Source organism: Microbulbifer sp. SE14 (assembly GCF_059834885.1).
This window is the reverse complement of the sequence record NZ_JCBAJA010000008.1, coordinates 57,672-115,342: the sequence shown is the minus strand read 5'-3', so window position 1 is coordinate 115,342 and position 57,671 is coordinate 57,672. Positions and strand designations below refer to the sequence as shown.

The 57,671-nt window shown below is 61.1% G+C and carries 48 protein-coding genes (2 of these 48 cut by a window edge); 23 read left to right on the top strand and 25 right to left on the bottom strand.

The features are described from left to right. Positions 1-150, bottom strand: the 5' end (the start) of a protein-coding gene (locus tag AC6R19_RS08090; RefSeq protein WP_500579288.1) for an isocitrate lyase. 1,449 nt of this gene lie to the left of the window's left edge; only the first 150 of its 1,599 coding nucleotides appear in the window; its start codon is at positions 148-150; its stop codon lies off the left edge, out of view. A gap of 113 nt (positions 151-263) precedes the next feature. Here AC6R19_RS08090 and AC6R19_RS08085 point away from each other — a divergent pair, with 113 nt between their 5' ends. The 4 genes from AC6R19_RS08085 (at position 264) to AC6R19_RS08070 (ending at position 5,263) form a co-directional block, all read left to right on the top strand. Continuing rightward, positions 264-1,199 carry a LysR family transcriptional regulator gene (locus AC6R19_RS08085; protein WP_500579287.1) on the top strand — a complete coding sequence of 312 codons (936 nt, stop codon included), beginning with the start codon at positions 264-266 and terminating at the stop codon, positions 1,197-1,199. Between the two features lie 254 nt (positions 1,200-1,453). Continuing rightward, a complete protein-coding gene (locus AC6R19_RS08080) occupies positions 1,454-3,640 on the top strand; it encodes a malate synthase G (RefSeq protein WP_500579286.1) in 2,187 nt (728 codons plus the stop codon). A gap of 217 nt (positions 3,641-3,857) precedes the next feature. Then, entirely contained in the window at positions 3,858-4,694 is an 837-nt protein-coding gene (locus AC6R19_RS08075) for an arylamine N-acetyltransferase family protein (RefSeq protein ID WP_500579285.1), read from the top strand. Beyond that, positions 4,691-5,263 (top strand): flavodoxin family protein, encoded by a 573-nt coding sequence (locus tag AC6R19_RS08070; RefSeq protein WP_500579284.1) that lies wholly within the window; start codon positions 4,691-4,693, stop codon positions 5,261-5,263. Before AC6R19_RS08075 ends, AC6R19_RS08070 begins: the two co-directional genes overlap by 4 nt. Positions 5,264-5,350: 87 nt before the next feature. Here AC6R19_RS08070 and AC6R19_RS08065 read toward each other — a convergent pair whose 3' ends face one another. The 10 genes from AC6R19_RS08065 to AC6R19_RS08020 form a co-directional block, all read right to left on the bottom strand. Continuing rightward, a complete protein-coding gene (locus AC6R19_RS08065; RefSeq protein WP_500579283.1) occupies positions 5,351-6,784 on the bottom strand; it encodes a lytic polysaccharide monooxygenase auxiliary activity family 9 protein in 1,434 nt (477 codons plus the stop codon). 213 nt (positions 6,785-6,997) lie between these two features. Further along, positions 6,998-7,834 (bottom strand): CheR family methyltransferase, encoded by an 837-nt coding sequence (locus tag AC6R19_RS08060; RefSeq protein ID WP_500579282.1) that lies wholly within the window; start codon positions 7,832-7,834, stop codon positions 6,998-7,000. After that, a complete protein-coding gene (locus tag AC6R19_RS08055; RefSeq protein WP_500579281.1) occupies positions 7,835-8,116 on the bottom strand; it encodes a transcriptional regulator in 282 nt (93 codons plus the stop codon). A gap of 71 nt (positions 8,117-8,187) precedes the next feature. Continuing rightward, positions 8,188-8,670 (bottom strand): DUF7931 domain-containing protein, encoded by a 483-nt coding sequence (locus tag AC6R19_RS08050; RefSeq protein ID WP_500579280.1) that lies wholly within the window; start codon positions 8,668-8,670, stop codon positions 8,188-8,190. Further along, positions 8,663-9,085: a GNAT family N-acetyltransferase gene (locus AC6R19_RS08045; RefSeq protein WP_500579279.1), complete on the bottom strand. Its 423-nt coding sequence runs from the start codon at positions 9,083-9,085 to the stop codon at positions 8,663-8,665. Before AC6R19_RS08045 ends, AC6R19_RS08050 begins: the two co-directional genes overlap by 8 nt. 2 nt (positions 9,086-9,087) lie before the next feature. Further along, a complete protein-coding gene (locus AC6R19_RS08040; RefSeq protein ID WP_500579278.1) occupies positions 9,088-10,242 on the bottom strand; it encodes a JmjC domain-containing protein in 1,155 nt (384 codons plus the stop codon). Between the two features lie 245 nt (positions 10,243-10,487). Next, complete coding sequence (purB, locus tag AC6R19_RS08035) at positions 10,488-11,861, bottom strand: adenylosuccinate lyase (RefSeq protein WP_500579277.1); 1,374 nt, start codon at positions 11,859-11,861, stop codon at positions 10,488-10,490. 15 nt (positions 11,862-11,876) lie between these two features. Beyond that, positions 11,877-12,512 carry a high frequency lysogenization protein HflD gene (gene hflD, locus AC6R19_RS08030; RefSeq protein WP_500579276.1) on the bottom strand — a complete coding sequence of 212 codons (636 nt, stop codon included), beginning with the start codon at positions 12,510-12,512 and terminating at the stop codon, positions 11,877-11,879. Between the two features lie 9 nt (positions 12,513-12,521). Next, positions 12,522-13,688: a tRNA 2-thiouridine(34) synthase MnmA gene (mnmA, locus tag AC6R19_RS08025; protein ID WP_500579275.1), complete on the bottom strand. Its 1,167-nt coding sequence runs from the start codon at positions 13,686-13,688 to the stop codon at positions 12,522-12,524. A gap of 138 nt (positions 13,689-13,826) precedes the next feature. Then, positions 13,827-14,423, bottom strand: coding sequence for a pseudouridine synthase (locus AC6R19_RS08020; RefSeq protein ID WP_500579274.1), 597 nt, complete (start codon positions 14,421-14,423; stop codon positions 13,827-13,829). Positions 14,424-14,571: 148 nt separating this feature from the next. On the opposite strand from AC6R19_RS08020, the gene icd reads away from it, so the two are divergent. Next, positions 14,572-15,819: an NADP-dependent isocitrate dehydrogenase gene (icd, locus tag AC6R19_RS08015; protein WP_500579273.1), complete on the top strand. Its 1,248-nt coding sequence runs from the start codon at positions 14,572-14,574 to the stop codon at positions 15,817-15,819. 110 nt (positions 15,820-15,929) lie between these two features. Here the strand turns inward: icd and cspD are convergent, their stop codons facing one another. Then, positions 15,930-16,235 (bottom strand): cold shock domain-containing protein CspD, encoded by a 306-nt coding sequence (gene cspD / locus AC6R19_RS08010; RefSeq protein ID WP_500579272.1) that lies wholly within the window; start codon positions 16,233-16,235, stop codon positions 15,930-15,932. A 278-nt stretch (positions 16,236-16,513) separates the two neighbouring features. On the opposite strand from cspD, the gene clpS reads away from it, so the two are divergent. Next, complete coding sequence (clpS, locus tag AC6R19_RS08005) at positions 16,514-16,894, top strand: ATP-dependent Clp protease adapter ClpS (RefSeq protein WP_500579271.1); 381 nt, start codon at positions 16,514-16,516, stop codon at positions 16,892-16,894. Between the two features lie 123 nt (positions 16,895-17,017). Further along, on the top strand, positions 17,018-19,303 hold the full coding sequence (clpA, locus tag AC6R19_RS08000; RefSeq protein ID WP_500579270.1) for an ATP-dependent Clp protease ATP-binding subunit ClpA: 2,286 nt from the start codon (positions 17,018-17,020) through the stop codon (positions 19,301-19,303). A 131-nt stretch (positions 19,304-19,434) separates the two neighbouring features. On the opposite strand, the gene infA is transcribed toward clpA, so the two are convergent. The 4 genes from infA to trxB all read right to left on the bottom strand — a co-directional run bounded on the left by infA (position 19,435) and on the right by trxB (position 22,418). Further along, a complete protein-coding gene (gene infA / locus AC6R19_RS07995; protein WP_067081888.1) occupies positions 19,435-19,653 on the bottom strand; it encodes a translation initiation factor IF-1 in 219 nt (72 codons plus the stop codon). A 155-nt stretch (positions 19,654-19,808) separates the two neighbouring features. Continuing rightward, a complete protein-coding gene (locus AC6R19_RS07990; RefSeq protein ID WP_500579269.1) occupies positions 19,809-20,528 on the bottom strand; it encodes an arginyltransferase in 720 nt (239 codons plus the stop codon). Further along, entirely contained in the window at positions 20,525-21,259 is a 735-nt protein-coding gene (gene aat, locus AC6R19_RS07985; RefSeq protein ID WP_500579268.1) for a leucyl/phenylalanyl-tRNA--protein transferase, read from the bottom strand. Before aat ends, AC6R19_RS07990 begins: the two co-directional genes overlap by 4 nt. A 214-nt stretch (positions 21,260-21,473) precedes the next feature. After that, on the bottom strand, positions 21,474-22,418 hold the full coding sequence (gene trxB / locus AC6R19_RS07980) for a thioredoxin-disulfide reductase (protein WP_500579267.1): 945 nt from the start codon (positions 22,416-22,418) through the stop codon (positions 21,474-21,476). A gap of 407 nt (positions 22,419-22,825) precedes the next feature. Here trxB and AC6R19_RS07975 point away from each other — a divergent pair, with 407 nt between their 5' ends. The 7 genes from AC6R19_RS07975 to AC6R19_RS07945 all read left to right on the top strand — a co-directional run bounded on the left by AC6R19_RS07975 (position 22,826) and on the right by AC6R19_RS07945 (position 31,064). After that, positions 22,826-25,168 carry a DNA translocase FtsK gene (locus AC6R19_RS07975; RefSeq protein ID WP_500579266.1) on the top strand — a complete coding sequence of 781 codons (2,343 nt, stop codon included), beginning with the start codon at positions 22,826-22,828 and terminating at the stop codon, positions 25,166-25,168. 179 nt (positions 25,169-25,347) lie between these two features. Next, positions 25,348-25,959 (top strand): outer membrane lipoprotein periplasmic chaperone LolA, encoded by a 612-nt coding sequence (gene lolA / locus AC6R19_RS07970; protein WP_500579265.1) that lies wholly within the window; start codon positions 25,348-25,350, stop codon positions 25,957-25,959. Positions 25,960-25,965: 6 nt separating this feature from the next. Continuing rightward, positions 25,966-27,330, top strand: a complete 1,365-nt coding sequence (locus AC6R19_RS07965; RefSeq protein WP_500579264.1) for a replication-associated recombination protein A — start codon at positions 25,966-25,968, stop codon at positions 27,328-27,330. Between the two features lie 18 nt (positions 27,331-27,348). After that, positions 27,349-27,723 (top strand): fluoride efflux transporter CrcB, encoded by a 375-nt coding sequence (gene crcB, locus AC6R19_RS07960; protein WP_500579263.1) that lies wholly within the window; start codon positions 27,349-27,351, stop codon positions 27,721-27,723. Positions 27,724-27,833: 110 nt separating this feature from the next. Continuing rightward, positions 27,834-29,123, top strand: coding sequence for a serine--tRNA ligase (serS, locus tag AC6R19_RS07955; protein ID WP_500579262.1), 1,290 nt, complete (start codon positions 27,834-27,836; stop codon positions 29,121-29,123). A gap of 203 nt (positions 29,124-29,326) precedes the next feature. After that, on the top strand, positions 29,327-30,712 hold the full coding sequence (gene cysG, locus AC6R19_RS07950) for a siroheme synthase CysG (protein ID WP_500579261.1): 1,386 nt from the start codon (positions 29,327-29,329) through the stop codon (positions 30,710-30,712). A gap of 88 nt (positions 30,713-30,800) precedes the next feature. Further along, complete coding sequence (locus AC6R19_RS07945) at positions 30,801-31,064, top strand: hypothetical protein (RefSeq protein ID WP_500579260.1); 264 nt, start codon at positions 30,801-30,803, stop codon at positions 31,062-31,064. Between the two features lie 47 nt (positions 31,065-31,111). On the opposite strand, the gene AC6R19_RS07940 is transcribed toward AC6R19_RS07945, so the two are convergent. After that, complete coding sequence (locus AC6R19_RS07940; RefSeq protein WP_500579259.1) at positions 31,112-33,472, bottom strand: penicillin acylase family protein; 2,361 nt, start codon at positions 33,470-33,472, stop codon at positions 31,112-31,114. 296 nt (positions 33,473-33,768) lie between these two features. Here AC6R19_RS07940 and AC6R19_RS07935 point away from each other — a divergent pair, with 296 nt between their 5' ends. From AC6R19_RS07935 to AC6R19_RS07900, 8 genes are all read left to right on the top strand, one after another. Next, a complete protein-coding gene (locus tag AC6R19_RS07935) occupies positions 33,769-36,372 on the top strand; it encodes a TonB-dependent receptor (protein WP_500579258.1) in 2,604 nt (867 codons plus the stop codon). Between the two features lie 186 nt (positions 36,373-36,558). Next, complete coding sequence (egtB, locus tag AC6R19_RS07930) at positions 36,559-37,842, top strand: ergothioneine biosynthesis protein EgtB (RefSeq protein WP_500579257.1); 1,284 nt, start codon at positions 36,559-36,561, stop codon at positions 37,840-37,842. Positions 37,843-37,851: 9 nt separating this feature from the next. Beyond that, the gene (egtD, locus tag AC6R19_RS07925) at positions 37,852-38,814 is read left to right on the top strand and encodes an L-histidine N(alpha)-methyltransferase (RefSeq protein WP_500579338.1); all 963 of its coding nucleotides are present in this window, start codon (positions 37,852-37,854) and stop codon (positions 38,812-38,814) included. Further along, positions 38,798-39,292 carry a DUF411 domain-containing protein gene (locus AC6R19_RS07920; protein WP_500579256.1) on the top strand — a complete coding sequence of 165 codons (495 nt, stop codon included), beginning with the start codon at positions 38,798-38,800 and terminating at the stop codon, positions 39,290-39,292. The genes egtD and AC6R19_RS07920 overlap by 17 nt, the downstream gene beginning before the upstream one ends. A 209-nt stretch (positions 39,293-39,501) precedes the next feature. Further along, complete coding sequence (locus AC6R19_RS07915; RefSeq protein ID WP_500579255.1) at positions 39,502-40,905, top strand: hypothetical protein; 1,404 nt, start codon at positions 39,502-39,504, stop codon at positions 40,903-40,905. An 86-nt stretch (positions 40,906-40,991) separates the two neighbouring features. Beyond that, positions 40,992-41,972 (top strand): hydrolase, encoded by a 981-nt coding sequence (locus AC6R19_RS07910; RefSeq protein WP_500579254.1) that lies wholly within the window; start codon positions 40,992-40,994, stop codon positions 41,970-41,972. A 316-nt stretch (positions 41,973-42,288) separates the two neighbouring features. After that, complete coding sequence (locus AC6R19_RS07905) at positions 42,289-42,915, top strand: RNA polymerase factor sigma-70 (RefSeq protein WP_500579253.1); 627 nt, start codon at positions 42,289-42,291, stop codon at positions 42,913-42,915. Between the two features lie 6 nt (positions 42,916-42,921). Further along, positions 42,922-43,134: a zf-HC2 domain-containing protein gene (locus AC6R19_RS07900; protein WP_500579337.1), complete on the top strand. Its 213-nt coding sequence runs from the start codon at positions 42,922-42,924 to the stop codon at positions 43,132-43,134. A gap of 66 nt (positions 43,135-43,200) precedes the next feature. Here the strand turns inward: AC6R19_RS07900 and AC6R19_RS07895 are convergent, their stop codons facing one another. The 4 genes from AC6R19_RS07895 to AC6R19_RS07880 form a co-directional block, all read right to left on the bottom strand. Then, positions 43,201-45,432: a thioredoxin domain-containing protein gene (locus AC6R19_RS07895; protein ID WP_500579252.1), complete on the bottom strand. Its 2,232-nt coding sequence runs from the start codon at positions 45,430-45,432 to the stop codon at positions 43,201-43,203. A gap of 50 nt (positions 45,433-45,482) precedes the next feature. Further along, positions 45,483-47,906: a phosphoenolpyruvate synthase gene (ppsA, locus tag AC6R19_RS07890; protein ID WP_500579251.1), complete on the bottom strand. Its 2,424-nt coding sequence runs from the start codon at positions 47,904-47,906 to the stop codon at positions 45,483-45,485. Positions 47,907-48,044: 138 nt separating this feature from the next. Next, a complete protein-coding gene (locus AC6R19_RS07885) occupies positions 48,045-48,365 on the bottom strand; it encodes a hypothetical protein (RefSeq protein ID WP_500579250.1) in 321 nt (106 codons plus the stop codon). 163 nt (positions 48,366-48,528) lie between these two features. Continuing rightward, the gene (locus AC6R19_RS07880) at positions 48,529-49,071 is read right to left on the bottom strand and encodes a hypothetical protein (protein ID WP_500579249.1); all 543 of its coding nucleotides are present in this window, start codon (positions 49,069-49,071) and stop codon (positions 48,529-48,531) included. Between the two features lie 513 nt (positions 49,072-49,584). Here AC6R19_RS07880 and AC6R19_RS07875 point away from each other — a divergent pair. Then, entirely contained in the window at positions 49,585-50,097 is a 513-nt protein-coding gene (locus AC6R19_RS07875) for a hypothetical protein (protein WP_500579248.1), read from the top strand. A 239-nt stretch (positions 50,098-50,336) separates the two neighbouring features. Here the strand turns inward: AC6R19_RS07875 and AC6R19_RS07870 are convergent, their stop codons facing one another. From AC6R19_RS07870 to AC6R19_RS07855, 4 genes are all read right to left on the bottom strand, one after another. Next, the gene (locus AC6R19_RS07870) at positions 50,337-51,149 is read right to left on the bottom strand and encodes a tyrosine-type recombinase/integrase (RefSeq protein ID WP_500579247.1); all 813 of its coding nucleotides are present in this window, start codon (positions 51,147-51,149) and stop codon (positions 50,337-50,339) included. Positions 51,150-51,242: 93 nt separating this feature from the next. Next, complete coding sequence (locus AC6R19_RS07865; RefSeq protein ID WP_500579246.1) at positions 51,243-51,875, bottom strand: hypothetical protein; 633 nt, start codon at positions 51,873-51,875, stop codon at positions 51,243-51,245. 108 nt (positions 51,876-51,983) lie between these two features. Then, positions 51,984-52,445 carry a hypothetical protein gene (locus AC6R19_RS07860; protein WP_500579245.1) on the bottom strand — a complete coding sequence of 154 codons (462 nt, stop codon included), beginning with the start codon at positions 52,443-52,445 and terminating at the stop codon, positions 51,984-51,986. A gap of 42 nt (positions 52,446-52,487) precedes the next feature. Next, a protein-coding gene (locus tag AC6R19_RS07855) for a tandem-95 repeat protein (protein WP_500579244.1) crosses the window boundary here: on the bottom strand, positions 52,488-57,671 show its 3' portion. It continues 3,582 nt past the right edge of the window; the window shows 5,184 of its 8,766 coding nt (coding positions 3,583-8,766); its start codon lies off the right edge, out of view — the gene reads right to left on this strand; it ends in the stop codon at positions 52,488-52,490.

Genomic DNA, 57,671 nt, shown 5'->3' with positions numbered 1-57,671 from the left:
GGCGGTGTACCTGGCGATATCCAGGCCGGTCTTGAACTTGTTCTGCAGGCGCATACGGGCCACAGACTCCGGGTTGATGGCGTTCCAGGAGCTCCCGTTGGCATCACAGAGCTTGGCTGCCGCTTCGATTTCTTGAGAATAGGTGGGCATGGCTGTCTTTCCTCGAATGATGGCTGCGATTTGTTGTTGCATAGGCTAGAGGGTTTGGCATAATTTGCCTAATTTATTGATCTTATTTTCGCTATCAGTCAGACGAATATGCCATGAATCTCGAGAGAGCCGACCTGAACCTGCTGGTCTACCTGGATGTGCTGTTGCGGGAGCGCAACGTGACCCGTGCCGCCAACTACCTGGGCCTGTCCCAGCCGGCGATGAGTAACGGCCTCAAGCGGCTGCGGGAGCTGTTCGACGACCCCCTGCTGGTGCGCACCCGCGAGGGCATGATGCCCACAGAGCGGGCCCTGGAGCTGCAGCCGATGGTGCGCGAGGCGCTGGCCTCCATCGACCGGGTGATACAGCCGAACCGGGACTTCGAGCCGGCCGAGGCGCGGCGCACCTTCCGCATCATGGCCAGCGACTACGCCGAATCCACACTGATTCCACCGCTGCTGACCCAGTTGCGGGAGCAGGCGCCAGGTATCAGCCTGGACATCATGACCCCCAGCGACGTGAGCTTCGTGGACGTGGAGCAGGGCAAGGTGGACATGGTCATCAACCGTTTCGACAGCATGCCCCAGAGTTTCCACCAGGCGACGGTGTGGCGGGATTCCTTCTCCTGTGTGATGCGCACCGATAACCCCATCCTCGGGGACTACAATCTGCACAGCTACCTGCAGGCCCAGCATATCTGGGTCAGCAAGACCGGCATGGGGGTCGGCGTCGGGGTCAACCCGGAGGATGTGCAGCGGCTCGGCTGGGTGGACGAGGCCATAGGCCGCCAGGGGGAAAAGCGCGAGATTGCCGTCTTCACCCGCCACTACCAGGTGGCCATGCTGCTGGCGGAGCAGAGCGACCTGATCGTCACCGTGCCGACACGGCTGGCGCAGCTGGCCAGGGACAACCCCCGCGTGGTGCGCCGCGACCCGCCGCTGGAGATACCGCCGCTGGAGCTGAAGATGGCCTGGAGCCCGCTGCTGCAGCAGAGCGCGCCGCACCGCTGGTTGCGGCGTTTGATTCTTGATATCGGCCGGGCGCTTTAATCGGGACCAGGAATTGGGAATTTGTGGCTCGAAAAGAATGAATAAGTCGATGCGAAGGCCTGCAGCTAACTCAGAGCCCTGTGCCACCGGACACAAGGGCGAACACAAGGCTCACTCCTACAGTTCGCACAGCGCAAAAATCCATAATGTGAATAGCGGAAATTCTGCCTATAAATTAGCGATATGGTCAGCCGGCTGTATAGAATGCCGCAACTCTAACCATTGAGTTCCCACAACCAGCGAGAGGCCCGGATATGACGGAACGAGTCCAAATCGGCGAACTGCAAATCGCATCAGCGCTGCACAAACTGGTCAACGAGGAAGTGATTCCCGGCACCGGGGTCAGCGCCGATGCCTTCTGGGCCGAGTTCGAAAAAATCGTCCGCGACCTGGCGCCGGTGAACCGCTCGCTGCTGGAAAAGCGCGACCAGATCCAGGAAAAAATCGACCGCTGGTACAGCGACAATCCCGGCGCCTACCGCGATCTGGAGAAATACAAGGTTTTCCTGCGCGAGATCGGCTACCTGGTGGAGGAGCCCGCGGACTTCACCGCGACCACGGAAAATGTCGATGCGGAAATCGCCACCATGGCCGGCCCGCAACTGGTGGTTCCGGTGATGAACGCCCGCTACGCGCTGAACGCCGCCAATGCGCGCTGGGGCAGCCTCTATGACGCCCTCTACGGCACCGACGTGATCAGCGAAGAGGGTGGCGCCGAGAAAGGCGACCAGTACAACCCGGCGCGCGGCGCCAAGGTGATCCAGTACGCGCGGGATTTCCTCGACCAGTCGGCACCGCTGACCTGCGGCAGTCACAAGGACGCGGTCGAGTACCGCATCAACGGCTCGCTATTGGAGGTTGAGCTGGGCAACGGCGATATCGCCACCCTGAAAAAATCCAAGCAGTTTGCCGGCTACCGCGGCGATATCGAAAAGCCCAGCGCAATTCTGCTGCGGCAACACGGCCTGCGTTTCGAGATCCAGATAGACCGCGAGAGCCCGATCGGCAAGACGGACACTGCCGGTATCAAGGACATCCTGCTGGAATCCGCGCTGACCACCATCATGGACTGTGAGGATTCCGTCGCCGCGGTGGACGCCGAGGACAAGGTGATCGTCTACCGCAACTGGCTGGGCCTGATGAAAGGCGACCTGAAGGAATCCATCAGCAAGGGCGACAAGACCTTCGAGCGCAGGTTGAACGCCGACCGCCAATACACAACCCCGAACGGCAACCCGCTGACGCTGCCCGGCCGCAGCCTGCTGTTTGTCCGCAACGTCGGCCACCTGATGACCAACGATGCGGTGCTGGACAAGGACGGCAACGAGGTGCCCGAGGGCATCCTTGACGGCATGATCACCAGCCTGATCGCGCTGCACGATATCCGCGGCAATGGAACCATTAAAAATTCCCGCAGCGGCAGCATCTATATCGTCAAGCCGAAGATGCACGGCCCCGAGGAAGTGGCCTTCGCCAACACGCTGTTCGACCGCATCGAGGACGCCCTGGGCCTCGAGCGCAACACCCTGAAGATGGGCATCATGGACGAGGAGCGGCGCACCACGGTCAACCTGAAGGCCTGTATCGCCGCGGCCAAAGAGCGCGTCGTCTTTATCAATACCGGCTTCCTCGATCGCACCGGCGACGAGATCCACACCTCGATGCTCGCCGGCCCGATGATCCGCAAGGGCGATATGAAACAGTCCAAGTGGATCTCCGCCTACGAGGACTGGAACGTGGATGTGGGCCTGGCCACGGGACTGAAGGGCAGGGCACAGATCGGCAAGGGCATGTGGCCGATTCCGGACCAGATGGCGGCGATGATGCACGCCAAGCTGGCCCACCCGATGGCCGGCGCCAACACCGCCTGGGTGCCGTCGCCGACGGCGGCGACCCTGCATGCGCTGCACTACCACAAGGTGGACGTGGCCAAGCGCCAGCAGGAACTGGCCGGCCGCCCGCACGCCAAGCTGGACGATATCCTTACGGTGCCGGTGGCGGAGGACCCCAACTGGAGCGCCGAGGAAATCCAGCGCGAGCTGGACAACAATGCCCAGGGCATTCTCGGTTACGTGGTGCGCTGGGTGGAGCAGGGCATCGGCTGCTCCAAGGTGCCGGATATCAACGACGTCGGCCTGATGGAAGACAGGGCCACCCTGCGCATCTCCTCCCAGCATATCGCCAACTGGCTGAAGCAGGGTGTGGTCACCAGGCAGCAGGTGCTGGAAACCATGCAGCGTATGGCCGCGGTGGTGGACCGCCAGAATGCCGGCGATCCCGATTACCGCGACATGTCGCCAAACTATGACGACAGCATCGCCTTCCAGGCCGCCTGCGAGCTTGTATTCGAGGGCTGTGCCCAGCCGAACGGCTATACCGAGCCGGTGCTTCACCGCCGGCGCAGGCAGTTCAAGGAAAAAAGCAAGGCGAAAAACGCCTAAGCAAAGAAGGCCCCGCGGGGCCTTTTTTGTAGGAGCGCGGCCGTTGGCCGCGATCTGACTCCCCACGTACCTCTGACATCGATCGCGGCCATGGGCCGCTCCTGCCGCTCCAGGTATTCACGGCGCCTTCGGCCCTACAAAAAATTTTCTTGACCTTAACCATGCTTGAGGTCCTAAGCTGCGCGCATCATTCATCGGCATAGAGGAACAGGCCCGTATGAACGCAGCAACAACAGACCTGGACGCCTACTTCGAGCGCATCGGCTACACCGGCAGACCTTCGCCGGACCTGGACACGGTGAGAGAACTCATCACCCTTCACACCCAATCCATTCCGTTTGAAAACCTGAATCTCTTTCTCGGCCGGCCGGTGGATATCGAGCTGGCATCGGTGGAGCGCAAACTGGTGCGCGAGGGACGGGGCGGCTACTGCTACGAGCAGAACAACCTGTTCCGCGCGGTACTGGAAGGCATCGGCATAGCGGTTAGCGGGCTGGCGGCGCGGGTGCTGTGGCAGGTGCCGGAGAACCATCAGCCGGCCCAGTCCCATATGATGCTGCGGGCGGAAATAGCGGGAGTTCCCTACCTGGTGGACGTCGGCTTCGGTGCGCAGACGCCCACGGCGCCGCTGCGGCTGGATATCGAAACCGGACAGACCACCCGCCACGGAACTTATCGTCTGCGCAAAGTCGACGGGGAATACCTGCTGCAAACCGGCATCGATGGAGAGTGGCTGCCGATGTACAGCTTCGACCTGCAGAAGCAGACAGCCGGTGACTACAAGGTCTTCAACTGGTACTGCTCCACGCATCCGGAGTCGCGTTTTGTGCGGGAACTGGTAGCGGCTCGCGCCTTTGCCGGCGGCCGCCACACGCTGCGCGGTCGCGAGCTGAGCTACTACCCGCTCAAGGGACCCAAGATGGTTTTCAGGCTGGCGAATCTGCAGGAGCTGCGCGACACCCTCGCCGATATTTTCAGGATAGAGGTCCCCGGGGAACCCGAAGTGGACAGCGCGCTCGCCGCACTATTCGCCCCGCGGGAGGAGCGGGCATGAGCAAATTTGCTGTCGTCTACCACTCCGCCACCGGCACCACCGAAACCCTGGCAAATGCGGTAGCGGCCGGCATTCACTCGGTTGACGGCGCCGAGGCCGCAGTAGTGAAAATAGAAGGAGAGGACATAAATCGCGGCCGTTACACAAACAGGGAAATGATGCGGCAACTGGATGCCTGCGATGGCATCATCTTCGGCTCGCCGACGTTTATGGGCTCGGTTTCCGCGCAGTTCAAGGCTTTTATGGACGCTACCAGCGAGCGTTACAGTGAGCGTACCTGGGCCGATAAGCTGGCCGCCGGCTTTACCATCGGCTCCAGCTCCAGTGGCGACCAACTGAATACGATGCAGACGCTGCAGGTATTCGCCAGCCAGCACGGCATGCTTTGGCTCAGTATCGATTTGCCGGCGGGTTTCCGCCCGGGGCTGAATGACCAGGGCGCGCAGTCGGGGCTGATTGCGCAAGCCGAAAATGGCGCGGTGCGAAAGCCGGACCTGCGGACCGCCGAGTATCTCGGCGCGCGGTTGGCACGGCTGGCACTGCGTTTTTCCTGCACACTGCCAATGTAGGAGCGGCCGGTGGCCGCGATCTGGCTTCCAGCATACCTCTGGCATCGATTGCGGCCACCGGCCGCTCCTACAAGTAGGGTTGCCTACCTAGAGTCGAATCCAGGCGTCCTCCCAGTTGGCGCCGGTGCCGGGCGCGTAGTGGTAGGGGCTGTCGACGTTGCACCAGTCCCCGTTGGGCCAGGGGCGGCACTGGTAGCGGTTGCCGTCGCTGCCGAGCACCAGGGTTTCCCCTGGCACATAACTGCCGATGCCGTCCGGGTAGACGTAGTCGTAGTCGCCGCCCCCTCTCGGGTTGTGGGCGATATCCACCGCGGCGCTGTCGGACAGCTCGCCATCGCTGACGGTCAGCTGCACCGTCACCGTCTGGCTCTGCGCTGGCTCACTAAGGTTGAGCGTTACCGAAATCCCGCTGCTGGCACCCAGGCTGGCGCCGCTGCCTGCGGTGATTGACCAGCTGTAACTGAGCGGATCGCCATCGGCATCACTGGAGCCGGCGGCGGACAGGCTGACGCTGCCGGCGCCGGTCACGGAAACCGGGTCGGCGCTGATGGCCGCCACGGGCGCGGTATTGCCGCCGGGTATCTGGATATCTATCTCGTGACTGAGGTTCAGGTCAGCCTGGGTGTAGACCCGGTTGCCGCTGGCGGACTGCAACGGATCAATTTCCCCGCTGTCCGGGTCCAGCAGGCCGACACGTGCATACTGGGACAGCCCGTTGACCGCCTGCGCGAAGGCGTAGGCCCAGTCCGCCGCGGAAGTCGCCCCCGCAGTGACGGTGTACGGCACAATCTCCACGTCGTTGCCGCTGCTGTTGAACAGGCGCAGGGCCACGGTGCTGCCCTCGGCGAGATCGCCCTGGGCAGTGAAGGGGCCCTCGTCGGCCCAGGGGCTGCTGCTGCCATCGCCCAGTACCACATCGGTACAGGTGTAAAAGGCTTCGCCGCTGTCGGAGCGCTGCCAGGTGGTGTAGATCACGTGCTTGCCGGTCACCGGCGGCAGTGGGCAGTTGAGGATATAGCGGTTGTTGGCGCTGAGGGGCACATTGCCGAGGCGGCAGAACTCGAACAGGTCGCTCCAGTTGAGGGGCGCGTCCGGCGTGTAGCCCTGCCGGGTGACGTAGAAGACCCAATCCTGGGTGGCGTGGGGCGCCGTGGCCCAGAACTCGAAATCGAAAGTGCCGTCGCCCTTGGGAGCTATGGGTGTGGCCTGCCAGTCAGGGCGGGCCAGGTCCAGGCCGGCAAATTTGGCGTTGCCGCCGGCGCACAGCTGGCCGTCCGGCACCACGGCGCGGTGATCGCCGTGGGCGGCGGCCTGGTTGATGCCGTTCCAGTCGTAGAAAGCCTGGGGGCCGGCGACCTCCTTGGCCGCGGCACAGGCCGGGTCGGTCGGGTTCTCCGGGTTGTTGAGGAAGCAGTTGTAGACGCGGCTCTCCGGCACCACCATGGTGCCGTGGGCATTGACCTGGTTTGCGGAGGCGAGGGTCGCCAGAGCCAGGGCGAGTGAAAGTCTGCTGCGCAACATGGGTTTCTCCATTTTTTATCATTGATTTATGCGAGTAGGACGGCGTTATCAGAGTTGGATGCAAGCCAAATGACAACGCTGTCGTCATGGATGCTAAAGGCTGGAGTGCAAATGCAAAGGAAATTCGCCGCCAATTGCGGATGAAGCTGGGGGGACTTACAGAATCTGCGCCGCGGCACGCAAAACTGGCGGGCATTGCGTCAGAACCCTGGCTCAGGGCGATTTGATCCCCGGGTTGATAAGGCGGTAGATCCGTAGCTTTTCAGACCAGGCACGAAAGTCCCTGGTCCCTTCTGGCAGGCGCTCGTGGATGCCAAGTACCAGCGCAGCTCCCGGATGCATTGTGGCCTGTATGCGTTCGAGGGTGCTGTGCTGCGATCCCTCATCAAAATAAGTAAATGCCAGGTTGCGGCAAAGCACCAGGTCGAATGGCCCGACGGGAGCGCTTTCGCGCAGATCCTCCGCCCTGAACGCCACAGGGTGCCGAAATTCCGGCTTCAGCCAGTAGTGCCCGGCGCAGGAGGTGAAGGCTGCATCCAGCCACTCCGGGGGCAGGTCCTTGAGGCTACTGTGGGGGTAGCAGGCCTCCCGGCCGCGGCGGCACTGGTTGGCGTCGGCTTCGGTGGCGACGATGTTCAGGTGCAGATCGGGAAAAGATGCCTGCAGTCGCAACTGCCAGAGGATGGCCAGAGTGTAGGGCTCCTCCCCGGCGCCGGCCCCCGCGCTCCAGATCCGGAAGCGGTCGGCTCCCCGCGTGCGGGCCAGTTGTGCCAGCGCCGGCAACACCTCCTCGGCCAGGTGCTCGAACACCCCTTTGTCGCGGTAAAAGCGGGAGATGGTTATCCGGGCCATGGCGTCCAGGACCTGCCACTCCGACCGGTGCCGTGACAGGTAGCGGCGATAGGCCGCGACATCTTCGAGCCCGAGTTGTCTGATGCGCCTTTGCAGGCGCTTGCAGACCTGGCCGCGCACCTTGCGGAAACCCGGCCAGCGCAGACGCAGTTGGGGCAGGGCCCATTGCAGAAATGCTACGCACGGCTCGTCGCGCATCTAGTGCTTTTCCGTGATCCCGATCAGCGGCGGCTCGATCCAGGTTGCCCGACACTTGGGACATTTGCCCGGCTTGGTCATGTGGCCGTGACTGAAGCTGAAGCCGCACTGTTTGCACTTGGCCGGAGTGATCTCAAGCTCATAGGGGCTGTGGCGCAGGGATTTTTGCAAGTGCTGAAGGTCATTCACCATGTCTTTGATGGGCTCTTCCATCAAGGCCGACAATTCGTGCACCGACTGGGGATGGTCTAGCAGAATGTCGATGAGGTCTTTCCTGTACATAGGGCCGCTCCCAGCCTGTTTGCACAAGCGGTGGAAATAAGCCTAGCAGAAGGCGGAAGCTGGCCGGGGCGTCAGAGCGATAGGCGCCTCAGGTTGGCATCGGTGGCGGCCAGCGGCCAACCGCGTTCGAAGGCATCCAGCAGCTTGCGCGCGCGCACCGGGTTTTCTGGTTGGTAGCTGCCCTGCCACTGATCCCGGTCGTCGCACTGCAGCACCCGGCGGCCATCGGCAACCGCAAACTCCCAGTCCGGGGTATCCACAATGACCTCGATTTTACGGATCTCTATCCGTGAGCTCAGCCTCTGGGCCAGGGCGTGGGTGTGGTGGAAGCGGCGCACTATCGGGTCGCCATCGCGAATCAGGATGCGCACCCGGGCGAAGCGGCTGCTGCGGGCGAATTCCGACAGGGCCTCCGCCACTTCGCAGTCGTGATAGAGGGGGCGGGCCAGCTCTTCGGAGAAAATGCACAGCTCCCGCCGCGCATTGGCCAGCAGGTCGATCAATGCAGTGCGAAAGCCGGTAATATCGTCGAGCGACTGCCGCTGATCAACCAAAGCGACGCACCATTCTGATATGGGGAATATCCGCTTCGACAAACTCCTCCCCCTCGGGAGCAAAACCTGCCTTGCGGTAGAAACCCTCGGCGTGGGTCTGGGCATGCAGGTAGACGCTGTCGAAGCCGCGCTCGCGCGCGTAGTCGCAGATAAATTCCAGCAGGCGGAACCCCAGGCCGCCGCCGCGGGCGGATTTCGCGATCGCCATGCGGCCTATCTTGCCGCCGCTGGTAATGCGGCCGGTACCCAGCGGCTCGTCGCTGTTCATTACCAGGAAATGCTGGGCCGTTTCCTCCTGGTCGTCCCATTCGATGGCAGGATCCACCTTCTGCTCGCGGACAAACACCGCCTCGCGCACCCGGCGAATCAACTCGCGATCGCGGTTCCAATCCGCCGCGCGAATGAGCGTTTCCATTCTCAGAAATCCTCCGGAGGGTAGATAAGGCTACCCTGGGCCACCAGCTGCTCTACCAGGCCGCCGGGCTGCACCAGTTCGGGGAAATCCTCGATATCCGCCTGGGAGATCGAATGGCTCTCGCAGAAACGCTCGGCGAAGGGCAGGGGAGCGGGAAAGGACTCCCCGTCCACGAACAGTGTCTGCGGATCGCGGCAGAAGGCGCAGCGAGAGGCCGGGTTGAGCACCAGCTCGGCGCCCTCCGCCAGCTGCTCGCGCCAGTCATCCGCCTCGCCCGCGTCCAGGGCCACCGTATCCGGGTACTTGGCCTCGGTCATCACCGCGCCGAACCACTGGGCGATATTCTGCGGCTGCTGCAGCCAACCGCTCAACTGCTCCCACAGCCGGGCCACCGAAGCCGGATCGACTTCGGCGGGACTGGTGGGCGGCGCAATGCCCGGATCCGAATAGCGCAGGTGTTGCGGCAGCCCCTGGGCTAGCTCCGCGGCCAGATCCTCGAGAATCGTCGCCGCAGAGGGGGCGCGGAAGCCGATGGAAATGGTGGTGCAGGCGCCCTCGGCGATACCCCAGTGGCTGTACTGCGGAGGCAGGTAGAGCATATCGCCGGGTTCCAGCAGCCAGCTGTTCTCCGCCTCGAAATCCCGCAGGATATTCAGCGGCGTGCCCTCGATCCGCGGGCTATTCTCGTCGACCTTCGGCCCCTGGTGCCACAGTCGCTTGCCCTCAGCCTGCAACAGAAATACATCGTAGTAATCGAAGTGGGGGCCGACGCTGCCCTTGTCCGCCGCATAGCTGATCATCACGTCGTCCAGGCGCCAGTCCGGGATAAAACGGAAGTACTTTTTCAGCGCCGCCACTTCCGACAGCCACTGGTCCACCGCCTGCACCAACAGGGTCCAATGGCTGCTGGGGAGGGACAGGAAATCCTCCTCGGTAAAGGGGCCATTGCGCAGCTGCCAGGGACCCTCGTCGCCGTGTTCCAGCACCAGGCGCGATTCCACCGCCTCTTCCAGCGCCATGCCGGCCAGCTCCTCGCCGGAAATCGGCGAGACGAAGCCGGGGAAGGCGTTGCGGATCAGCAGGGGTTTTTGTTGCCAGCAGTCGCGGAGGAAGTCGGCTACCGGCATGTCGCCCAGATGAGTAAGTGGATTTGTCATAGGGATTATCTATGTGGCCGGCTGTATCCGAGCCTGCACAATAAGAACGATAGAGTCGACGCGAAGGTCCTGGTGCCGGTGGCCATTTTCAAGGCTGTTGGCGAGAGGGGCCGAAGGCGCCGTGAATACCTGGAGCGGCCGGGCCACCTCGCCGACAAGGCCTACAGGGATGTATTCACGGCGTGTCTTGAAAATGGCCACCGGTAGCAGGGCCGCCTGCCGGATCATAAATAGTGCGAGAAAGCCTAAATTTTCTTGGCCTGCTCCACGGCGTTGCCGATATAGGAAGCCGGCGTCAGTTCGTGCAGGGATTTCTTCGCCTCCGCCGGAATCTCCAGATTCTCGATAAAGGTGTTCAGGGTTTCCCGGGTAATGCCCTGGCCGCGGGTCAGCGCCTTCAGCTTCTCGTAGGGCTCTTCGATGTTGTAGCGGCGCATCACTGTCTGGATCGGCTCCGCCAGTACCTCCCAGGCGTTGTCCAGGTCTTCAGCCAGGCGCGCCTCGTTGATTTCCAGCTTGCCCAGGCCCTTCAGGGTCGCCGCATAGGCGATGGTCGAATAGCCGGCGCCGACGCCCATGTTGCGCAGCACCGTGGAGTCGGTCAGGTCGCGCTGCCAGCGGGAAACCGGCAGCTTCGCCGCCAGGTGCTGGAAGACCGCGTTGGCCAGGCCCAGGTTGCCTTCCGAATTCTCGAAGTCGATCGGGTTCACCTTGTGCGGCATGGTGGAAGAGCCCACCTCGCCGGCAACCACCTTCTGCTTGAAGTAGCCGAGGGAAATATAGCCCCAGATATCGCGATCGAAATCGATCAGGATGGTATTGAAGCGCGCGACGGCGTCGAACAGCTCGGCGATATAGTCGTGGGGCTCGATCTGGGTGGTGTAGGGGTTCCAGGTCAGGCCCAGGGAAGTGACGAACTCCTCAGCGTTCTTCTCCCAATCCACGTCCGGATAAGCGGAGAGGTGCGCGTTGTAGTTGCCGACGGCGCCGTTGATCTTGCCCAGCAGCTCCACCTCGTGAATCTGCTTGATCTGCCGGCGCAGGCGCGCCACCACGTTGGCCAGCTCCTTGCCCACGGTGGTGGGGCTGGCGGTCTGGCCGTGGGTGCGCGACAGCATCGGTACCTCGGCAAACTTCTTCGCCAGCCCGGCGATTTCACTGATGATCTGGTTCATCGCCGGCAGCAGCACCTGGTCGCGCCCGGCGCGCAGCATCAGTGCGTGGGACAGGTTGTTGATGTCCTCGGAAGTACAGGCGAAGTGCACGAACTCGCTGACCTTGGCCAGTTCCTCGTTGCCGTCGATCTTCTCCTTCAGGAAATACTCCACCGCCTTGACATCGTGATTGGTGGTGCGCTCGATTTCCTTGATGCGCTCGGCATCCTGCAGGGAAAACTCCGCGACGATGCTGTCGAGCAGTTGAGTGGCGGCGTCGCCGAACAGCTGCACTTCCCCGATCTGCGGATGGCGGGAGAGCTGTTGCAGCCAGCGCACTTCCACTTCCACCCGCGCGCGGATCAGGCCGTACTCGCTGAAGATATCCCGCAGCGGTGCGGTTTTGCTCTCGTAGCGTCCATCGATGGGGGAGACCGCGGTAAGGGCGGATAGCTCGACTGTCATGATTTCTCTCCGGATTTAAGGATACGTAGATTCGATTTGCCCGATCAGTTCGTCGGTCGCGGCCAAAAGTTTCTTGCGCTGGAACAGCAGGTGCAGCCGGCGGCCGCCCAACTGGCGCCATAGGGTGGCCGCGCGCACGCCGGCAAACAGCATGGTGCGGATCTGGTTGGCGATGCGCTGCTGCTGCAGGTAATTGAAATCCCCCAGCACCTGGATGCGGAAGCGGAAGGTACTCAGGGTGTCGCTGTAGATACTGGCCAGATTGGAAAACACATTCTCGTGGGTCAGGCTGAAGTGCTCCGCCTGGGTTTTGGCCTTTTCTAGGCGACTGCCGATGATCGCCAGCAGGTCGTTCTTCTTGCTCAGCTGCCGCTGCAGGTACAGGATCGACAGGGCGTAGCGCAGGCAATCGGTGTACTCCGGATGCTGGCGCGACTGCAGCAACTGGCGGGCGACTTTCAGGCCGGGCAGCAACTTGTCCGCACCGTCGAATACCGCCTCGGCATTGTCCGGGTTCAACTGGAACAGGCTGTAGACGCCCGTCTCCAGTTGTTCCTGGGGCGCATTGCCGGTCTTCGCCAGGCGCTCCACCAGGGTCGCGGACTGGAATATGGCCGCCAGCGCCAGTGCCTGATCCCGCCAGTTGCTCAAGTTAGCTCCTTAGCCGTTCGCATTTTTTTGGAATTGGTCAGGCAGGGCGGTGCCCACACCGGTGGCCCTTTCGATCACGGCACCGCCGAGACAGATCTCGCCATCGTAGAGCACCAGCGACTGGCCGGGGGTGATCGCGCGCTGCGGCTCGTCGAAGGCCACCACCAGGTCGCCGTTTTCCCGAACCGTTACGATGCAGTCCTGGTCCGGTTGGCGGTAGCGGGTCTTGGCGCGGCAACGGAACTCTTTCCCTGGTGCCGCTCCGTTGATCCAGTGAGTCTGGGTCGCCTCCAGGCCGGTGGCGTAGAGCAGCGGGTGGTGGGCGCCCTGGGCCACGATCAGCACATTGCGCTCCAGGTCCTTGCCCACTACATACCAGGGCTCATCGCCGGCGCCCTTGATGCCGCCGATGCCCAGGCCCTGGCGCTGACCGATGGTGTGGTACATCAGGCCCGCGTGGCGACCCATGACTTCGCCCTCCGGTGTCTCCATATCCCCCGGCTGCGCCGGCAGGTACTGCTCCAGGAAATCCTTGAAGCGGCGCTCACCGATAAAGCAGATGCCGGTGCTGTCCTTCTTGTCGTGGGTAATGAAGCCGTTCTCCCCGGCGATGCGGCGCACCTCCGGCTTCTCCAGCTCGCCCAGCGGAAACAGGGACTTGGCGAAGGCCGCCTCGTCCACGGCGTGTAGGAAGTAGCTCTGGTCCTTGTTGGCGTCCAGGCCCTTCAGCAGGTAGGTGTGGCCGTCGATGTCCCGGCGTCGGGCGTAGTGGCCGGTGGCGATGGCGTCCGCACCCAGTACCGCGGCGTACTCGAGGAACACCTTGAACTTGATTTCGCGGTTGCAGAGGATATCCGGGTTCGGCGTGCGCCCGGCCTTGTATTCGGCGAGGAAATACTCAAATACGTGATCCCAGTACTCGGCGGCGAAATTGGCGGTGTGCAGCTTGATGCCCAGCCGCTGGCACACTGCCCGGGCGTCCGCCAGGTCCGCCTTGGCGGTGCAGTACTCGGTGCCGTCGTCCTCGTCCCAGTTCTTCATGAACAGGCCCTCCACCCGATAGCCCTGCTGCATCAGCAGCAGGGCGGCCACGGAGGAGTCCACGCCGCCGGACATTCCGACAATGACGCGCTGGGGCGGGGCGCTCTGGTACAGCTTGGTGGTGGATTCAGGCATAGACAGGGGGAATCAGCTACTACATGGGTATAAAGGGGGGCGAATTTTACCCGCGATTGGGGCCTGTGACCAAGACCGCTTTGCTCTCCCATAGCGTAGTGCTGATACAGAGAACCCTGGCATTGACACAAGGTGGGCTCAGCGGCGGCGCCGAGCGCGGGGCCGGGATGCCGCCGGTTTGGTCGCCGGGGTCGCGAATACCTGCTCTATTCGCTGTTCCCCGGGCTGCAGGCTGCCCAGCTTCCAGTTGCCGATGGCGGTGCGGATCAGGCGCAGGGTCGGGAAACCGACTGCTGCCGTCATGCGGCGCACCTGGCGGTTGCGCCCCTCGCGAATGGTCAGCTCCAGCCAGGAGGTGGGGATGGACTTGCGCTCCCGCACCGGCGGGACCCGCGGCCAGACGCCCGGATCGACCAGACGCCTGGCCTTGGCCGGCGCCGTAGGGCCATCCTTCAGTTGTACGCCGCGGCGCAATCTGGCGAGCGCCTCGTCATCGATCTCCCCCTCCACCTGCACCCAGTAGGTCTTCGGCAGCTTCTGCCGTGGATGGCTGATCTGGTGCTGCAGGGCGCCGTCGTCGGTGAGCAGCAGCAGCCCCTCGGAGTCGAAATCCAGCCGTCCCGCGGCATAGAAGCCTTTTTTGCGAATGAAGTCGGCGAGGGTGAGGCGCCCGCTGTCGTCGGTAAACTGGCACAACACGCCGTAGGGCTTATTGAAAAGGATGATCTGCGACATGGTTAAAATGGACTATTGTAATCCAACTACAAAAATGGGCCGATGCTGATATAATCCCGCCGTTTTTTCATCCCGCCCCGAGGTCCAAGCGGGCAGGGCAAGCAACACCCGACCTAAATAGTCACAGAGTTTTGGGAGTTTAAGCAATATGGGTCATATCCAAGTGCCGGCAGACGGCGAAAAAGTTACAGTCAATTCCGACGGTTCGCTGAATGTACCGAATCGCCCCATCGTTCCCTTTATCGAGGGTGACGGCATCGGTGTGGATATCACCCCGGTAATGCGCAAAGTGATCGACGCCGCGGTGGAGAAAGCCTACAGCGACAAATCCATCGCCTGGATGGAGATCTTCTGCGGTGAGAAGGCTGCGGAAACCTACGCCGGCGACTGGTTCCCGGCCGAGACCCTGGAAGCGATCAAAGAGTACGTCGTGAGCATCAAGGGCCCGTTGACCACCCCGGTTGGCGGCGGCTTCCGCTCCCTGAACGTGGCCCTGCGCCAGGAGCTGGACCTCTACGTGTGCCAGCGCCCGGTGCGCTGGTTCAGCGGTGTTCCCTCCCCGGTGAAGGAACCGAACAAGGTCGACATGGTGATCTTCCGCGAGAACTCCGAGGACATCTACGCCGGTATCGAGTGGAAGGCCGACACCGACGAAGCCAAGAAGGTGATCAAGTTCCTGCAGGAAGAGATGGGCGTCAAGAAGATCCGCTTCCCGGAACACTGCGGCATCGGCGTCAAGCCGGTTTCCGCCGAGGGCACCAAGCGCCTGGTGCGCAAGGCCCTGCAGTACGCCATCGACCAGGACCGCGACTCCGTGACCCTGGTACACAAGGGCAACATCATGAAATTCACCGAGGGTGCCTTCGCCGACTGGGGCTATGAACTGGCCCGCGAAGAGTTCGGCGCGCAGCCGCTGGACGGCGGCCCCTGGCACAGCTTCAAGAGCCCGAAAACCGGCAAGGAAATCGTGGTCAAGGACGTGATCGCCGACGCCATGCTGCAGCAGATCCTGCTGCGCCCGGCGGAGTACGACGTGATCGCCACCCTGAACCTGAACGGTGACTACCTGTCCGACGCCCTGGCTGCCCAGGTCGGCGGTATCGGCATCGCCCCGGGTGCCAACCTGTCCGACGAAGTTGCCCTGTTCGAGGCTACCCACGGCACTGCGCCCAAGTACGCCGGCCAGGACAAAGTGAACCCGGGCTCCCTGATCCTGTCCGCGGAGATGATGCTGCGCCATCTCGGCTGGAACGAGGCCGCGGACCTGGTGATCAAGGGCATGGAAGGTGCGATCGAGGCCAAGACCGTGACCTACGACTTCGAGCGCCTGATGGACGGCGCGGAGCTGAAATCCTGCTCCGAGTTTGGCGACGAGGTTATCAAGCACATGGCTTGATGGCCCTGTGGGAGCGGACCTTGTGTTCGCTCTGAACCCGGGTTCGCCAAGCACAAAAAGCCCCGCGTCTTCCGGCGCGGGGCTTTTTATTGAGATAGCCGTTGGACTGCCTAGTCGAGGGCTTCCGCCTCTTTCTCGCGCTGCGCCTGACTCATTTCTTTGCCCGAGTCAGCTTCGCCGGAGCTCTTCTCGTTCCGCGTCGCCTCGGCGGCGGTCACGGTTGAAATATTGGCCGCATGGTAGCCTTTGTCACCCTTGATGATGTCAAAAGTGACCTGCTGACCCGCTTTCAGGGTTCGGTAGCCCTCCATCTGAATCGCGGAGTAGTGCGCGAACAGGTCTTCTCCCCCTTCATCCGCAAGAATAAACCCATATCCCTTGGCGTTATTGAACCACTTGACGGTACCGGTAGGCATGGCGAATCCCTCTAATTGCCGGGGCGACTGCTGGCCGCCTTACAGAGTCTTTATAGTTATCTGCGCTTGCTTGCACATCGACCGCGATTGCACATCCTATGTCGCAGTTGCCCCCTTGACAGGGCAGACACTACCTCTTGTAGCTAACTGATTTGAGAATGTCAAGGGCTCCTTGGCGTCCGCTGTGCCCAGGAGTAAATGAGGTTACAATGGCAGGCTCCTGAATATGCTCGCCTGTTACACCATTTATTCTTCGCAGGATCTTATTGATAAACGCTATGGGTATTTCACTGGCCATTAAACTACACTCGAACGACAGCGACGGCGAAATCCACTACCCCGGGGACCTGGACGGAGACCTGGCGCTGGAAGAGGCGCCACCGCAGCTCAAGCGCCCGCCCATGTACAAGGTGGTGATGTTGAATGATGACTACACCCCCATGGACTTTGTCGTCGAGGCACTGGAGCTGTTTTTCGGGGCCAACCGGGAGCGCGCCACGCAGCTGATGCTGCAGGTTCACACGCAGGGAAAAGCCATCTGCGGTGTCTATACTCGAGATATAGCGGAGACAAAGGCCGCGCAGGTCAATCAGTTCGCGAGGGACCACCAGCACCCCTTGCTGTGTGAGATAGAGGCGGATGAGAGCGAAGAGGATTGACGCTGTACTGAAACGAGGGTCCCGTCGCCTGAAGGGAGTCAGGCACACTCAAGACGCCGGCCTCCGGCGCGCGCTGTCCAGTGAATTGGCGGGTGACATTGGCGATTAGGGTTTGAGGTTTAGATGCTCAGCAAGGATTTAGAGGTAACGCTCAATCTGGCGTTCAAGGGTGCGCGCGCGAAACGGCACGAGTTTATGACCGTGGAGCACCTGCTGCTGGCGCTTCTGGACAATGAGTCGGCCGCCGATGTGCTGCACGCCTGCGGCGCCGACCTCAGCGCCCTGCGTCGCGAGCTGCTCGAATTCGTCGACTCCACCACCCCCCTGATCCCGGAAGCGGACACCGATCGCGAGACCCAGCCGACGCTCGGCTTCCAGCGCGTGCTGCAGCGCGCCGTATTCCATGTACAGTCCTCCGGCAAGAAGGAGGTGACCGGCGCCAACGTACTGGTGGCCATCTTCTGTGAGCAGGAGAGCCAGGCGGTTTACTACCTGAAGCAGCAGAGCGTGGCCCGCATCGATGTGGTCAACTACATCACCCACGGTATCTCGCGGGTCGGTTCCAGCGGCAACAACCACCACCATCACCACAACCCCGATCCGGCACCGGAGCAGGCCGATGAGGATATAGGGACCGGCGCAGAGCCGGGAGGCTCGGATCCCTTGGAGAGCTACGCCACCAACCTGAACCAGGAGGCCATTCTCGGCCGCATAGATCCGCTGGTGGGGCGCGGTCCCGAAGTGGAACGGGTCACCCAGGTGCTGGCGCGCCGTCGCAAGAACAACCCGCTGCTGGTGGGTGAATCCGGCGTGGGCAAGACCGCCATCGCCGAGGGCCTGGCGCGGCGTATCGTCGACGAGGAGGTGCCGGAGCCTCTGCGCCACAGCACCATCTACTCCCTGGACCTGGGTTCGCTGCTGGCGGGCACCAAGTACCGCGGCGACTTCGAGAAGCGCTTCAAGGCGCTGCTGGCCGAACTGAAGAAGCGCGAGCACGCAGTGCTCTTTATCGACGAGATTCACACCATCATCGGCGCCGGTGCCGCGTCCGGTGGCGTCATGGATGCCTCCAACCTGCTCAAGCCGCTGTTGTCCAGCGGCCAGCTGCGCTGTATCGGCTCCACCACCTTTACCGAGTACCGCGGCATCTTTGAGAAAGACCGGGCCCTGTCTCGCCGCTTCCAGAAGATCGATGTCAACGAACCTTCTGTAGAGGAGACGGTGCAGATACTACAGGGGCTGAAGAGCTGTTTCGAGGACCACCACAAGGTGCGCTTCACCGACGGCGCCCTGGAGGCGGCGGCGCAACTGTCCAGCCGCCATATCACCGAGCGTTTCCTGCCGGACAAGGCCATCGACGTGATCGACGAGGCCGGTGCCTACCAATCGCTGCTGCCTGAAGCGGAGCGCAAAGAGGTGATCGGCGTGATCGAGATCGAAACGGTGGTCGCCAAGATGGCCCGGATTCCCGCCAAGAGTGTCTCCGCCTCCGACAAGGAGCAGCTCGCCAAGCTGGACGAGAACCTGAAGATGGTGGTGTTCGGCCAGGACAATGCCATCGAGGCCCTGAGTACCGCGATCAAGCTGAGTCGTGCGGGCCTGGGTGCCGAGGAGAAACCTATCGGCTCCTTCCTGTTCGCCGGCCCCACCGGCGTGGGCAAGACCGAACTCTGTCGCCAGTTGGCCAAGGTGATGGGCATAGAGCTGATCCGCTTCGACATGTCCGAATATATGGAGCGCCACACCGTCTCCCGCCTGATCGGTGCGCCCCCCGGCTATGTGGGCTTCGACCAGGGCGGCCTGCTCACCGATTCGGTGACCAAGCACCCGCACAGCGTGGTGCTGCTGGACGAGATAGAAAAGGCGCACCCGGAAGTCTTCAACCTGCTGCTGCAGGTGATGGACCACGGTACACTGACCGACAACAACGGTCGCAAGGCGGATTTCCGCAACGTCATCCTGATCATGACCACCAATGCCGGCGCCGAGCTGATGAGCCGCCGCTCCATCGGCTTCTCCACCCAGGATCACTCCAGTGACGGCATGGAGGAGATCAAGAAGATGTTCACTCCCGAATTCCGCAACCGCCTGGACAGCATCATCCAGTTCGGCTCACTGGATCTGGACGTGGTAAAGACTGTGGTGGACAAGTTTATCGTCGAGCTGCAGGCGCAGCTGGACGAGTCCCACGTGACCCTGGCGGTGGACGAAGAGGCACGCGAGTGGCTGGCGGTGCACGGCTACGACGAGAAGATGGGTGCCCGCCCCATGGCCCGCCTGATCCGCGACAAGCTGCGCAAGCCGCTGGCGGAGGCCGTGTTGTTCGGCGAGCTGGCGGAGGAGGGGGGCCGGGTCGAGGTCACCATCGAGAACGACGAGCTGGCGATCAAGACCGCCGTACCGGCGTAGGGTGCGCGCAGCGCACCCTACGGAGTGGCCAGTGTAAGAGGATACGACAAAACGAAAAAAGCCACCTTTTGGGTGGCTTCTTTCGTTTTGGGCCGGTGTTTCTTAACTGATCACACCACCGACCACTCACATCAGCGGGCGCGGTAGGTTATGCGGCCCTTGGTGAGGTCGTAGGGAGTCAGCTCCACCTTGACCTTGTCGCCAGTGAGGATACGAATATAGTTCTTGCGCATCTTTCCAGAGATATGCGCGATCACCACGTGTCCATTTTCCAGTTTTACGCGGAAAGTGGTGTTGGGCAGGGTGTCGATCACCTCGCCTTCCATTTCAATGTAATCGTCTTTTGCCATGCGGCAGTAACCTTCAAAAATAACTAGTTCTGAGCTTTACCCCGGTGGCACTCAGGCCAGGCCGCGGCGCGACGGGCGAGCATTTTGCACGAAAAGCCACAATAGAGCAAAGGCGGAGTCACACGTAGGTTGAGCCTGACTCATTGGGTAGCCGATTAGCGGGACTTCAGCGCCCAGCGGTTTTCCCTGAGCAGTTCCGTGGGCTGGAACTGGCTCTTGTAGGCCATCTTCTGGCACTGCTCTATCCAGTAACCCAGGTAGAGGCTGGGCAGGCCCAGGCGCCGCGCCCACTCTATCTGGTAGAGGATGCAGTAGCTGCCGAGGCTGCGCTTGTCCTCGTCGGGGTCGAAGAAAGTATAGATGGCCGACAGTCCGGCGGTGAGCAGGTCGGCCACGGCCACGGCCACCAGCCGACCGCGGGCGCGGAACTCGACATAGCGGGTGCTGCCCCAGGCCTGGGTCAGGAAGCTGCGGAACTGGTCCCGGCTGGGCGGGTACATCTCACCGTCCGCGTGGCGCCGCTCGATATAGCGCGCGTAGAGCTCGTAGTGCTCGTCGGTATCTATGCTCTCGACGTGGAAGATATCCAGATCCTTGTTGCGGCGCCAGCAGCGGCGCTGTCTGCGGTCCGGCACAAACAGGCTCACCGGGACCCGGGCGGGTATGCAGGCCTGGCAGGCGGCGCACTGGGGGCGGTAGAGGTAGCCGCCGCTGCGGCGGAAGCCCAGCTCGGACAGGCGGCTGTAGAGACGCTGGTCAATGGGGGTCTGCGGATCCACGAATACGGTGGTGGCCTCCCGGTCGGGGAGATAGCCGCAGGGGTGGGGCAGAGTGGCCAGCAGGCGCACGGAATCCAGTTGGGAATACTTACTCATGGCTCCACGGCAGTCTCATAGCACCACGACAGTTTCCACGGCTGCGGGAGGGGCGGTTGTTCCACTCCAATCTCCAGCAGTCGCTCGAAATCCTCGCGAGGCACTTCCACCGCCCCCAGGCTGCTCAGGTGAGGATTGCTAACCTGGCAGTCGATCATCGGGCAGCTCCACAATTCTAACTGCCGCACCAGGTGGACAAAAGCGACTTTGGAGGCGTCGGTTTCGCGGTGGAACATGGATTCGCCGAAGAAGATGCGCCCCAGGGCCACGCCGTAGAGGCCGCCCACCAGCTCCCCCTCGCGCCACACCTCGACCGAGTGGGCATGACCGAGGCGGTGCATCTCCAGGTAGGCATCGCGCATTTCACCGGTGATCCAGGTGCCCTCGGCGTCGGCGCGGGGTGCGCGGCAGGCCTCGATCACCCGATCGAATGCCCGGTCGAATGTCACCTGGAAGGTGCCGCGGCGCAGTACCTTGCGCAGGCTGCGGCCTATGCGGAACAGATCTGGCAGGACCACGCAGCGGGGCGAGGGGCTCCACCAGAGGATCGGCTGGTCGTCGGAATACCAGGGGAAGATGCCGCGGCGATAGGCGGCCAGCAGCCACTCGGGACTCAGGTCGCCGCCGATGGCCAGCAGGCCGTTGGGGTCCCTGAGGGCGAGCCCGGTCGGCGGGAATTCGATCCGCTCGGGATCGAGCAGTGTCAGGTGGCCGTCGTTGGTTCCGGTCATGCTCGAACCTCCTTGGCTGGTGCGGATGCCCGTAAGAAAGTTCCGGGGCGGCCCTCGGCATCAGGGCCTATGCACCAGGCTCCGAAGTCTTTTCCGAGTCCGCAGGGCGGATAAGCGCCAAGCGCATCCGCCGCCGTGGTTGGTGGATGCGCTGACGCTTATCCACCCTAAAATCTCACCCGAGTCCCGAGTCCCGAGTCCCCAGCCCCGAAAATCACTGCGCGTCCAGGAACCGCTCCGCATCCAGTGCCGCCATACAGCCGGTGCCCGCTGAAGTGACCGCCTGGCGGTAGATATGGTCGGAGACGTCGCCGGCGGCGAAGACGCCGGGCACGGAGGTCTGGGTGGCGTTGCCGTCCAGGCCGCTCTGCACAATGATGTAGCCGCCATTCATCTCCAACTGGCCCTCGAAGATATCGGTGTTCGGCTTGTGGCCGATGGCGATAAACACGCCGGACACATCCAGCTCTTGGGTGCTGTCGTCCTGGGTGCTGCGCAGGCGCACGCCGGTGACCCCATTGTCGTCGCCCAGCACCTCGTCCAGGGTGTTGTGCCAGCAGACGTTGATATTGCCGTTCTCCACCTTGTCCATCAGGCGGTCCTGCAGGATCTTCTCCGCGCGCAGCTCGTCGCGGCGGTGGATCAGGGTCACTTCGCTGGCGATATTGGACAGATAGAGCGCCTCTTCCACTGCGGTGTTGCCGCCGCCGACAACCGCCACCTTCTGGTCGCGGTAGAAGAAGCCGTCACAGGTGGCGCAGGCGCTGACACCGCGACCCTGGTAGGCCTCTTCGGAGGGCAGGCCCAGGTACTGGGCGGAGGCGCCAGTGGCGATAATCAGTGCATCACAGGTGTAGGTGTCGTTGCCCTTCAGGGTAAAGGGGCGCTGCTTCAGGTCCACGGAATCAATGTGGTCGAAAATGATCTGGGTATCGAATCGCTCCGCGTGCTGCTGCATCTGCACCATCAGGTCCGGGCCCTGCAGGTCGGCGACGCCGCCGGGCCAGTTTTCCACTTCGGTGGTGGTGGTCAGCTGGCCGCCCTGTTGCATGCCGGTGATCACGACCGGATTGAGGTTGGCGCGGGCGGCGTAGATGGCTGCGGTGTAACCGGCGGGGCCGGAGCCGAGGATAATCAGTCGATGGTGGTTGTTGCTCATGAAAGACTCTTGTACAGACAATTAAAGACAGTGTATTCCGTGAATCGGGCGTCAACCCGCCCGCCTGTTTTTTGATCAGTTCAGGCTATCAAGTTGGCGGCCATGATAGGCGATAGACCCCGGTCGACGAAATAGTTTGGCTTTATCTGGCCTATTGGAGGCCTCTATTTTGCTGCAGGAAGAAGGCCGCTGCCGGTTGCTGGAGAAAACTCCAAAATAGTCACAGAAAACATTAAAAATCTGTCCTATCATATTGATTTTAAATAACTAAATAGCACTTGAAGTAAAGTCTCAACTGGGCCGCCGGTAGCATTTGCGCGGCGCCTGTAGTACACAGTCGGCTGCTGGGGGGGTAACGCCGCCAACCCGACACCAACAAGCAGAGACAACAGCACCGAGGTAAGCCATTGAAGGCCGATAGCGCGACCGATCAAGCCACCGACGAAAACGGACCCCTGCCGGACTCCCTGATCGCCCGCCTGCTGCGCGAGGGGGCGCTGATCGCGCTACTGGCTGGCGCCCTGTTGCTGGCGATCAGCCTGGTGAGCTACGACGCGGGGGACCCGGGCTGGTCCCACACCGGCCACAGCGGCCAGGTGCACAATGCGATAGGACCCACCGGCGCCTGGCTGGCAGATGTCTGCCTGTCCCTACTGGGTTGGATGGCCTATCTCTTTCCGCTGCTGATCGGCTGGCGCGCCTTCCGCATACTGCGCGACCGCAATGCGCGCTTTCACGGGCCCCTGTTCGCCCTGCGGGTCTTCGGCCTGGCGCTGCTGCTGGTCACCGGCGCGGGCCTTGCCACCCTCTGCTTTGCCCAGGCCTCGGAGCCGCTGCCTTTCTCCAACGGCGGCATTATCGGCGTGACCGTGTCCGAGGCGGCGGAAACCAGCCTCGGCTATGTGGGCGCAACCATACTGCTGCTGGCGCTTTTCGCCATCGGCATCACCGTGTTTACCGGTCTCTCCTGGCTGAAGCTGGCGGACGCCATAGGCCGCAATATCCTCGGTTTCATCGCCTGGCTCGGCAACCGCTACCAGCGCTCGCGGCAGAGGCGCGCCGAGGAGCGCGCGGCGCGGCAGGCCATAGTGGTGCGCAAGGCCGCCGTGGAGGAGGAGAAGCAGCGCACCGCCAAGCGGCTGCCACCGAAGATTGAGCCCGCGGCGCCCAAGCCCAAGCAGAGCCCCCGCGCCGCCAAGGAAAAGCAGGGCGAACTCTTCTCCGCGGGGCCGGTGACCGGCACACTGCCGCCACTGTCGCTGCTGGATGCCCCGGACAAGAACAAGAAGGCGGGCTTCTCCCGCGAGTCCCTCGAGGCGCTGTCGCGCCTGCTCGAGCTCAAGCTGAAGGATTTCGGCGTGGTCGCCGAGGTGGTATCGGTGCTGCCGGGCCCGGTGGTGACCCGCTTCGAGATACAGCCGGCGCCGGGGGTCAAGGTCAGCAAGATCTCCAACCTGGCCAAGGACCTGGCCCGCTCCCTGGCGGTGATCAGCGTGCGCGTGGTGGAGGTGATCCCGGGCAAATCCGTGGTGGGTATCGAGATACCCAACGAGAACCGCCAGATGGTGCGCCTCAGCGAGGTGCTGTCGGCGGACGTCTACGACAACGCCAAGTCCGCCCTGACCCTGGCGCTGGGCCACGATATCGCAGGCACACCGGTGGTGGCGGACCTGGCCAAGATGCCGCACCTGCTGGTGGCGGGCACCACAGGTTCCGGTAAGTCCGTCGGTATCAACGTGATGCTGCTGTCCCTACTGTACAAGTCGACGCCGGAAGAGGTGCGCCTGATCCTGGTGGACCCGAAGATGCTGGAGCTATCGGTCTACGAGGGGATTCCGCACCTGCTGACCCCGGTGATTACCGACATGAACGACGCCGCCAACGGCCTGCGCTGGTGCGTGGGGGAGATGGAGCGGCGCTACAAGTTGATGGCGGCCATGGGTGTGCGCAACCTGGCGGGCTTCAATCGCAAGGTGAAGGAAGCGATAGAGGCCGGCGAGCCGCTGGAGGATCCCACCTGGCAGCCGGACCCGCTGTCCAGCGTGCCGGAGGCGGAGCAGACGCGCCCACACCTGAAGCCGCTGCCGGCCATCGTCGTGGTGATCGACGAGTTCGCAGACATGATGATGATCGTCGGCAAGAAGGTGGAGCAGCTGATCGCGCGTATCGCGCAGAAGGCCCGCGCCGCCGGCATCCACCTGCTGCTGGCCACCCAGCGCCCGTCGGTGGATGTGATCACCGGCCTGATCAAGGCCAACGTGCCCACCCGCATCGCCTTCCAGGTGTCCTCCAAGATCGACTCCCGCACCATCCTCGACCAGGGCGGCGCCGAGCAGTTGCTCGGTCACGGCGACATGCTCTACCTGCCACCGGGCAGCGGTGTGCCGGTGCGGGTGCACGGCGCCTTCGTCGACGACCACGAGGTGCACAAGGTGGTGGCGGACTGGAGCCGCCGCGGCGAGCCGGACTATATCGACGGCATCACCGACGACTCCGCGAACAGTATCCCGGTGCCGGGCCTGCAGACCGAGGGTGGCGAGGAGGACGACCCCGAGGCCGACGCCCTCTACGACGAGGCGGTGGCCTTCGTCACCAAGTCGCGCAAGGCCTCCATCTCCTCGGTGCAGCGCCAGCTGCGCATCGGCTACAATCGCGCCGCGCGCCTGATAGACGCCATGGAATCCGCCGGCGTGGTTTCCCCGGCGGAGCACAACGGCAACCGCACCGTGCTGGCCCCGCCACCGGCCTGAAGATCAATTGATGGACAATGTGTAGGTTGGGCTGAGCTCCGCGAAGCCCAACAGGCAGCGCGGCAAAGTGTTGGGCTTCGCAGAGCTCAGCCCAACCTGCGCCAGCGACACCGGGTTCAGCCGGGGTTCACTCCCCGGCAACTAATCTTTAGGGAAATCCCCCACAGGAATATGCAGTTATGAAAAAGCTTCTGCGCAATTCACTGGTGGCCCTGGGCCTTGTTGCCACCACCGCCTGGGCCGACGCCACCGACGAACTGAGCCGCCTGCTGCAGCCCCTGGCGGCGCTCTCCGGCAACTTCCAGCAGACGCTGATCGACGAGCGCGGCGAGGTGCTGCAGAAGAGCAGCGGCAACTTCTCGGTACAGCGCCCGGGCAAGCTGCGCTGGCAGACCGGCGAGCCATTCCCGCAACTGCTGGTCACCAACAACAAGAAGCTGTGGCTCTACGACCCGGACCTGGAGCAGGTCACCATCCGCCCGGTGGACAAGCGCATGAAGGAGACCCCCGCGCTGCTGCTCGGCGGCAAGGTGGAGGAGATCCGCGGTTCCTTCAATGTCAAAAGCCAAAAGGGCGGTTACCAGCTGACGCCGAAAAACGCCTCGGCGCCCTTCAAGTCCATGGAGATCCGCTTCGGCAAGAACGGCCTGCCGTCGGGCATGACCGTGCGCGACGGCATGGGACAGACCACCAGGATCAAGTTCAGCGGCGTCAAGCCCAACCCTAAGCTGTCTTCCTCAATCTTCAACTTCAAGCCGCCGAAAGGTACCGACGTGGTTCGAGATGAATAGCCCGCGATGAGTGACCTGTTTCAGCCAGCCCCCCAACACCAATTTTCGAGGGGCCAACCCCTGGCCGCACGCATGCGGCCGGACTCCCTGGCCCAGTACGTGGGCCAGACGCATTTATTGGGCCCGGGAAAACCCCTGCGCGAGGCGGTGGAGCGCGGCCAGCTGCACTCGATGGTGCTGTGGGGGCCGCCCGGTGTGGGCAAGACCACCTTCGCGCGCCTGCTGGCCAAAGAGTGCGATGCGCGTTTCGCGACCCTGTCCGCGGTGCTCGCCGGCGTCAAGGAGATACGCCAGGCGGTGGCGGAGGCCGAGCAGCACAGTGCCCAGTTCGGCCGCGGCACCATACTGTTCGTGGACGAGGTGCACCGCTTCAACAAGGCGCAGCAGGACGCCTTCCTGCCCTATGTGGAGGAGGGCACCGTCACCTTCGTCGGCGCCACCACGGAGAATCCGTCCTTTGAGCTGAACAATGCGCTGCTGTCCCGCTGCCGCGTCTACCTGCTGCGTTCGATCGCCGAGGAGGAGCTGCTGGGGTTATTGCGGCGCGCCCTGAAGGACGACGAGGAGCTGGCACGGCGGGATATCACTTTCGCCGACGAGGTACTGGAGAAAATCGCCCGGGCCGCCGACGGCGACGCCCGCAGTGCCCTGAACCTGCTGGAGATCGCCTGCGACCTGTCGAGGGAGGAGGGTGGCCGGCACCTGGTCGACGAGGCCGTGCTGGCGGAAGTGCTGAGTGCCGATGTGCGCCGCTTCGACAAGGACGGCGACTACTTCTACGACCAGATCTCGGCGATGCACAAGTCGGTGCGCGGGTCGGATCCGGACGCGGCCCTCTACTGGTTCGCGCGCATGCTCGACGGCGGCTGCGATCCGCTGTATATCGCCCGCCGCGTGGTGCGCATGGCCAGCGAGGATATCGGCAACGCCGACCCCCGCGCGCTGCAACTGGCCCTGAACGCCTGGGATGTACAGGAGCGCCTCGGCAGCCCCGAGGGGGAACTGGCCATCGCCCAGGCGGTGACCTACCTGGCGGTGGCGGCCAAGAGCAATGCCGTCTACAGCGCCTACAAGCGGGTGCTGGCGGATATCCGCCGCGACCCCAGCTACGAGGTGCCGATCCACCTGCGCAACGCGCCCACCAGGCTGGCCAGGAGCATGGCCCACGGCGCCGACTACCGCTACGCCCACGACGAGCCCGATGCCTTCGCCGCCGGGGAGAATTATCTTCCCGAGGAGATAGCCGGGCGCAGCTACTACCAGCCGGTGCCCCGCGGGCTGGAGCTGAAGATCGGCGAGAAGCTGGAACACCTGCGCCGGCTCAACCGCGAGAGCGACCAACAGCGCTACAAAAACACGAAAAACAACTGAATTCGGGGTGGACCCCTAATGCAATGGCTGGCAATCGCCCTGGGGGGCGCTGTTGGGGCGATTTTTCGCCACCTGATCACCGTATGGAGCTACCCGGTCTTCAACGGTAAGTTTCCACTCGGCACCCTGATCGTCAATGTCAGCGGCTCCTTCCTGATCGGCATCGCTTATGTACTGATCGTCGAGAGAGCGATGCTCGGTCCGGAGTGGCGGCTGTTGTTGATGACCGGCTTCTTCGGGGCCCTGACCACCTTCTCCACCTTCTCGCTGGAAAGCCTGATGTTGTGGCACAATGGCCAACCTTTGACGGCCCTGGGCTATATCCTGATCAGCCTGGCACTGTGCCTGGCATCCACCGGGGCCGCCATCGCACTGGCGATGAAATACTTGTAGGAGCGGCCGATGGCCGCGATCGGCCTTGGCGAAACTCCCGTATTCCAATCGCGGCCAGCGGCCGCTCCTACAGTGGAAACAACATTTTTAAACGAATCAAAAACACGAAAATGCTCGACCCAAAACTCATTCGCACCCAAATGGATCAAGTGGCCGCGGCCCTGAAAAAGCGCGGCGTGGAACTGGACACGGCCAGGCTGGAAAGCCTCGAGGAGCGCCGCAAGGAACTGCAGGTGCGCACCGAGAGCCTGCAGAACGAGCGCAACAGCAAATCCAAGAATATCGGCCGGGCCAAGGCCGCCGGAGAGGATATAGCCCCGCTGCTTAAGGAGGTGGAATCCCTCGGCGGCGAACTGAACGATGCCAAGCACGCACTGACCGAACTGCAGGAGGAACTGGACGCAATCCTGTCCGCAATCCCGAACCTGCCGGATGAGTCGGTGCCGGAAGGCGAGAGCGAAGACGACAATGTCGAGGTGCGCCGCTGGGGCCAGCCGCGCGAGTTCGACTTCGAGATCCTGGACCACGTGGACCTGGGCGCTCAGCTGGGCGGGCTGGATTTCGAGATGGCCACCAAGCTCACCGGCTCGCGCTTCGCGGTGATGACCGGCCAGCTGGCCAGGCTGCACCGCGCCCTGGCGCAGTTTATGCTCGACACCCATATCGAGGAACACGGTTACCGCGAGGCCAATGTGCCGGTGATCGTCAACGGCGACTCCCTCTACGGCACCTCCCAGTTGCCCAAGTTCGAGGAGGACCTGTTCAAGCTTACCGACGAGCGCGGCTTCTACCTGATCCCCACCGCGGAAGTGCCGCTGACCAACTTCTACCGCGACGAGATCGTCGAGGACGCCCAGTCCCTGCCGCACAAGTTCGTCGCCCACACCCCGTGTTTCCGCTCCGAGGCCGGCTCCCACGGCCGCGACACCCGCGGCATGATCCGCCAGCACCAGTTCGAGAAAGTGGAGCTGGTGTGGGTGACCCGCCCGGACCAGTCGGAAGAGGCGCTGGAAACCCTGACCCGGAACGCCGAAACGATCCTACAGAAGCTGAACCTGCCTTACCGCACCGTGATTCTGTGCGGCGGTGATATCGGCTTCGCCGCGCGCAAGACCTACGATATCGAGGTGTGGATACCGTCCCAGGACAAGTACCGGGAAATCTCCTCCTGCTCCCTGGTGGGTGACTTCCAGGCGCGGCGCATGAAGGCCCGCTGGCGCAACCCGGAAACCGGCAAGCCGGAGTTGCTGCACACCCTGAACGGCTCCGGTCTGGCGGTGGGCCGCACCCTGATCGCGGTGCTGGAAAACTACCAGCGCGCGGACGGCAGTATAGAGGTGCCCGAGGTGCTGCGCCCCTATATGCGCGGGCTGGAAGTCATCGCTGTGGAGTCTGCATAATCATCTCGGGACTCGGGACTCGGGACTCGGGACTCGGGACTCGGGACTCGGGACTCGGGACTCGGGACTCGGGACTCGCTTGACGCTTATCCGCCCTAAGGCTTGGCCCGGAATCTGCATAACTTAGCCCGTTGGCGCGAGGATGATCTTCGCCCGCAGCCCAGAGGGCCGACACGGGGTCGGCCCGACAACGGAATTTCGTCTTGCGTTATCTACCTCTCGCCTTTGATGTCAAAGGCCGCCCCTGCCTGATCGTCGGCGGCGGCTCCATAGCCACGCGCAAGGCGCGCCTGCTGGCCAGGGCCGGCGCGCGCCTGCTGGTGGTATCTCCCGCAGTTACCGACGAACTGCAACAGCTGATCGAGGCCAGCGGGGGGCAGTTTTTCCGGGCCAAATACAACGCGGATTTTCTCGACGGCGTCGACCTGGTCGTCGCCGCCACCGCGGACAGCGACATCAATCGCGCCGTCTCCGCCGATGCCCGGTCCCGGCGCCTGCCGGTCAATGTGGTGGATGCCCCAAAACTGTGCACCTTTGCCTTCCCGGCGATCGTCGAGCGCGGGCCTCTATCGATCGGCATCAGTAGCGGCGGCGCGGCGCCGGTGCTGGCGCGGCGCATCCGCGCGCAGCTGGAGGCGCTGCTGTCCCCGGGCATCGCCTCCCTGGCGGAACTGGCGGCGCGCATGCGCGACAGGGTCAAGGCGGCGCTGCCGGAGGCGCAGCGCAAGGATTTCTGGCAGTGGGTTTTTACCGGTCCCGTGGCATCTCGGGTAGAGGCGGGCAAGACCGCCGAGGGTGAAGCGGAACTGCTCGCGGCCCTGCAGCAGTGGGCCGGCAGCCCTGCGCCGGGCGGCGAGGTCTACCTGGTCGGCGGCGGCCCGGGTGATCCGGACCTGCTGACCTTCCGTGCCCTGCGCCTGATGCAGGAGGCGGACGTGGTGCTCTACGACCGCCTGGTGTCCCCACAGGTACTGGATCTGGTGCGCCGCGACGCCGAGCGCATCTATGTGGGCAAGAAGAAAGAATTCCACTCGGTGCCCCAAGACGATATCAACCAGCTGCTGGTCGATCTCGCCAAACAGGGCAAGAAGGTGCTGCGTCTGAAGGGTGGCGATCCCTTTATCTTCGGCCGCGGCGGCGAGGAAATAGACCGGCTGGCGGAGGCCCGCATTCCTTTCCAGGTGGTGCCGGGTATTACCGCCGCCTCCGGCTGTTCCAGCTACGCCGGTATTCCGCTGACCCACCGCGACCACGCGCAGTCGGTGCGCTTTATTACCGGGCATTTAAAACAGGGCGAACTGGAGTTGCCCTGGGCCGAACTGGCTTCGCCGGGGCAGACCCTCGTCTTCTACATGGGCCTCACCGGCCTCGAGACCATCTGCTCCCAATTGATGGCCCACGGCCTGCCGGCGGAGACGCCGGCGGCACTGGTGGAGAAGGGCACCACCAGAGAGCAGCGCGTCGTGGTGGGGAACCTGGCCACACTGCCGAAGCTGGCTGAGACGGAGGAGGTGGAAGCGCCGGCGCTGACGATTGTCGGCGGCGTCGTCAGCCTGCACGAAAAGCTGCGCTGGTATAAACCCGAGTAAAATCCAGTCCTCCTACAAGGGGGAAGAGAGACTTCCGGATTAATTCGAGCATCTATACTGCAATGGAAGTTTGCGTGTGGTGCTCGATATGCTGCTGGCCCTGATCCGGTTTTACTGCACTCTTTTAGTGCGATTCTTTCTTCCGCGGGAGAGCGAAATGTGCATTCCCAGTGCGGAGGACAGCCACACCCGTCGCTACTCCCATCGCTATCGCCTGAAAAGAAACTGGGTGAAAAATCTCTGGATAGGCACTTCGCTGTTGATGCTCTGTTTTCCGCTGCTGCCTTTCGTGCTGGTAATCGGCCTACTCACCTCTTTCCTTTCTTTCGCAATTCTCGACGAGACTGCGTAGGTTGGGGTGAGCTCTGCGAACCCCAACCTACGGCCCTGACCACCGACCTACCGAAGCGTAAGCGTGTAACGGCTCTCTCCCTCTGAAAGCGGCGACGGATTTCCGTCAACCCAGTCCCGGTGGCCATTGCCAAAGAAGGGGGACAGCGGGTGTGCACTCTGCCCCGTGGCCATATGGAAGATCCCGCTGTCCTCGCGCCCGGGCGCGACCACCATGCGCTCGGAGGCGCCGTGGGTGGGGGACTGGAAGCGGGGCATATGGGTATCGCCGGAGAGCTGGTCCGCGGGCATGGCGGTAAACCAGTTGATTGCCGCCACTGCCCTGCCCAGCGGGTGGCGGATGCGCGCGGTATTCTCTGCGCCCCAGGTCTGCTCGGCCAACGGGCGGCCGTCCGCGGCCATTTCCGCCAACACCCGGTCCAGGGCCGCCAGCTTCAGGGATCGCCAGGATTCGAAGTCCGGATTCAGCAACTGTGCCGGCTCCTGTTGCGCCATCTCCCAGAGCGCATATTCGAACTGGCGCTTGAGTGGCCCGAAGGAAAAGTCCGGCTGATGGCGGCGCATATAGGTCAGTATCGGCGCTGTGGCGATCTCCATAAATTTCAAACGGTAGTTGCGCACTATGCGGTAGCCGACGGAATCGGCGCTGGCGCGGCCGCCCCAATTCTGTAGCTGGTCACGCACATCGCCGTAGTTTTCCTGGCCTTCCAGCAGGGCCAGCAAATGCTCCTGCCAGCGCCGCAGGAAGACAGCGCGATCGTCCAGCTGGATATCCAGCAGCGCCTGTTCGTCGAACGTTTCGCGGGCGAAGAGATCGTCGCGAATCTGCTGCTGGCGTGCGCCCAGGGCGTAGCCGTCGTTGCCCATGATACGCAGGTATTCGCCGTCCATCGTGCGCGCGTTGGCGGTCCAGATGCGGTGGGAGGGCGGGTCGTAGACCCGCGGTTGCTCCTCCAGCGTCAGGTAGCCGTCCCAGTAGGCGGTGCCGTCGGCCCAGGATACGGAGCGGCTGCCGTCCAGTCCGACCCTCCGGGGAATCGGGCCACCCACCGTCCAGCCGATATGGCCGTCCCTGTCGCCGACAACCAGGTTCTGGTGCGGTATGCCCAGCTCCGGGCCCAGGTCCAGGGCCTCTTTCGCCGAGGTGACCGTCTCCAGGCGCAGCAGGTTCAGGTTGCCGCCGCGGATATCGTGGGCGATCCAGCGATAGGCGAGGGGGGCTCCCCAGTGGTTTTCGGCTACCACCGGCCCCCAGATGGTTTTGCGCACCGCCAGGGTTTCCGCCTCGGCGCCTTTTATTTCGATGGTCTCGCGTTCAATATCGAAGTCTCGCCAGCCGTCCGGCGTACGGTACTGACTGCGGTCTTCGCTCAGCTCCAGCGGAATCAGGTCACCCCAATCGCCAAAGGTATTGGTAAAGCCCCAGGCCACCAGGCCGTTGCTGCCGACCACGGCGATGGGACCGCCGGGCAGGGTGGCACCGCGCATAAACCGGTCGGTGCCGGGAAGGTTCCAGCCGGCGCGGTACCAGATGTTGGGCACGTTAAGGCCCAGGTGCATGTCGTCCGCCAGTATGGCGCCGCCGTGATCGGTCAGGGCGCCGCCGACCACCCAGTTGTTGCTGCCATAGATCTTGTCGTCGCTCTCCAGCGGTTGGTAGGCGATGGCATCGCCGTCTTCGAGCAGTGCGGCGACGGGCGTCTGCGGAATTGTCACCGGGCCGCGCGCCTCGCCGATCAGCGGTGCGTCCCAGCTGCCGCCGGCGGGAAAATAGAACTCGTAGAGGTCCCGGGGCAGCAGCTCCGCCAGGGCGGTGTCGCGCAGTTCGAACTTGCCAATGGGACTCTGCAGGGTCAGGTACATGCTGAAAATCGTCAGCAGGCTGTCGGCGCTGGTCCAGGGCTCCGGCTCCCGGCCGAGCAGGGTGTACTCCCAGGGATTCGCGCCCAGCTGTTGCAGGCCATAGTTCACCCCCTCAACATATTTCTCCAGCAGCAGCCTCTGGCCCTGGGGGAGGGCCGCGATATTGCGCTCGGCGCGCTTGCGGAACTGGTGCAGGCGCACGGCTTTGTCGTGCTCCAGCGCCGCCGCACCGACCAGCCCGGACAGCTCTCCGGCGGAATTGCGCCGCAGCAGGTCCATCTGGAAGAAGCGCTCCTGGGCGTGCAGGAAGCCCAGTGCAAAAGCACTGCTGTTGCGGTCCTCTGATTCGATCAGGGCAATGCCCTGGGCATCCCGGCGGATGGTGACCGGAGCATGCAGTGCGCCCCCGGTATCCAAGGCACCCTCCAGGACCGGCAGGCTCTGTCGCAGCCACAGCCGAGTCGCGACCAGCAACAGCAGGATTACAACGGCGAGGCCGATCAGCAGGCGGGGAAGGGAGCGAAGGAAGGGGTGACTCTGGGCCATGGGGGCTCCGGCTGGACATTATTGTACTTGTTGCGATTCGGGATTCTAGCAACAGGAGGCGGTACCAGAATAGTTACTCAGGGATACAAACCAGTCACAAAAAATGATTTTATGTGGAATTTGATGCCATTAAGGTGCCGGTTCTTTATTGCGTGCCCCAGAGAACTGACCAGTCACTAGAAAAAAGTCATAACAGGCTTTCAAATCGCCTTGTGTGATCGTAAGATGGCGCCCAATAACAAAAAAAGACACAAAACATCACGCTTTTCTATAACAACAAACGCGAGGACGCGATGATGCACGACGCCGATCAGAACGGGAAAATCCGTCAGTTCAGCCTGTCTACCCTCTCCGGAGCCATTGCCTTTGCCACTGCGATCAGCGGCACGGCCTACGCTGCGGAAATCGAGGAAGTAGTGGTAACCGCGCAGAAACGTGCGGAAAACCTGCAGGACGTACCCATTGCCATCTCTGCCGTTACCGGCGACAACATCAAAGCCATGGGCGTCAAGAACCTGACCGACCTGGGCAAGTCAACGCCCGGCGTCGAGATGAACAACGACACGCCCCTGCAGCCCACCTATAACATTCGCGGTATCCAGACCTCCGACTTCACTGTGGGCTCCGACCCGGCAGTGGCTGTCTATGTCGACGGGGTCTACAACGGCCGCGGCGCCGGTGCCGAGATTCCGCTGGCGGATATCGAGCGGGTGGAAGTACTGAAGGGCCCGCAGGGCACCCTGTTCGGCCGCAACGCCACCGGTGGTGCCATCCATATCATCACCAAGAAACCGCAGGCTGACGATACCGTGGAACTGGGCCTGACTGCCGGCAACTACGGCCGCCAGTCCACGGACCTGCTGATCAACCGCCAGCTGAGCGATAACCTCTACGGCCGCCTGACCGCATCGACTAACCGCCGAGACGCTTATGCCGATAATCTGGCGGGCGGCGCCTCCTCCGGCAACCAGGACACCCAGACCTACCGCGCCTCCCTGCTGTGGGAGCCGACGGCTGATACCGAGGTCCTGTGGCGAGCGGATTACGGAGTGATGGATCAGGGCAGTGCTGTGCGTACGTCCATAGTCCCCAGCCTGCAGGCGATGGACGGTGGCAGTGACGTGTTCGGCGATTACGCCCTGGATACCCCAACCATTGAAGACCGGGATTCTTTCGGTACCTCCCTGACCGTTACCAGTGACTTTGAAGATTTCACCTTCACCTCCATCACTGCCTTCAGCAAGTTCGATTCGCACCTGCAGCAGGACGAGGACGGCACCGCGAATCCGGACTACATGTTCGGCTCCGCCAACTTCGACGAGCAGGAGCAGTTCTCCCAGGAGTTCCGCCTCAACGGCGCCACCGATACCCTGAAGTGGACTCTCGGTGCCTCCTATTCCCAGGAGAAGGTGGAGCACCTGACCGAAGCCTATTTTACCGGCGGCTCTCTGGAATCCTTCGCGGTATACGAAGGTTTGAAAGCTAACCCCGAAACATTCGGTATTCCTCAGGCCGTCTTCGATCAGATGACAACCACGCAAAAAGAAGAGGCTGCCGTCCAGGCACGCCAAGCAATGATTGCAATGGGTCAGGAAGGTGGTGCCGTTACCCAGTTTATGTATGACCTGTTTGTTGCGCCTGGAGGTGCAGAGGACCAACTGTTTACCGCTATCGGTCTTCCCACCAATTACGAGCTACAGCGGCAGCAACTGTTCGGCGCCCTCTATTTGGGTGTAGCGCCCTTTGTGGCCGACGACACCCCTTGGGACGAGAGCGTATTTAACGAAGGCGATTACCGCTCCGCGGCCATCTACGGCGATTTCACCTGGAGCCTCACCGACAAGATGGATCTGACTGTCGGTGCGCGCTACACCCAGGACAAGAAAGATTTCTCCATCGTCAGCAGCTATCAGAACACTCTGCCGGTTGGAGATATGGCCATCAACGTGATGGATGAGAATGGCAACCCGGTGATGGTACCCGACGGTAATGGCGGCCAAGTGCCCCTCACCATCAACCTCGCGCAGCTGCCGCCACAGCGTTTCGGCCTGGCCTTCAACAATAACGGCATCGCCGACCTCAACCAGCCGCTGAGCGATTCCTGGAGCGATATCTCCGGTCGCATAGTGCTGGACTACCGCTGGAACGACGACGTCATGACCTACGCCTCACTGGCGGAAGGCTTCAAGGCGGGCGGTTTCAACAGCTTCAGTGCGGCGCCGGGTATCGACCCCTCGTTTGATCAGGAAGACGTCACCAACCTGGAAGTCGGCATCAAGAGCAACCTGTTCGACAACCGCATGCAGCTGAACGCGGCGGTTTACAGCTACGAGTACGACAACCTGCAGGAACTGGATCTGGTGGGCAGGCCCATCCCCAACTACTACCTGCGCAACGCCGATGCCGAAGGGCAGGGCGCGGAAGTGGAAGTGCTCTGGGCTGCTACGGACAACCTCCTGATCGGCGGCAACTACTCGCATCTGGAAACCGAATACACCCGTTACCAGATCCTCGAGGCCGCGGGTGAAACCGAAGAGGACTCCCGCGTAGGCCAGCCGCGCGTGGGTACTCCGGAGAACAAGTTCAACCTGATGGCGGAGTACACCTTCGACCTGGCTTCCGGTGCCAACGTGGTGCTGCGTGGGGATTACAACTGGACCGACGAGCGCGTCGGCACCATCGCCGATCCCAGTCGTGTGGTGGAGGACTACCAGCTGCTGAACCTGCGCGCCGGCTGGAACAGCGCCTCTGACCGCTACTCCGCGGCCCTGTGGGTGCAGAACGCCACCGACGAGGAGATCGCCGGCGGTTACGGTGGTACCGGCTCGGCCATCGGCGCCAGCCCCGCCTGGCGCTACATGCCGCGTATGTACGGCGCCGACTTCACCGTGCGTTTCTAAGCTGAAAGCCAAATCAGCCTGATGAGAGGGGCCGGCCCATGCCGGCCCCTTTTATATTGCGAACTTTTGGATCCGACAGAAACTGGCGCGAATTGGCTCTTATTGCCCGGCGATTTCGTGGGAATCCCGGCAAAACTGCGTATGATCAATGACAAGTATTTGAACTGATCGCAGTCGGCAGTCCCCATGACCATATTCGCGGGTGAGGTAGACACAGAAATCCGGCAGCAACTCCTTACGCGCTACACGCGAATCCGCGGGGAGACGGAGCAGTTGGCGGATCCGCTGTCGGCAGAGGACATGCAGCTGCAGTCGATGCCGGACGCCAGCCCCGCCAAGTGGCACCTGGCCCACACCAGCTGGTTCTTCGAGACTTTCGTTTTGCGCCAGCAGCTCCCCGGCTACCGCCAGTTCGATCCCGATTTCCACCACCTGTTCAATTCCTACTACAACAGCCTCGGCACGCCCTTCAGCCGCCCGCAGCGCGGCCTGCTGTCACGCCCCGACCTGGACACCGTCTTCGCCTATCGGCGTGCCGTCGACAGCGGCATGGAAAAACTGTTGGGCGATTGCGCCGCTACGCGGGAGCTGGAAGCCCTGATCACCCTGGGACTGAATCACGAGCAGCAGCACCAGGAACTGCTGCTGACGGATATCAAGCACGCCTTTTCCATCAATCCGACATTGCCCGCCTATACGGATACCTCCATCGAAGAGGAGGAAGAAGGCCGGCCCAGTGAGCTGGAATGGCTGGAGATTCCCGGTGCTGTCTACAGCATCGGGTCCGAGGGAGAGCACTTTTATTTCGACAACGAAAGCCCGGCGCACCAGCAGTTGCTGCGGGATTTCCGCATCGCCTCGCGCCTGGTGACCAACGGCGAATTCCTGGAGTTTATCGAGGATGGCGGCTATCGCGAGCCACGCCTGTGGCTTTCAGATGGCTGGGCGAATGTGCGACAGCTGGATCACGAGCAGCCGCTTTACTGGCAGAAGCGGGAAGGGCGTTGGTACCAGTTTACCCTGGGCGGCCTGCAGCCGATCGTCGAAACCGAGCCCGTTTGTCATATCAATTTCTACGAGGCCGACGCCTACGCCACCTGGGCCGGCTGCCGCCTGCCTACTGAATTTGAATGGGAAGCGGCGGCCTGCCTGCTGCGCAAACCGGACCAGCTCGCAACCGCCAATATGCTGGAAAAGCGTACCTTCCGCCCCTTGAGCGCCGGCAGCGGGCAGACCCAGTTTCTCGGTGACCTCTGGGAGTGGACCTCCAGCGCCTACCTGCCGTACCCCGGTTTCCGCGCCAGTATAGCGGCCGTGGGCGAGTACAACGGCAAGTTTATGTGCAACCAGAAGGTGTTGCGCGGCGGTTCCTGTATTACACCGGCGGAACATATCCGCATGAGTTACCGCAATTTCTTCTATCCACATCAATCGTGGCAATTTACCGGTATCCGCCTGGCAGGAGACTGAATTGTGAATATGGCCTTGTCGCCCACTGGCAATCGACAGTTGCAGGAAAGCGAATTTCTCAGGGATGTGTTGGGAGGCCTGAATGGTGAACAGAAGACACTGCCGTGTAAATACCTCTACGACGAGACTGGCTCCCGCCTGTTCGAACGTATCTGCGAGCTGGATGACTACTACCTGACCCGGACTGAGGCCGACATCTTCGCCGAGTACATAGCCGATATGGCGCGGCAGGTAGGCCCCGGAGCCCTGGTCGTGGAACCGGGCGCGGGTAACTGCGAAAAAGTGCAGCCGCTACTGCAACAGCTGGACAGCCCCGCCGGCTACTACCCCATCGATATTTCCCCCGAGATCCTGCTCGCTGCCCGGGAGCGGATCACCTCGCAACTGCCCGGACTCGAGGTACGGGCGTCAGTCGGGGACTTTACCCAGCCGGAAGTCTGGCGGGGCCTGGGTCGGCTGCCCGCGCAGAGAAGAGTGCTGTTCTTTCCCGGCTCCACCATTGGCAACTTCACCCCCCGGCAAGCCGAAGAACTGCTCGGCTTCTTTGCCTCCATGCTGAAGAGCGGCGACGGCCTGCTGATCGGCACTGACCTTGTCAAGGATTCCGTCGTACTGGAAAGGGCCTACGCAGACAGCGACCATGTCACCGCTGCCTTCAACAAGAACATACTCGCGCGCATCAACAGCGAGTTGGACGCGGACTTTGATCTGTCCCTCTTTGCCCACAGGGCCTTTTACCATCCGCTGAGGCAGAGGGTAGAAATGCACCTCGTCAGCCTGAAGAGCCATTGTGTGCGCGTCGCCGGTACGCAGGTGACATTCAGGGAAGGGGAGACCATCCACACCGAAAACAGCCACAAATATTCCGTTCCGGGCTTTAACCGCCTGCTCAGCAAAGCCGGCTTCGCGCCGGTCAGCCACTGGAGCGACGCGCAACAGCGCTATGCAGTCCACTATGCACAGGTCAGCTGACTCAGCCGTTGTTCTATTCCTGCTGGCTGGCCTGCTCTGGGTGCCGCCTCTCCATGCGTCGGATCCCCCGTCGGCAACCGACCCGGACGGCTTCGTCGTCTACAAGAACCCGGTGTGTTTCTGCTGTAAAAAGTGGATTCGCCACCTGGAAAGCGGCGGCCTGAACACGGAAGTTTCCTACCGCATCGACATGGGCGAGGTGAAAGGGCAGTGGGGTGTGCCACAGGGTATGGGGAGCTGCCACACCGCGGTCTGGCACGGGAAATATGTATTCGAGGGTCATGTCCCGGTCAAGTATATCCTGCAGTTTCTCGCCGATCCCCCGGAGGGCAGCTTCGGCCTGACGGTGCCGGGCATGCCGGTGGGCAGCCCTGGCATGTACGACGGCAAGACCTTCGAGCCCTACAATATCTACCTGCTGTTGCGAGGCGGCGACTACCGCCTCTATGCCCGTGTCGAGAAGCCGGGAGATCAATAGCTCCGGTCGACGCCTCTCGCGACAAGGCGATAGTTTCGCGCCAATCTGGAGCCTTAGCCCACCACTGTCGCCATCACAGCCAAAATCTATTGGCAGCTTCCATCCCCTTGGTCTATCTAATTGAATGCCTCTCGCAGCGGTAGCGCCACTTGGCGCTTGTGAAGCTCACCTGAAAGAACAAAACAAATGCTGTTTTGCGGAGGAGCTTTATGTCCAGTCACGCCTCTATTTTTTCAATCTGTTCCCGGGTAGCCCTGGCCGGACTTGTCGCGATTTCCGTCCCGGCCCTGGCGCAAATGAGTGCACCGCCGAGCAGCTATATGCCGGTAGTGGACAAGGAGAGTTTCAGCACCACCCTGAAACGGATGGAAGGGGAAAAGCCCGAGATACTCAAGCGCCACAAGGCCCTGCTGAACCAGCGCTACGACCTGTCCGACCGGCCCGCAAGTGGCGTTACCATGAGCGGTGGCAAGGCAGTACAGGCCGGGGTGCGGGTCAAATTGCCCCGCGGTACCAGTTGGGATCAGCTCGCCAAGATGCCGCCGTCGGAAATCAAGGAAAAGGGTCTGTGGCCCGAGGGTTTCTATCCGTTGCCGCACCCCAACCAGAACGAGGGCGGCATGCTGTTCCCGGAATTCCATATCGATGAAGTCAAGAAACTGGAGGGGAGGGACCTGACCCGTTTCGACCTCGACTTCGTACTGCCGGACGAATTCCTGCCCGAGTTCCCGCCGCCCATCTTCCTGACCACCCGTCCGGACCTGGGCGATGTATCCCAGGGCAAGCTGGTCAACCTGACGAATTTCTTCGACCTGTTTAACGGCATCCTGAACCCGAAGCAGCTCGAGGGCATGCGCCTGCTGGTGACACCCTTCCCCCAGCAGCAGTTCAATGCCACCTGGGACAGGCGCTCGGAGAAACCCAGCCAGGGGGTCGCCTGCCTGGACTGCCACGTCAACGGGCACACCAACGCGGCCACCCACCTGGTGGGCGACATACGCCCGCAGAAGCACCGCCACCGCATCGACACGCCGACGTTGCGCGGGGTCAACATCCAGCGGCTTTTCGGCTCCCAGCGCGCCCTGAAAAGCGTGGAGGATTTTACCGAGTTCGAGCAGCGCGCCGCCTATTTCGACGGCGACCCGGTAATCGCCACCAAGAAGGGCGTCAACATCCTCGAGCGGGGCAGCCAGGTGCACTTCATGGCGGAGGTGCAGGAGTTGTTCGACTTCCCGCCGGCACCCAAGCTGGGCCTGCTGGGACGACTGGACAAGAACCTGGCCACGGAGCAGGAGTTGCGCGGGGAGGAGGTCTTCTTCGGCAAGGGGCAATGTTCCGTCTGCCACACTCCCCCTTACTTCACCGACAACCTGATGCACAACCTGCGCGCAGAGCGCTTCTTCAAGCCGAAAATGATAAACGGCCGCCTGGCCAGCGCCGATGGCCCGATCAAGACCTTTCCCCTGCGCGGTATCAAGGACTCGCCGCCCTATCTGCACGACGGCCGCCTGATGACCCTGGACGATACGGTGGAGTTCTTCAATATCGTGCTGGGCACCCAGTTGACCGAACAGGAGAAGAGGGATTTGGTGGCCTACATGTACACGCTTTGAAATTGAAAGTCGCCTGTTGAATGCACTGTTTGGTTCCGCGACGGAAAAACCGTTAAGGTGCGCGTTCAGCTAGCTGGTTTCGATGTATGACTGAGAAGTTCTCGCCCGCTACAGGCCTGGGCAACTGCTACCTGCAGACGGTATTTGCCCGCTTTCACCGCCCACAGCCCTGGGTCGTCACCGAGTGCCGCTGGTACGACACGCCGGACGGCGACCGCCTGGCCCTGCACACGCCCCGACCCCTCGAGGACAATCCTGCGCGCCCGCTGGTGCTGGTGCTCCACGGTCTCGAGGGCTCGGTGGCATCGCCCTATGCTCAGGGGCTGATGGAATCCCTGTTGGAACAGGACTACCAGGTGGCGGTGATGCACTTTCGCGGCTGTGGGGGCGTTCCGAACCGACTGCCGCGCGCCTATCACAGCGGCGACAGCGAGGATCCGCGCTGGCTCGCCGGCGAACTCAAGAGGCAGCTGCCGAACACGCCGATCATGGCCGTGGGCTACTCCCTCGGCGGCAATGTGCTGTTGAAATGGCTGGGAGAGGACGGGCAGGGCAGTCCCCTCAGCGCCGCCGTGGCCGTCTCGGCGCCGATGGACCTGCACGCCTGCAGCCGGCGGATCGACAGCGGCCTGTCCCGCGTCTACCAGCGGCACCTGTTGCGGTGCCTGCGAGTGAGCCTGCAACAGAAGGCGGCGGACCCGAATCTCGCCGCAGCCATGCCGAGACTGGACGAGGAGGCGCACTTCAGCAGCTTCCGCCGGTTCGACGACGCCTTCACCGCACCGCTGCACGGCTTCCGCGATGTGGACGACTATTACACCCGCGCGTCCAGCAAGCCGCTGCTCAGGGATATCCGCGTGCCGACGCTGATCATTCACGCGGTGGACGACCCCTTTATCTGCCCCTCGGCGATTCCTTCGAAAAGTGAGGTCAGCCCCAGCGTAGACCTCGAAGTCAGCGACAAGGGTGGCCATGTGGGCTTTGTCGGCGGCAGCCTGTGGCGGCCCCACTACTGGCTGGAGCGGCGGATACCGAATTTTCTGAATTCGGTGTTCAAATCCAACTAGCCCGATATGCCCCGATTGATGGGTAGGTCGCTCCGCTCCTTTGACTCGCGCCGTCCATGGCGCTCGCCCGCTTCGCGGGCGCCTCCGGCGTCCAAATCGGCGGTCCTGCCGATTTCTGCCCATCCTACTTCCGTTATTTCTGTTCTACCTGGAACGGGGACAAATTCTTACAAGAGGGCGGGTCGCCTGTGTAAGAAACGGGTCTGTTGAGCGACTGATTACTACGAAGGGGCGCTTGGTCGCGGCCGGAAGCATGCGGGTGGAGGCCTGTATCGGCTACTATCCGGGGGTCCCGGCGTTGATTGAGGAGTAGTCTGTGAGCGAAAACGCGGCCCCGGATGCCGACAAACTGAGCGGCGATACAGTGGCGTCGCCACTGGCCGATAACCGCTTCCTGGGGGAACTGCGACAGCAGATGCACCGCTTCGCCAGCCTGCAGCTGGGCGACGTCCAGTTGGCGGAGGACGCGGTGCAGGAGGCCCTGGTAGGGGCACTGAAGAATGCCCGCACCTTCAGCGGCCGCGCGGCGCTCAAGACCTGGATGTTCGCGATACTGAAGTACAAGATCGCCGATACCCTGCGCCAGCGGCGCCGCTTTGTGGATGCCGACCAGCTGCTGCGCAGTGACAGGGAAGAAGACAGCTTTGATGAGCTGTTCGACCGGCACGGCCACTGGTACCGCCACGAACGTCCGGCGCACTGGGAGAACCCGGAGTCGGCGATTCACGACAAGCATTTCTGGCGCATATTCGAGGCCTGCCTGGATCACTTGCCGGCGCGCCAGGCGCGGCTATTCATGATGCGGGAATTCATCGAGCTGGAGAGTCACGAGATCTGTGCCGCGGCGGGGATCAGCGTCAGCAACCTGAACGTGACCCTGCACCGGGCCCGCCTGCGGCTGCGCGAGTGCCTGGAAAACAACTGGTTTGTGCGGGAGGGATAAGTCGTGATGAAGAACTGCCGGGAAATCACCCGCCTGCTTTCCGAGGCGCAGGAGCGCGAACTGACATTCAATGAGCGCGCCAGCCTCAAGCTCCACACGATGATGTGCTCCGGCTGCCGCAACTTCGGCAGGCAGGTGGGGGTACTGCGCGATATTTCCCGGGCCTATAGCCGGGGGGCGGCGGACAAGGCGCGGGACGGCGATAAAACCAATGAATGATGGCCACCACATCCGGTGCGCACGGCACACCCTACCTCGGTTTCCTGGCCTCAACCAGCTGCCCTTTCACAGCGGCTCCACCCCGGCGACCTGGCGGGCAAACTCCTCGACATCCCCGGTGGGTAGCCGGCAGGCGCCCTCGATACACGCATAGGCGGTGGTCCGGCCCTGCTGGGCCTCCTTGCCCTCGAGCTGTGCGATCAGCTTCGCCTGGCGCTGCAGCTCCGGGCCTTCCTCCACCACTACCAGTGCGCGGTTGGGCAGAAAGATTCGCCGCAGTACCCGGAGCATCGGTTCGGCACTCCCGCCCTGCGGGGCGACGATCACCAGCGTCTTTGCCTTATCGAGCCGGAACTCCAGCGCCAACATCATTTCAGACAGTGCCAGGGGGTTGGCCTGCAGTGTGCCGGCGAAGGCCCGCAGTCCTCTTTCCGCCCGTTGGCGGTAACCCTCGTCGCCGGTGAGCAGGTGCAGCCGCAGCAGGCTGAGCAGGGCCACCGAGTTGCCCGAGGGTTCGGCACCGTCGAAGGCTGGCTTCTGCCGGGCGAGCAGTTGTTCCTGGTCGTCGCCGCTCATGAAGAAACCGCCCTGCGGGTCCTCGTAGTGGTCCTGCAGGGTCCGGTCCAGTACCAGGGCGCGTTCCAGCCAGGAAATTTCGTGGCTGGCCTCAAACAAGTCGAGCAGCGCGGCGATGGCAAAGGCGTAGTCATCCAGGTAGCCGCTATGGCGGGCGTGGCCGTCCTTGAAGCTGCGGTACAGGCGCGCGTCTTCGCAGAGATGGTCCAGCAGGAAACCGGCGGCGGTCTTCGCGGTTTCCGTATAGTCCGGCTCGTTCAGCACCAGGCTGGCCCTGGCGAAGGCGGAAATCATCAGGCCGTTCCAGGCGCAGAGAATTTTCTCGTCGCGGTGTGGGGCGGGGCGCCCGGCCCGGGCGCGATAGAGTTTTTCCCGTGCCGCGGCGAGCAGCGACTGCGCCCGCGGGACCGGCATGTTCAGTACTTCCGCCACCGTCTCCAGCGGCTGCGGCGCGTGCAGTATATTGCGGCCCTCGAAGTTGCCGCTGTCGCTCACCTGGTAGTAGTTCCTGACCAGCTGCGCCTCGTCGCCATCCAGCACCTGGTCCAGCTCCGCCGGCGTCCAGGTAAAGAAGTGGCCCTCTTCGCGACGGCCGCCCGGTGCCGGGCTGTCGGCGTCGGTGGCGGAGTAGAAAGCGCCCCCCGGGGAGGCCATGTCCCGCTTTACAAACTGCAGGATTTCCTCCGCCACAATTCTGAACTTATCGTCACCGGTGACCTGGAAGGCCTCTAGATAGGTGATCGCCAGCAACGCATTGTCGTAGAGCATTATCTCGAAATGGGGCACCAGCCAGCGGGCGTCGGTGGAGTAGCGGTGGAAGCCGCCACCGATCTGGTCGCGTATACCGCCGGCGGCCATCTTCTCCAGGGTCCCGGCGGCCATTTCCAGCACCGAACTGTCGCCGCTGCGTCGGTAGTATCGCAACAGCAGGCGTACCGGCAGGCTGCTGGGAAATTTTGGGGCGCCGCTGATGCCGCCGAACTGCGGATCGTAGACCTGCCTGTACTGCTCGATAACCTCGCGCAGCAGATCCGTTCCGGGCAGCTCACCACCGGTCTGCGGGGCCAGTATCTGTTCCACCGCCTGGGCCAGCCCCTCGCTCGCCCGGGTCACCTTTTCGGTCTGCTGGTGGTAGGCCGCCGCCAGGTTCTGCAGCAGGGTGAGGAAGCTGTGACCGCCGTAGGCGCTGTCCCGCGCGGGCAGATAGGAGGCTCCGTAGAAGGGCTTGCCCTCCGGCGTCAGCCACACGGTCATCGGCCAGCCGCCAGTGCCGGTCAGCGCCTGCACCGCGCTCATATACACGGCGTCGATATCCGGGCGCTCCTCGCGGTCCACCTTGATGGCGATATAGTGGCTGTTCATTACCTGCGCGATTTCCTCGTCCTCGAAGGATTCCTCTTCCATTACGTGGCACCAGTGGCAGGTGGAGTAGCCCACACTGAGCAGCAGCGGCCGGTTGAGTTTTTTGGCCGCCGCGAAGGCCTCATCGCCCCACGGATACCAGTTCACCGGATTGTGGGCGTGTTGCAGCAGGTAGGGGCTGGATTCCAGGAGCAGGCGGTTGGTGTATTTGGCCAAGCCGTCCTCGTTCAGGTGTCGGGTTCGCGGACGGTAACCGGCGTCTTTATCACGGGCGGCCGCGGCCAGCTCCGCCTGCAGGGACTCGCCGAAGGGCTCGGCGCCGGGCAGGGGGGCTGTGACCGGTTTGGGTGTCTGCGACATAGCGGGCTCCACGGGAATCCAGGGGTTGCTGTCTACGCGATGTGACGTGGTTACCTCTCTTTCTCTATTTCCGCCACCTTCTCGATGGTGCACAGCAGGGCATCCGGGCTCAGGCTGATGGAATCTATGCCCAGCTTTACCAGGTACGCCGCCACTTCCGGGTAGTTCGACGGCGCCTCGCCGCAGATGCCCGCGGGAATGCCATTGCGCTGGGCACCCTCGATCGCCAGGCGAATCATCTCCAGTACACCGGGATCCCGCTCGTCGAAATCGAAGGCGACGATATCCGAATCCCGATCAACCCCCAGCACCAGTTGGGTCAGGTCGTTGGAGCCGATGGAGATACCGTCGAACAGCTGGCTGAAAGCGTCTATCTGCACCACGTTGTTCGGTATCTCGCACATCATATAGACTTCCAGGCCGTTGGAGCCCGGCGCCAGCCCGTGCTTGGTCATGGCCTCGAGAACCTGTTCACCCTCGGGGATGCGGCGGCAGAAGGGGATCATCACCTTGATATTGGTGAGACCCATATCCTCCCGGGCGCGCTTCAACGCCGCGCACTCCAGCGCGAAGCCGTCGGCGTAGGCCTTGTGGGCATAGCGGGCGGCGCCGCGGAAACCGAGCATCGGGTTTTCCTCGCGGGGTTCGAAGGCCGCGCCGCCGATCAGGCGCGCATACTCGTTGGTCTTGAAGTCCGAGGTGCGCACTATCACCGGGAGTGGGTAGAAGGCCGCGGCAATGGTGCCTATGCCCTCGGACAGCTTTTCGATAAAAAAGTCGGCGCCGCTGTCATGGTTGACGATCAGCTCGTCGAGTTTTTTCCTCTCTTCCTCGTCCTCTACCTTGTCCGGATGGGCCAGCGCCATCGGGTGCGCCTTGATATGCTCATTGACGATAAACTCCATTCGCGCCAGGCCGACGCCGTCACAGGGCAGGGCGCTGAAGCGGAAGGCCTGCTCCGGGCTGCCGAGGTTGATCATCATCTTCGTTTTTGTCCGCGGCACCTCGTCCAGCTCGGTGGTGGTGACCTCGAATGGAATTTCGCCGGCGTAAACCTTACCCACGTCGCCCTCGGCGCAGGACATGGTGACGGCCTCTCCGTCGCTCAGGCGGTCGTTCTCATCGCCGATACCCACCACCGCGGGAATGCCGAATTCCCGCGCCACTATGGCCGCGTGGCAGGTGCGACCGCCATGCTCGGTGACCACCGCCGCGGCGCGGCGCATGGCCGGTCCCCAGTCCGGACTGGTGCTGCTGGCGAAGAGCACTTCGCCCTCCTCGAAATCCTTCAGTTCTTTTACGTCGTTGATTTTGCGCAGCTTGCCGCTGGCGATAGCGGTGCCTATCGCACGCCCCTCTGCCAGCAGGGATTCCCTGTCCGGCTTTTCCTTGAGCCGGTAGCGTTCCAGCTGATTGCGCGGCTTCTGTGAGGCAACGGTCTCCGGGCGTGCCTGCAGCAGGTATAGCTGCTCGTCGTCGCCGTCCTTGCCCCACTCGATATCCAGCGGGCACTCCTCGCCGCGCTTTTCGCTGTAGTGCTTTTCAGCCTTGATTGCATAGTCGGCGAGGGTAAGCACCTCGTCGTCGCTCAGACTGTAATGGCGCCGGCGCGGATCGGGGGTGTCTATATTGTGCAGTTCCTGGCTGTTCAGGTCCTCGTCGCACACCAGGGTCTTCTGCTTGGCGCCCAGCTGCCGGCGCAGGACGCAGCGGTGGCCTTTCTCGAAGGTGGGTTTGTGCACGTAGAATTCATCCGGATCCACTGTGCCCTGGACGATATTTTCGCCGAGGCCGAAGGCGGAATTGATAAACACCACGTCGCGGAAGCCGCTCTCGGTATCCAGGGTGAACATGACGCCGCTGGAGGCCTGGTCGGCGCGCACCATCTTCATCACCGCAATCGCCAGGTAGACCTTGAAGTGGTCGAAGCCGTTGCGCTCGCGATAACTGATGGCGCGCTCGGTAAACATGGAAGCGAAGCAGCGCCGGCAGGCGTCCAGCAGTCCGTCCTTGTCGCCGATGTTGAGGAAGCTCTCGTGCTGGCCGGCAAAGCTGGCTTCGGGCAGGTCCTCCGCAGTGGCGGAACTCCGCACTGCAACACGCAGCTGCGGGCCGTACTGTTCGCACAGCTCGACATAGGCGGCGGTGATATCCTCCACCAGATCGTCCGGCAGTCCCGCGTCGTAAACGATCTTCTGCGCCTCTGCGGCGACTTCTCCCGCATCGCCGTCATCGGTCTCCACACCCTTCAATAGCTTGCGCAGCGGCTCCCAGGCATCGGTTTCGTCGAGCAGGTCTCGGTAAGCCTCGGCCGTAATGGCGAAGCCGTTGGGCACGCGTATTCCCTGGGGCACCAGGGTCCGGTACATTTCCCCCAGCGACGCCGTTTTCCCTCCCACCTCTGCGATGTCGTCGAGACCTATCTGCTCGAACCAGCGGATATAGCGGTTCCCGGCCATAGTCAGTTGCGCCACCTAAGTTGATCGACAGTAAAGCTGCACCGAACAGCTACTACTGACAATAGTTCAAGCTGGCCGCGGAACACCCGGAAGCCGTTTCTGATCCGTTGATTCCGACGGCCCGGCGAGTGGCTATAGAGGGGAGGGCGCTGTTTACTGCCCAGGGATCGGCAGTCGCTCACAGCTGCGGTGGACGGAATCAGCCAGGCTCTCCAGGCGCAGGGACTTCACGCCCACCGGAACATCCGTCAGCAGGGTGGTTTCCACCAAGTGGGTAAAATCCAACAGTTCCTCGAAAACCCGTATTGCATCCGGGGAAAGGGCCTGCGGGCACAGTTCACCGGCGAACAGGAATGCCCGGCAGGAGCGGGCGATCGCGACAGTGTTCTCGCAGAGCTGTGTCGGGCCCATGCCCAGTATCCACTGTCCCTGCCAGCAGGCCAGCTCCGCTATCGCCTGCGGGTCTTCGGGCACCGCTCCCTGGGCGCGGCATCCCGACTCATGGATCCGCAACCTGTCCGCCATCCGCTGCAGAAATTCCTGCAGTCGCGGCCAGTGTCCCGTCGCCTCCCCGCACCAATCCCGGCATCGCCCGATAAAGGGAGTTACTCCCGCACTTGTCTTCTCCATAGCGGCCTCAGACGACGTCGACACAGGGGAGCCGAGGGATCCTGACCTGGCCTTCGATATGGGAAAGGTGGCGCTGCACGATATATTTCAGCAACTTCAGGTATTCAGAGAACTCCCCATTATCCAGGGCATCCCTGCGCACCGGTTCCTGTCCGAGGCGGACAAACTCCGTCTCGTGTTGCTGCACCAGCTCCAGCGCCAGCTGCTTCAGGCGGTCCTCGCGCATATGGGTATTCACCAGCAGACTGCCTTCGCAGCCCCGCTCCACATAGGAGGCCGCGCGCTCGCGAAAGGCACAGACAAAGGCCCTGGCGGTAACACCGAGAGCATCATAGGAATACTGCAGGCAGGCCAGCAGCCTGTCGAAGACATCGAAGGAACAAAGCAAATCACGCTGGGCCGCAACCAGCGTGTGCATCTGCTCATCCGTCTGTCGCGATCCCGCCAGCGCCTGCTCGATACGGATTCGCAAAGCCGAAACCCTGCCGAGCAGGAGCAATGGCGGAACCAGAGCCGCGGTGACTACCGCGACCAGGGCTACTTCAAACATCTCACTGTCCTTCACTGAATTGTCGGTTGGTCCCCAAAAGGGCGTGTCCAGCAGACCCCATCCTGCCGCCAATCAAACAACACCAGCCCTCTCCCGTTTGGCAATTGGCCAGGGAAGAGGGCAGGGGTATTGTTTTGTTTTTATGGAGGCTTCGCGTTCCGGATACTGCCGTCCGGCAGTGGACGCAAAGGGAAAAGGCGTGCGCTGAGAAGGTGGTTAACACCGTCAAAATTGCGGCGCGCAAGATACTTGCGTTTTCTCTCCATTACCAGTCTCTTGGCGCCAAATTCGTGAAGTTGTTACCTCAATAGTCGACATCGCCCCACCAGTCGACCCAGACCAAGGGGCAGGGCGAAGAGTCGTGACGTGAAAAACAATCCCTCTGCAGGGGCTGCCCAGTTGCTCCGGATGGGGAGAAGGCGGGGCCTGTACCTGATAAGTAAGGCGAAGAAACTTTTTTCATCAATTGGCCTTCGATACAGGACTTTACCTGGCGCATTGCGGAAATGGTCTATGACGCCGATGGACTTCCGCACAACCAGTCCTTTGCGCATCATCAGCGAGACTTTGGATACCCGGCGCCTGGCAATCTCCCTGGCTATTGCGCTCGGCGTGCACGCAGCACTGATCAGCATTCCAGTATCACAGGCGCCACTGGTTCCAGGTACGGCGACAAGCAATCAATCTCCACTCAAAATTAGTTTGTCCAGCGGTAAAAATGCTGAAGCCCCACCGGCGCCTGCCACCGAGCCTCCATCCATCCCGGCGAGACGCCGCAGTGTGGAAAACGCCAGTAAAAAAGTTGTAGCGGGGCGACCTCCTCCTGCTTCTTCGCGGCCCGATGCGGAGGCGCACACAAAGTCGACGCCCAAGACAGAGCCCCCGACGACGGACACCAGGCCCATGGATATACCCGCGGAGTCCGGGGCCATGAGCCGATCCACGGTCTTCGACCCGGAATTGAAGAAGAAACTGGCTCGAGAGCGCATGGCGAGTCAAGCCAGTGGTTCAGATGGAATTCCCTGAGTTCGTGAGGTGGATACAAGACAAAAGGATCACGGCGCACCGGCGAAGTACTGCAACAAAGGGAAAGGGAGCTGAGGCCAATACATTGAATTTAACATAATCTATATTATGCGAACTGAGTTATTTACTGGAAGTGAGTATTAAGTGGTCTGGATGCCCAACCATAGATGGAAAATTTTTCAAGTAAATCGGTAAAATTCCAAGCAAATCGGTAAAATGGGAATTCACACAAATTGTGATCACTTTACGTTTCCCACCCCTTTAAGGCCGCTAATTCGGCTCAGTGCATCCGAAATCTCTTCCTCTGGTGGCTCTTCATAGATAATCGTCGTAGACGGACTTACATGGCCTGCAATCTTCTGGGCCACCTTTACAGATTTCTTCTGTCGATGAATCACATTGGTAATCAGGGCCCGTCTACCGCTATGAGAACTTGCCTTCTCAATCCCAGCCCAGTCTCGCAACATCAGCGCCATATGCTCCTGGAGCGTATTCGGCGAATAAGCTCCACCTTTTTGGCTCACAAACAACGGATCAGTGGGTTTGGCTGCAGGATTCTTTTCGAGGCGTATAGTCAGGTATTGACTTAGGGCATCCCGTAATTCGCTATCTACTAGGGGCAAGTCTCGTGACTTGCCGCGGTGCGCCTTTACAGGCGGATAAAAGGCTTCAGGGTCGACTTCGGCACCAGCTTTAGCCAGTGCCACGATTTGTGCCACAACCTGGTCAAAAGCCTCTTTTCCAAAACTGATGGTTTTTCGCTGGTATTTGGCCTTCGAACGCCCCATCGCATCGGCACCTTTTGTGTAGGCTGCCGGCAATGTCATCACCTCGTACAGCTGAAAGTCTCTCGGCTGATCACTTCGATACGGCCCGAGTCTTGCGATCTCCTTGATTTGTAGCAAGGCGATTTCCTGTACACGGAGCCCCAGCTTAAAGCTGACCTGCATGATGGCAGTGTTTTTCTCAGGATGCCGATGTTGTTGAATGGCTTCGAAAAGGTGGCGCTGCTGTGCTGGTGTAGGTACTCGAGCCTGTCCAGATTTCGGCATCTTAGGGGCCTCCGCCGCTTTATGGGAGAGGTCTATTATAATCCGTATTAATGATATTTAAACGGATTTCCTGCTGGCCAAATGGCTCCAATGCTATTTGTGTAGATATGGCAGACCCTGGCAAAGCACCGACAATGGAATAATTGAAGCTGGAGGAGCTTTAAACTCACTTCGGTTCCTTGACAGATAAGCCTGCAACTTCTTTGCGCTGCTGATATCCTTGACCAGAACTGCGCGAACAGCTGTGGGCAGTCTAAAATTTCCCTTTGCCCGCCACTCTCTTTCATGAACCCAATTAATGCTCCCGCTATCAACGCCCTCTAGGCGCACAACTCGCCAAAGCTCCTCGATAGGCATCTGCAAGTCTTTCAGCTCCTTATTTGACAAATAGACGACTGGCCGACATCCTTTTGAATACGCATATTGCTTTGAAATTACTATCCCATACGGCTCATACCGAGGACTATCTGGATCAGTGTTGACTTGATTAAGCACATATTTAAGGGACGGAAGCGGAATGTCCATAAAGCATGAGGCGGTATTTGGCCCCTTAATAAACCCTTTTTCTGTATCACTACCCCATATCTCACCACACTTTAGAAGATGGAGAAGGTTATCATACGCAGAAAACCCATCTTCCTTTTCAGTATTCTTCGTCAAGTGGACCAAGAAAGGAGATAGATCCGGCCTTTCAAAGAATGGAAGATTATTAGGTTCTTTTCTCATTAGGGTTTTTCCATTGACGATATACAGTCAAGCTTTGGTCAATTAAAACCCGTGAAAAGCGGGACTGCCTGATATTGTCAGGGCACACCCCATTCATTCGCGAACTTTCTATCTGCACAAAACTAGTACATGTGGATTAATTTCAATGAGTCGATCTTGTACTTGCTCGATTTCATCGATCCCAAGGGAATGTGAATCACCAATTCTAATGATAATACTATTTCTTCCCTCACCAAAACTTACAGATTTAATCGTGCCCGGATTTAACCACTCCGGTCTATCCTTGACATGCCGGTTTAATTGAATGAATGCATACCTATTATTTAGACCTAAATAATCTACATCAAGATTTAACTTGTCAAATTTTTCAGGTTCATTTTTTGCACTTATTCGTCCCAACCACCCAAATTGCTCCAAAGCCTCCTCAGAATTTAGAATAAAATCGATCTGTTTTTCCAAATATTGAATTTTTTCGTTATTTCTCGCTATTCCTTGCAGCTTTTTACAAGAATTCGTACTTTTTTCTTCTGAGCAAGCAGCCAAAGGAGAATAAAGTAAAGAAATAATCATACAAACCTTAAGTAACTCGTAAAATCTATTAGGCTTTATCATTTAAAGACCTCGACGGATTGCTTGCTTGTATTGTGCTGCACCAAAAAGAGCCCATTTTGTACCCGGTCCAATATCTCGTAAATTTCTCCAACCCTGTCCGTCATATATTTGCCTGCCGTTGTGCACTGATACGGCAATCGGCGCCAACTGCATATAGTTTTCTCCGTAATGTTGCATCAACATTCCCACAGCTAAGTAATTAATGTGGCCGCCATAAGCTACGGTACCCCCAATATTAAATTGCCGCCCAGTAAGTGAAATTTCGTCATACAAAAAAGTATCGTAAAAAGCAAACTGGGTACTAAACTCATCGCTCATGAATTCGTAACGAGGCTCACTGCGTGTTTGGTAAACCATCCAGGTAACGATTACATTCAATTCGTCAACTGTAAGCTCTAGTACTCCTTCTGGCTTATCGGCAGCTCTAATCAACAGTTCTCGCTGAAGCGATTCATATGCTTCTAAGGCGGACAATTGAGGGTTAATTTCCTCCTTTGAATTCCCGGCCCAATTGTATAAATACTGCATAGCCGCCGTAGCGGCGCCGCTGGCGAACTTCCCGCCTGTGGCTTCCGAGACAGTCCCACCGACAATCATACTCACAACCAGCTGACTATACTCCGGCAACTTCCCTATCCCGGGCGACAGCCCCTTGGTCACAAATGCCGACATAAACCCGTGCCCAAACTTTCCACCGTTCAGCACACTCCCCAGTCCACCCACCAGGGCATGGGCAAATACCATGTTCCTGTAGATATCGGGACTTACATAAATTCCCTTCCCTACCTCCACTGCACCGGGCGTCGTCGCCGTGGTGTTGGACAACTGACTCTGTTGTCGGCCGTAGGCACCGATCTGCTGAAACGCCCATACGGAGGCATAGGCCACCGCAGCTGATTTCAGGACATCGTTCCTGCCACCGCCGTTGATGTACGTATTCATGCCCGCAACTGCGGCACAGCTCGCGGGGTTTACACAGGCGACCATCTGCGCAAACAGCATGATGCCCATCTTGGTGTAGTGGTCCGATTTTCGGCTGTACCCGGTCGGGTCTGTGAATGCCAGCGGGTTGTTGTGCACATAGCTGTAGCGGTTGTAGCCCTGGCTACTGGTGGCCCCGTCGATTTTGGAATCCGCCTGCACGAAGCGACCGAGTAGCGGATCGTAGATGCGCCCGTTCATATGGATCAGGCCAACCTCGTCCAGGGACTCGTGGCCGGTAAAGCCACGGGCGGTGATGTCCAGGATACTGCTTCTCTCAGTATCGGAAAGCGCCGTCTCCCAATCCAGCGCATTCCGCCGCTGGCCCCAGGGATCGAAACTCAGCTGTTCCACTATCCCGCCGGCGCTGTCGGTGATCACGTCGGTGGAGCCCAGGTGGTCCTTGAGCAGGTAGCGATCCTTGGTGCTCGTTAAGTGGTCCGCCGGGGTTTCAGCCGGCAGCAGGCCCGCTATCTTGTCCGCCTGCCACTGGCGCAGGTCGGTATCGTAGCTCTCCGTGGTAATCACGAAGCCTTCGATATAGCGGCGGATCTCGGTCTTGCCGTCCTTGTAGACCTTCTCGGTGCCGCCGACATAGAGGGTTTCCCTGACGCTGCTGCCGTCGTCGTCGATCCGCTTCCAGCGGGCGCGGTCCGGGCCATAGGCGAACTTTGTGGTATGCCCGCCCTTCTCTATTGCCAGCGGCTTGTTGAAGACGCTGTAGCTCAGGGTGCGGCCAGTGCTGTCGCCTACCATATTGCCGTTGGCATCGTAGCTGTAGCTGGTCACCGGACCGCCGTTGTCCGTCTCGCAGACGGCGTGGGGGCCGTAACCTGTGCCGCACTGGGCACCGTAGCGGTAGCTGCCGACACCTGTCTTGCTGGTGATATTGCCGCTGGTCGAGTAGGTCACCGCTGTGTTAACCGTTCCACCGGGATTAGTCAGGGCCACACCGGTCAGCCGGTTCAGGGTGTCGTAGGTAAAGTCCTCGTAGAGATCCTTTGACCCGGAGTTGTCCTCCCGGTAGTCCAGGTTGCCGCTGGCGTGCCACTGGAAGGTCAGGTCCTGCACTTCCCCGAGTCCGGGCATCACGCCGCTGCTGATATTGAGCAGGCGGTTGCTGATGGGATCATAGGTCCGCTTGACGGTCACCCCGTTGCCCAGCAGCGTTTCAACGGCATTGCCGCGGGCGTCCATATCCCTCAGCTCGTAGTAACGCTGGCCCGAGACGCCTTCCACATAGTCGGGGCTGGTCACCTGGGTGATATAGCCCCAACTGGGGTGGTAGTGGTTCCAGGTGCCCTTGGTATAGCTGCCGTCTATCGCCGCCATTTCATTGCTGGCATCGTAGGAGAGCTTGACCCGGCCGTAGCGGTCGTACTCCACCTTCTCCCAGTGGTCGCCGTCTGCGCCGGCCAGGCCCAAGATGGTGACCGCCTCCGCCTTGCGGGCGTAAATGTCGTAGCCCAGCATTTTGGCGTAGCTGTACTGGCTGAAATCGACGCTGCAGTTGTTGGCAATCGGGGATGCACTTTCTGCGACGAAGACGAGCTTGCCCGCGGCATAGGTTACCTTGGAGCAGTCGGGATCGCGATCGAAGTACCAGCGGGTGGCCTTTTCCAGACTGCCGCCCACTTTATAGTCTTCCCGATAGATCATGCGGCCGAGGGCGTCATACTGCATCTCGGTATAGTTTCCAATCGCATCGGTCTGCCGCTTGAGCTCGCCGTATTTGGTGTAGTCGTAATCCCAGCGCCCCTTGTCCGGGTCGATCATATACTCCTTGCGGCCCACCTTGTCGTGCTTCACCTCGATAGTGATATCGACTCCCTGCTCCACATCCTTGGTGGTAGTGGTAGCCAGGTTGCCCTGCACATCATAGGTGTAGTCAATGGTATTGCCCGCGGTATCCGTCACCTTGACCAGTTCGCCGAGCACATTGTGGTCCTCGTGCCTGGTATCGTCACAGGAGGGGTTGCCGCTGGTGGTCTGCGTTGTTCGCACAGTACCGCCGGACTGCAACTGATCATAGGTGACAGTCACATCGCACTGGTTACCGGGCACATCGGTGAATGTGGTCCTGCCCAGTATGTCGTAGTCAAAATCGGACCAGGCTGGTGTTCCACCGGCGAAATACGGCAGCGATTCCCGATCGACGCGGCTCAATTCATCGTATTCGGTATCCGTATAGATCCACTTGCCTTCGAATCCCGTCGATGCCGTGCGCAGCTTGCGGCCGAGCATATCGAAATACTCGACCGACTGACTGCTATCGAAGGTGGAGGTAGTGATCTTGTAAGCCGTGCCGGCCGGCGCCCCCGAGCAGCCAGAACTGCAGTCCGCAGCCAATGTTTTGAAATAGCTCCCCGTTTCAGTCCACTGGAAATAGGGTTTGCCGAAGGCCGAGTAGGCGGTGCCGCTGCGGACGCCATTGACATCGGTGACGGTTTCAGCCAAGCCGAAGTGATTGAAATCACTTCCGTGAGATACTATCTGCCCGAGGGCATTTTCCTCCGCGATCACATAACGGCCGGCGTGATCGTAGTACCAGTGAGTGTCGCGGTCGGCCTCCCCTACTGCATTCAGGGTCGCGGCAGTCTTATTGCCAAAGCGATCATATTCGTAGGTTGTTGTTACGGCAAAGTCGCTGTCATCGGGCTCAATGGTCTCCGTATGCAGCAGTCCTGTTTCCGGATAATAGGTGAATGCGGAAATCCGGGTCTCGTCAGGAAGGCCCGTTAGGGGCTTGGAAGTGGTAACCTCTGACCGGGTAAGCCGTCCCAAATGCCAAAGGGATTCGTTATTGGAATAGGTATTGACGGTCGTCTGGGTGGAAACCACGCGATCGAGATTGTCTCTCGTCGTAACGGATACTGAATAAACATTGCCGAAACGGGTATTCTCGCCAGGTTGGTAGTCCGTATCTGTGGTTACGGAACTGAATTTCTCCCCACCGAGCGTATAAGTGGTCTCTTCACTGATGTCGATAAACGGCAGGAATGTTTTTCCTGCTTCCGGTTCCACCGTGCCCAAAGTATTGGCCGCTTCGGCAATCAGGGTGAGATCCGGCAACTGCTTTTCCGTGCGCTCCGGCATCCCGATATAGGGGTAATCCTGTCGGTAGGTGGTTGTCGTCAATACACCGGTTTGTATGTCCTTTGTTCGAATTCGGGCGAAACCGAGGAAACCTCGCCCGCCCGCCTGCATACGGGCGCCCTCATAGTGGTAATCCACCTCTACCTGGTTTCCCTGATCGCTGGCAACCGGTGCGGAACTCCCGACATGGGAAACAACGTAAGTCGGCCCGCTGATATCAAATACGGGCGATCCACGCCCCCAGTCTTTGGTGGCGGCATCCGTATATTTCACGTAATCCCATACGCCGGTCATGGACCTGTCGTTCAGACGCCTGTATTCAACGTCGGTAACAGCACCCAGGCCGTGGGTAAACTGCTCGATCAGGTCGATTGGCGTATTACCGGCCTCTATTTGCCGATAAACCACATCGTGTTCCGACTGGTCGCTATCGCTGTGGATGCTGACAAACTCGTCGCGGCCGTCGCCGGTGATATCCATAAGGAAGTGCTGGTAACTTGAGCCAGAGTTGGCATCAAACAGCGGCACCTTCTGATCAAAATTAGTGCCATTCCAACGGTAAGCCACCAGTTTTTCTGGCGAAACACTGTCGTCGAATGTCAGGATATCTGTAAAGCCGTCGGCATTTTCGTCCGTAAAGTACACCGGCTTGTTTGACGGAAGATCGGGGCTGCCAGCAAGGGTAATAAAGCCATCGCCGGTGTTAATGCGAATATCAGATCCCAGGGAATCGTTAACTTTATATACATAGTCACTCAAGCCGTCGCCATTGAAATCGGCGATCTGAACTCCAGATTCATCTATAGATGCGCCGGTAATTTTCCAGGAACTGAACTCTTTATAGGAATTGTCCGGTTGCGACACCAGGATATACCAGCGATGTTCATTGGGAGGAGTGCCGCCATTAAGACAAACTTCCACCGGCCATTGGCCCGGGGCCGCACAAGGCCAATAGATATGCGTGATGAAATCGGCCTTTCCATCGCCGTTGAAATCCGCAACATGCTTGTTTCTGCCATCTCTGACTTGTGGTCCGGCTGTTGGGTAGCCGCCTCGCGGATCGTAGTTCAGCTGGACTGGATAAGTTACCTCCTCACCAAATTCATT

Excerpts from the sequence above, each read along its gene's own strand:
- AC6R19_RS08085 (WP_500579287.1), top strand. The coding sequence starts at position 264 with ATGAATCTCGAGAGAGCCGACCTGAACCTGCTGGTCTACCTGGATGTG.
- AC6R19_RS08080 (WP_500579286.1), top strand. The coding sequence starts at position 1,454 with ATGACGGAACGAGTCCAAATCGGCGAACTGCAAATCGCATCAGCGCTG.
- AC6R19_RS08075 (WP_500579285.1), top strand. The coding sequence starts at position 3,858 with ATGAACGCAGCAACAACAGACCTGGACGCCTACTTCGAGCGCATCGGC.
- AC6R19_RS08070 (WP_500579284.1), top strand. The coding sequence starts at position 4,691 with ATGAGCAAATTTGCTGTCGTCTACCACTCCGCCACCGGCACCACCGAA.
- AC6R19_RS08065 (WP_500579283.1), bottom strand. The coding sequence starts at position 6,784 with ATGTTGCGCAGCAGACTTTCACTCGCCCTGGCTCTGGCGACCCTCGCC.
- AC6R19_RS08060 (WP_500579282.1), bottom strand. The coding sequence starts at position 7,834 with ATGCGCGACGAGCCGTGCGTAGCATTTCTGCAATGGGCCCTGCCCCAA.
- AC6R19_RS08055 (WP_500579281.1), bottom strand. The coding sequence starts at position 8,116 with ATGTACAGGAAAGACCTCATCGACATTCTGCTAGACCATCCCCAGTCG.
- AC6R19_RS08045 (WP_500579279.1), bottom strand. The coding sequence starts at position 9,085 with ATGGAAACGCTCATTCGCGCGGCGGATTGGAACCGCGATCGCGAGTTG.
- AC6R19_RS08040 (WP_500579278.1), bottom strand. The coding sequence starts at position 10,242 with ATGACAAATCCACTTACTCATCTGGGCGACATGCCGGTAGCCGACTTC.
- purB (WP_500579277.1), bottom strand. The coding sequence starts at position 11,861 with ATGACAGTCGAGCTATCCGCCCTTACCGCGGTCTCCCCCATCGATGGA.
- mnmA (WP_500579275.1), bottom strand. The coding sequence starts at position 13,688 with ATGCCTGAATCCACCACCAAGCTGTACCAGAGCGCCCCGCCCCAGCGC.
- AC6R19_RS08020 (WP_500579274.1), bottom strand. The coding sequence starts at position 14,423 with ATGTCGCAGATCATCCTTTTCAATAAGCCCTACGGCGTGTTGTGCCAG.
- icd (WP_500579273.1), top strand. The coding sequence starts at position 14,572 with ATGGGTCATATCCAAGTGCCGGCAGACGGCGAAAAAGTTACAGTCAAT.
- cspD (WP_500579272.1), bottom strand. The coding sequence starts at position 16,235 with ATGCCTACCGGTACCGTCAAGTGGTTCAATAACGCCAAGGGATATGGG.
- clpS (WP_500579271.1), top strand. The coding sequence starts at position 16,514 with ATGGGTATTTCACTGGCCATTAAACTACACTCGAACGACAGCGACGGC.
- clpA (WP_500579270.1), top strand. The coding sequence starts at position 17,018 with ATGCTCAGCAAGGATTTAGAGGTAACGCTCAATCTGGCGTTCAAGGGT.
- infA (WP_067081888.1), bottom strand. The coding sequence starts at position 19,653 with ATGGCAAAAGACGATTACATTGAAATGGAAGGCGAGGTGATCGACACC.
- AC6R19_RS07990 (WP_500579269.1), bottom strand. The coding sequence starts at position 20,528 with ATGAGTAAGTATTCCCAACTGGATTCCGTGCGCCTGCTGGCCACTCTG.
- aat (WP_500579268.1), bottom strand. The coding sequence starts at position 21,259 with ATGACCGGAACCAACGACGGCCACCTGACACTGCTCGATCCCGAGCGG.
- trxB (WP_500579267.1), bottom strand. The coding sequence starts at position 22,418 with ATGAGCAACAACCACCATCGACTGATTATCCTCGGCTCCGGCCCCGCC.
- lolA (WP_500579265.1), top strand. The coding sequence starts at position 25,348 with ATGAAAAAGCTTCTGCGCAATTCACTGGTGGCCCTGGGCCTTGTTGCC.
- AC6R19_RS07965 (WP_500579264.1), top strand. The coding sequence starts at position 25,966 with ATGAGTGACCTGTTTCAGCCAGCCCCCCAACACCAATTTTCGAGGGGC.
- crcB (WP_500579263.1), top strand. The coding sequence starts at position 27,349 with ATGCAATGGCTGGCAATCGCCCTGGGGGGCGCTGTTGGGGCGATTTTT.
- serS (WP_500579262.1), top strand. The coding sequence starts at position 27,834 with ATGCTCGACCCAAAACTCATTCGCACCCAAATGGATCAAGTGGCCGCG.
- AC6R19_RS07945 (WP_500579260.1), top strand. The coding sequence starts at position 30,801 with ATGCTGCTGGCCCTGATCCGGTTTTACTGCACTCTTTTAGTGCGATTC.
- AC6R19_RS07940 (WP_500579259.1), bottom strand. The coding sequence starts at position 33,472 with ATGGCCCAGAGTCACCCCTTCCTTCGCTCCCTTCCCCGCCTGCTGATC.
- AC6R19_RS07935 (WP_500579258.1), top strand. The coding sequence starts at position 33,769 with ATGCACGACGCCGATCAGAACGGGAAAATCCGTCAGTTCAGCCTGTCT.
- egtB (WP_500579257.1), top strand. The coding sequence starts at position 36,559 with ATGACCATATTCGCGGGTGAGGTAGACACAGAAATCCGGCAGCAACTC.
- egtD (WP_500579338.1), top strand. The coding sequence starts at position 37,852 with ATGGCCTTGTCGCCCACTGGCAATCGACAGTTGCAGGAAAGCGAATTT.
- AC6R19_RS07920 (WP_500579256.1), top strand. The coding sequence starts at position 38,798 with ATGCACAGGTCAGCTGACTCAGCCGTTGTTCTATTCCTGCTGGCTGGC.
- AC6R19_RS07915 (WP_500579255.1), top strand. The coding sequence starts at position 39,502 with ATGTCCAGTCACGCCTCTATTTTTTCAATCTGTTCCCGGGTAGCCCTG.
- AC6R19_RS07910 (WP_500579254.1), top strand. The coding sequence starts at position 40,992 with ATGACTGAGAAGTTCTCGCCCGCTACAGGCCTGGGCAACTGCTACCTG.
- AC6R19_RS07900 (WP_500579337.1), top strand. The coding sequence starts at position 42,922 with ATGAAGAACTGCCGGGAAATCACCCGCCTGCTTTCCGAGGCGCAGGAG.
- AC6R19_RS07895 (WP_500579252.1), bottom strand. The coding sequence starts at position 45,432 with ATGTCGCAGACACCCAAACCGGTCACAGCCCCCCTGCCCGGCGCCGAG.
- AC6R19_RS07880 (WP_500579249.1), bottom strand. The coding sequence starts at position 49,071 with ATGTTTGAAGTAGCCCTGGTCGCGGTAGTCACCGCGGCTCTGGTTCCG.
- AC6R19_RS07875 (WP_500579248.1), top strand. The coding sequence starts at position 49,585 with ATGACGCCGATGGACTTCCGCACAACCAGTCCTTTGCGCATCATCAGC.
- AC6R19_RS07870 (WP_500579247.1), bottom strand. The coding sequence starts at position 51,149 with ATGCCGAAATCTGGACAGGCTCGAGTACCTACACCAGCACAGCAGCGC.
- AC6R19_RS07865 (WP_500579246.1), bottom strand. The coding sequence starts at position 51,875 with ATGAGAAAAGAACCTAATAATCTTCCATTCTTTGAAAGGCCGGATCTA.
- AC6R19_RS07860 (WP_500579245.1), bottom strand. The coding sequence starts at position 52,445 with ATGATTATTTCTTTACTTTATTCTCCTTTGGCTGCTTGCTCAGAAGAA.